Here is a 57,671-nt window from a genome sequence, read left to right as displayed (position 1 = left end):
AGGCTGTGGCCTATCTGCGCCAGCTTCACGCCATTGTCCGTTATCTGGATGTCTGCGACGGTAATATGGAAGAGGGCAGCTTCCGCTGTGATGCCAACGTATCCCTGCGCCCGAAGGGAGAAACAAAGCTTGGAACCCGCACGGAGCTGAAAAACCTGAACTCCTTCCGCTATATTGAAAAAGCCATTTCCTATGAAATCAAGCGACAGGAAAGCATCCTGCGCAGCGGGGGAACCATCACCCAGGAAACAAGACTCTGGGACAGTGTGAAAAATCAGAGCTTTGCCATGCGCAGCAAGGAAGAGGCCCATGATTACCGCTACTTCCCCGATCCTGACCTCGTACCCCTTGTACTGGATGAAAACTGGATTCAGGTAATTCAAAAAAACCTTCCTGAACTGCCGGAGGCCAGAAAACTCCGTTTCATAAACGAAATGGGCCTGAAACCCGATGATGCAGCCACCCTGACCGCTTCAAGGGAGCTTGCGGATTACTTTGAGTCCTGCCTGACAACAAGCAACAATGTACGACGCTGCACCAGCTGGGTGGCCGTTCATCTGCTGGGTCTTCTCAACGCAAAGGGTCTGTCCATTGACAGCACCCCCATATCGGCGGAAGCCCTGGGAGAACTGCTGCAGCTTCTGGAAAAGGGAGAGATCAACGACAAAATAGCCAAAGAAGTTTTGGAGGAAATGGCGGAAACCCAAAAGACGGCACAGGCTATCATCCATGAAAAAGGGCTTTCCCAGGTGTCCGACACATCGGAACTGGAAACCATGGTTCTCAGAGTGCTGGAGGAAAACCCTGCGGAGGTGGAAGCTTATAAGGGCGGCAAAACCAAGCTCATGGCCTTTTTCATGGGCAAGATCATGAAGGCCAGCCGGGGGCAGGCCAACCCGAAGATGGTAACGGAACTGCTTCAGCGCATGCTACAATAAAAAACAACCATAACAGACAGCTCGCAAATCTCAGCAACGCGCTTTACAAAACAAACAGCACATATCCTACAAAAGAGCGTAAACCTTCCGGGTTTCGCTCTTTTGGTTTGGGCTACAAGTTTTTTACGTCTGCGCTACCCGATGGTAAATAAGGCTTTGTCAAGGGTTGCGGGCAAGCAAAAGTACAGGACCCCTTTCTTCTGTACCATGCGGCGGCAACAGGCCGGTGGGCGACCTGCGGGTAAAACTGTGCATGATTCCTGACCCCGGCGTTTGGCAATACTTCACTGTGTGCCGCGGGCGCTCTGAGGTCACAAAGGGATAAAAAAAACAACCCGGAAGGGCTTTGCAGCACCTTCCGGGTTGATCTTACTTATAAGCCATGAACCTCTTTTTCCCGAATTACAGTATCAGGAATTAGAATTTCAGAGAAAGCTGAGTACCAACCAGCCAGGGATCATCTTTACCTGTGGCATCACCGGCAAAGAGATAGGCACCCACCACATCTACATTCAGGTTATCCATCAGCTTGTAGGAAGCTTTCAGGTTCAGTTCCGTTCCCAGCTCATCTTCGCCATTTATATCTTTTTCAGCCAGCTGCGCATACCAGATATCAGCGGTCACGGTCAGCTTTTCAATGGGAGACATGGAGGCACCCAGATTGAAGGCCATGATGTTACCAATTGCATCTTCAGGGGAACCATTGGAACCATAGTTATCAAAAGTTCCAAGACCCATAATTTCAGACCAGTAGTAGGACTGACCGGCAGGCACAAAGAACTGCTCATAGTCGCTGCCACTGTCGTTACCGGAGGCGTAGAACATTTCACCGTGAACATTAAAAGCACCCAGATCCACGTTACCACCAAGGGCAACAAGGTAGGCTTTAACATCTGTGCTTGTGGAACCTGCCAGAGGAGCATGGTCAATGCTGCCGAACTGATAAATACCGGTAAACCATGCGGAACCCATACCGAAATCCATGTCAGCATTCAAGCCGAGATAGAAAAGATTCACATCTTCCGGGGTAAATCCGAAGTTAACACCAAAACCATTTGACTGGCTGGCATCTTCAGAACGTACCCACATGAAAACAGGATTAAGGGACAGCTGGTCAGAAAGGGCAACGGTAGGATTCACAACCAGATAATCGACGTCATAATCATTATCGCCACTACCGGCACCACCGTAAGAGCCTTCTGTGTGCTTAATCCACATGACGGGAACATCAAAACCAGCGGCTTTATAGGTTACCACAGCACCGGAAAAATCATCATCAAAAAGGAAACCACGGGCAATCACACCACCCTGGATACCTACGGTGGCATTCCAGTCACCAAAGGTCATGTCTACATAGGAATTCTTGATGCGCCAGTCATTCTTGCCGTCAGCACTGATATCACCACCGTCATCGTCACCCCACACGGTGTTGAACTCAAATTTGTTGACAAACTTCAGGTTGTCAGAAAATTTGGCCGTGTAGAACAGACGGGTACGGGTATCCACATAGCTGGCATCATTCATGTTGTTAAAATCACCCGTTGCCACAGCACGGGTTCTCCAATAACCGCCAAACTCATGATCCATGGCTGCTGCCGGCAGGGCAAGACCAAGCATGGCCAAACCCGCAACGGCGGAAACAAACAACTTTTTCATGGGCATTCTCCTTGAAAAGTACGGTAAATGAACTTCCTCTTTTTGTTTTCCGCAAGGCCTGACCCTTCTCCTTGTCAGAAAAATACAGGTCTATGATTACCATCTGCGGAAAAGATAAGTCAACACAGTTTTTCAAAACAGCGTTTTTTTTATGCGACCCTTTGCATAAAAACCAAAAATCTCTTATAGAAATGGGGACATCGTTTCCGGACAGTGCTTGCAGACCATTCCCCGCCAACAAAGGAGTTATTCATCATGCGCCGCCCCGTCAACCTTTTCCTTTACCTCGCCTGCTTCCTTAGTATGGCATCTTCCTCTCTCCATGCAGCCGAAACCCTGCGCATTGCCCCCACAACCGTCCATGCTTCCGGAGATCTGCAGTTTCTCGGCCATGGCATCACCTCGCTGCTGGATGCCCAGATGGCCGCAGCGGGCAGGCTGGCCCGGAATCCCGACGAGGCAGATTTTGAAATCCGTACCCGCCTCACAGCCTTTGGCGGTACCATGGTGACCGATCTGGCCCTCATTCATCTTGCCACGGATAAGGTAGCCCTTTCCCGCAGAAACAGCACAACAGATGAGGGAGATGTACTACCGGAAATCACCACTTTCGGAGATGCGGTTCTGACTTTTTTCACGGAAAGACCCCCCGTACCGGCACAGGCCCTGCCCCTTCCCGCTGCCCGGCAGAAAGGCCAGTCCGGCCCCTCCTTTGAGGTCATCCACATGACAGCTCCCGAAAAAGGCTCTGTCCTTTCCATGGACAGCGGAGATCTTACGGGAGATGGTAAAAGGGAAATCGTTCTTGTGGATAGAAGGGATATCCGCGTCATGGACCCCGACCTTCAGACAACCCTTGCATCCCTTACGCTGCCCGCCCACGAAAATGCCCTGCGCATGGATGTCATGGATACCAGCGGAGATGGCCGTGCGGAAATCTGGCTCACGGCCATTAACCCCAACACCCAGAGAATGCGATCTCAGGTGCTGGTATATGAAAAAGGAAATTTGCGCTCCGTTGCCGGACCGGAAAATCGTTTTTTTGTCAAAAGCCGCAACAGACTGGGCGAAGCCGTTATGCTCACCCGCATGCGGGGCTTCCGGGACGAACTTTTTTCCGGTCCTGTGGCAGAAGCCCGGCTCGGCAACAACCGGATACTCCTCAGCGAAAGCAGCCATCCGGAAGTCCATCTTTTTGACGCTATTCCCCTGCGCATACGGGGCAACAGCCTGAACGACTATCTGTATATAGCGGATAACGGCACCCTATCCCTCCTCTCCGACAAAAAGGAATCCTTCTGGGAAAGTCGCCTTGCCTATGCCGGCCTTCCCGTTTCCATGGATTATGCGGAAAAAAGCGGACGGGAAGCTTCCAGCAGTCGCCACTATTTTACCGGTCGCACCCGGATTCTTGCCGATCCGGACGGTACGGAAAGCCTTTTGGTTCTGCGCAATGTGGAGGCAGCGGGTCGTCTTTTCCAGCGCCTTCGTATCTTTCGCACGGGAAGCCTCCACCTCCTTTCGTGGAACGGATATGAAATGGAAATAGCGGCTGAAACACCGGAGCTTGATGGCTATATTGCCGACTTTATTCTACTTCCTGCAAGCAAAGAAGAACCGGCTAAAGTCATACTGGCTGTTGTAAAAGGTGGTGGAGACCTCTCCCTTTCTCCGGAAACCCGCTTTGTGACCTGCGCTCTTTTCCGCTGAGTACACCCTTAAGGGGCCTTGGGGCCCCTTTCTTTTCCTTCCGGACCCTGTATTTTTTCTTGACTTCGCATCTTCTCTCCGCTACATGTGAAACACCGTTCGCTTTTCACAATCCTTATTCCAAGCGCCAACAGATGAACATTTGGTCAATTCGAGTTCTCTTGCCAGACCTGTGTATGCAAAAAAAATCTTTGCATACCATCTGATCCGGGAGATCCCGACAACAAACGGTCCACACACCAAGGGATTGTTCACGTTTCAACCACCAAGGAGGCATTCATGAAAAAGAAGTTGTTCTGTCTGGCAGCAGCCCTTACTTTCGGTGCAGGAGTGGCCCATGCCGGCTGCGTTGACACCTTCGGTATCGGGGCCAAGGCCGCCGCCATGGGCGGTGCGTACAGTGCCTATGCCGATGACCCCTTTGCCGTGTATTACAACCCCGCCGGACTGACTCAGATTGACCGGCCAACTCTGGCCGCAGGGGTGCACCTCATTGATCCTTCCATCAAGCTGAAAAATATTTATGTAGAAGGAGCGGCTGCCAATCATCCACTTGCAGGCTTCGATCTCCAGGCACCGAACACGCCCACCTTTGACAATCAGGCATCCGTTTCCGATGACGCCCCCCTGCTCATCGCTCCCCACCTGGGTTTTGCCATGCCCATAACAGATCGTATTGCCTTTGGCGTGGGCGTGTATGCACCCTTTGGCCTTGAAGTGGAATTTCCCAAAGACCCGGCCGTTAATCCACTGGCCCGCAGCTCCTACCACTCCTATTACAACCGCAAGGTCATCAATCCCACCGTAGCCTACAAGGTAAATGAGCGGCTTTCTCTGGGCTTCGGCGTTTCCGTTGGCATGTCCGAATCCGGTGCCGAAGTAATGAGATGGGTACCGAACCCTGCACTGGGACCCAACGGAGGGAGCTACCAGCACATAAAGGTGGAACTGAAAGACGATGTCAACTACTCCTTTAATCTGGGTGTTATGTACCGGCCTACGGATACGGTGACTCTGGGCCTGACCTACCGCAGCGAGACGGATGCGGATTTTGAAGGTGATGTATTTGAAAATGGCCGTAAAGTCGCCAAAACAACCCTGGACTACAACCATCCCCAGCAGGTACAGGCAGGGGTACGCTATACCCCCCATGACCGTGTTTCCCTCCAGATGGACATGGTATGGACGGAATGGTCCATCAACCAGCACCAGGTAGAGCCTCTGACACACATCGCTGCAGGCTCTCTGTTTGATACTTACGGTATAAATGAGATCAGCTCCCAGCGCCGATGGGAAAACACACGACAGCTCCGCTTCGGCGGTGAGTTCATCGTAAACGATCTTCTCACCCTGCGGGCCGGTTACTTCTATGATCCTTCCCCTATTCCGGACAGAACCCTGGACACCATGTGGCCCGACGCGGATAAAAAGACCTACTCCTTTGGTGCGGGATTCAACATTGGCCAGAACATGACCATCGACACCATACTGCAGTATACGGCCATAGAACAGACCCGACAGGTGGGCGGCGAATCCGTGAACCTCAATAAAGCCTTTGAGGTTGCGGGGCTGAACGACCCAAGGGTTCACGCCAGGGCAGACGGCCACCTTCTGGGTGCCGGCATAACCTTTACCTATCGTTTCTAAACACAAAGGGAAAAAATCATAAAACCCAACGGGGGAGAAGCAGCATGAGCTGCTTCTCCCCCAATTTTTATGGAAAAAAGCACCCATACAGCTGTCAAGGCCAATTGACATCCCCTTTCATCTGATATATCAATGAACCTAGCAATAAATTCTTATATTGGAATTTCTGGACATTTCACACCATACGTTTTTTTACCTCTCCATTTTACCGATGGATATCATTTTTTTATCGCCAGAGAGCGAGCTTTGAACAGGATTTTCCATGAATGATTTTCTTCAGAATTTACGGAACCAGACTGCGGCGAAAGAACGCCGCTTCAACAAACCACCCAAGGGTAATTACGATACCCCACCCGGCACCGGACATTCGGAAAGACGGAGCGGCCAGGATCGCCGAACCCCCCGAACGCCTCCCCATGCGGCTCCGGTCGTTCGGGAAGAAACCATGCAGACCCTGGTCGGCACCCTGGAAGCCTTTGTGGAGACCCAGAGGGACCGCCTTTTTATGGAAGACCGCAGAGCGGAAGCGGAGGAACGGAAGGCAGAGGCTCTGGAGCGCCTTGCGGACAGCCTCGAAAGGCTGATGGAGACCATTGCCACACCAGCCCCTGCACCGGCACCCGCACCAGCTGCAACCCTTTCGGAACGATCCGACCGTAAGGACGGACAGATTCCCGAACTCGGTACAAGCGAAGATGACGTACGGAAAACCAGCCGTAAATATATTCTGAAACTCATCGAAAAACTCCGAAAAGACAACATGACCTACGAGCAGATTGCAGCCTACCTCACGGACAACGATTTCCCCACCTTCTCCGGTCGGGGACGCTGGCATGCGCAGACCATTCACAGGCTTTGCCGCTGATTTCTCCTTCACCGGACCATAGGCTGCACAAGGCCTGCAAACCAAAAAGGCTTCCGGATGATCCTTTTTCTCATCCGGAAGCCTTTTTTCCACTCAAAGACGGATCAACCTGACAACCCTATCCGCCATCCGAAGAGAAGCTGCCTGACTTTGTAAGCCACTCTTCCCACTCCATGGGCAGGAGCTGTTTTTTTTTGGTGTTGCAGGCCTTGCAGGCAGGCACCACATTGCCCCGGGTGCTCCGGCCTCCCCGTGCAAGGGGTATAACATGATCCATGGTAAGATCGGCAGCGGGAGTCGGGAAACCGCAATAGTGACAGACACCCCTTGAGCACTGGCGCTTCCACCACTGGGACTGACGCAGCTCCCGGGCCTTCTGCCTTTCTTTTTTGACAAACACATCATCTTCAAACCAGTGATGATCCATAACGGTCCTTCCCTACAGGTACAGACAGACTACTTCAGGGGATAATCTGCCCGACAGACAATCTTTCCCAGCGCCCCTCTCAGAAGGCCAGCAACCCACAGCTTTCAGCAAACCCTTGCTCCAGCGTGGGATCAAGGCCGCTCCCGCATCCCTTTTGGCTTCACCCCGACACTCAGGCCAACAAACGGTTCCTTACTCCAGAAGCTTAGTCTCCGGGCCTGTGTGACAGGCAGGCCCCTCTCCCACCGAAGAGCGGGGCAAACAATGCCTCCATTTTCATGGGAATACCCTTAATACCCGAAACGTTCCATGGCCTTTGCGTCCCGTGTCCAGTTTTTCTGGACCCGCACAAATAGCTTTAAAAACACTTTTTTACCCATAAGAGCTTCGATATCCCTTCTGGCATCGGTGCCGATCTCTTTCAGACGGCTCCCCCCCTTACCAATCAGAATACCTTTCTGAGACTCCCTGTCCACATGGATGGCCGCATGGATCTCGGCTTTTTCACCTTCTCCCTCACCTTTAAAGGATTCAATGGTCACAGCTATGGAATAGGGAATTTCTTCACCCGTACGCCGCAAAACCTTTTCCCGTATCAGTTCGGAAACAATAAAGCCCACAGACTTGTCCGTCAGGCTGTCTTCGGGAAAAAGGGGCGGACCTTCGGGCAGATACTTTTCCAGAACCTCCACCAGAACCTCCACCTGCTCACCACTTACGGCGGAAATGGGAACGATCTCACGGAAAGGAAAACGGCCATGCCATAACTCCATCCATGTAAGAAGCTCCGGCCGCGCAATCAGATCGATCTTGTTCAGCGCGAGAATGACCGGCTTGGAGCAGCTTTGCAGATGTTCCAGTATCAGGCTGTTTTCCTCCTCAGCGCTGCGGCTCACATCCATCAGCCAGAGAACAAGGTCCGCATCGGTGGTTGCGGCCAGTGCAGCATCAACAATGCGGCGATTCAGTATTTTCGATGTTCGGTGAACACCCGGCGTATCCACAAAGGCCAACTGGGAAAAAGGACGATGCACTATACCCAGAATGCGGTTTCTTGTGGTTTGCGGTTTTTTGGAGGTTATGGCTATTTTCTCCCCGATGAGACGATTCATCAGAGTAGACTTTCCCGCGTTGGGCGCTCCGATAATGGCAACAAAACCCGAATAAAAAGAAGCGGCTGATGACATAAGATAATTTCCCTGGATTATAAGGCTTCTTCATGAATACCGGTCATGGAAGAAATCCACTGCCATACATCCTCCCGGCCCTGGCGGGTTTTGGATGAGAACAGTATGAAATCACCGGCACGGAGACCTGTCTGTTTTACCAGCGCCTGCACACGGGCCATACCGGCAGAGCGACTGAATTTATCCGTTTTCGTCAAGACGAGACGTACGGGCATACGCCGGGATACCAGCCACTCCAGTATCCTTTCCTCCTCCTCACGCACATCCCTGCGGATGTCCATCAGAAGAAAAAGGCCACAAAGATTAGGCCTGTCAACAATGTAGCCCTCAATCATGGGACCCCACTGCCGCTGTACATCTTTAGGAGCCTTTGCGTAGCCATAACCAGGCAGATCCACAAGACGCATGCATTCATTCACCAGAAAAAAATTCACAAGCTGAGTTTTACCGGGAGTCTGACTGGTTTTAACAAGGCTTTTTCGCTGAACAAGGCAGTTGATCATGGAAGACTTTCCCACATTGGAGCGCCCCACAAAAGCCACCTCCGGAAAATCCGGCGGTGGATACTGGGCAGCCTTAACGGCACTGGTGATAAACTCTGCGGAGCGGATATGCATAAAAAATTCCTTCTTCATCTCACGGTTCGTCTTCAAAAAAGCTCACCCCAAAAACACAAAAGCTACTTACCATACACCTTTTCGGGGTCAAAAACAGGCAATCCCAGCACTTCCGTTCCGCCATCGGCCTGGATACGGTGGTGAAAACAGGAAGCATAGCCCGTATGACAGGCCGCTCCACCCTTCTGAACCACCCGCAGCAGCAGGGTATCTCCATCGCAGTCGACCCGTATTTCCTTCACCTCCTGCTCATGGCCCGAAGATTCTCCCTTTACCCACAGACGATTTTTCGAGCGGCTGAAATAGGTAGCCTTTCCTGTTTCAAGGGTTTTCTGCAGGGCAGCCTCATTCATATAGGCCAGCATCAGAACCTCACCGGAGTGCACATCCTGTGCAATCACAGGAACCAGCCCTCCACACTTCCCAAAATCCACCTTCATAGTATACGCTCCTGCCCTTTCCCTATGCTATATAAAGATTCTTTTTGCGTACTTGTTCAGCACATTTTATCCTGAAATATTTTTTATTACTTTCAAAGCCTTAGTTTTAGCAAAAGACAATAGGGCTGTTTGTGAGTAACATTGCCATCGTTTCGGATTCCGGCACTCAAAATCCTTAAACATTTCTGCTCCCGCAAAGGGGCTTGGGCTTTTCAGCTTGAGTTCCGGATTGCGTCTCGAATAAATGGCCCGGTTGTCTATGCACCTGATGAAAGGTATTCGATTTGCCAAAGGGAAATTGTGCTGAACAGTTACCTTTTTGCTTATATTATCTACTCTGCCTGTCCCGGACCTGTCAAACGATCCCGCTCCTCCCCAAGCCCATCCTTGCCCCGGAAGACCGAATCTGCTACGAAAACCATCAGGTATGATTTTTTATCACTGGAAATCCGCATAGCCTTTTTCACCACTTTCACCAACCCGACATAAGAGAGCAGACTAATCCATGAGCTCCCATCACCGAAACCGCCGCACCAGCCCTCCCAGGGGCCGATTCATATCTATAATCAAATGGTTTTTCATAACCATTTTCGTCTGCTCTGCCGCAGCGGCAGGGCTGGCTGGTACCGCTTTCTTCTACTTTTCCAAAGATCTTCCTTCCGTTTCTGCCCTCAAGGCCTACCGTCCTCCTGCCATCTCAACGGTGTATGCGGAAGACGGCACCATTGTTGCCGAATTTTTCAGGGAACGACGTATTGTGATTTCCCTTTCGGATATGCCGGATCACCTGATCGAAGCCTTCCTTGCCGCTGAAGATTCCCGGTTTTTTCAGCACAGGGGCATTGATCCCCAGGGTATTCTGCGTGCATTCATCAAAAACATCCAGGCCAGCAACATCGTGCAGGGCGGCAGCACCATTACCCAGCAGGTAGCCAAGTCCTTTTTTCTGACTCCGGAACGCAGCTATGCCAGAAAAATGCGGGAAGCCATACTGGCCTACCGCATTGAACGCTACCTTGAAAAAGAAGAAATTCTCCATCTCTATCTGAATCAGATTTTTCTGGGCCACGGAGCCTATGGGGTTGAAGCCGCCGCCCAGAATTACTTCGGCGTTTCAGCCAGAGATCTTTCCCTTGCCCAGGCGGCCATACTGGCAGGCCTGCCCCAGGCCCCGAGCCGCTACTCCCCCTTCCGCCATCCGGAAAGGGCCAGGGAACGCCAGCTGTATGTACTGTCACGGATGGTAAGCGGCGGCATCCTATCCCAGGAAGAAGCAGAAACAGCCAGAGAAGAAAAACTCTCCATTTACCCCCGCCAGAACCTCTATATCGAAATGGCCCCTTATTATACAGAATATGTCCGCCAGTACGTGCTGCAGCGTTACGGAGAAAAAACCCTTTATGAAGAAGGCCTGCAGATTCATACGGCTTTGAATCTTTCCATCCAGAGAGAAGCAGAAAAAGCCATCCTCAAAGGTCTGGCCGACCTTGACAAACGGCAGGGATACCGAGGCCCCCTGAGCAATGTGGGTGTTGCCGGCATAGAGGCTGCTGTGGCTTCCATAGGAGAGGACTCCGGAGAAACACCTGTGAAAACCAACATGATCACCCGCGCCATTGTAGTTCATGTAGACAATCAGGGCCAGAAAACCCGGGTTCGTTTTGGAAAACATACCGGTGAGATACCCCTTTCAACCATGCGCTGGGCACGCAGACCGAATCCGGAGGTCGCCTACTACGATATCCGCATCCAGAGACCCGGAGATGCCCTGAAGGTGGGTGATGAAATCCTTGTCCGTCTGGTAGAAAAACAGGAAAACGGAATCTGGGATCTGCGCCTCGAACAGATACCCAAGGCCCAGGCGGCCCTGCTCTGCATGGAAGTCGGAACGGGAAAAGTCCGTGCCATGATGGGGGGAAGGGATTTCAGAGACAGCCAGTTCAACCGCGCCATCCAGTCCAGAAGACAGGCGGGCTCCTCCTTCAAGCCCTTTATTTATGCGGCTGCCCTGGATAAGGGATACACCCCTGCCTCCATTATTGTGGACAATGCCTTTGTCTTCCGTGATGAGACCAGAGACTTCACATGGAAACCCAAAAACTATCAGGATACCTTTTACGGTCCCACCATGCTCAGGGAGGCCCTCAACAAATCCAGAAACGTTATCACCATCAAAATTATGGAAGATATCGGTATGGATTATACTCTGGGTTATGTCCGCAAACTGGGCCTGACCTCACCCATCAACAGAGATCTTTCCATAGCACTTGGCTCTTCCGGCCACTCCCTTCTTGAGCTGGTCAATGCCTACGGGGTTTTTGCCAACCAGGGTAAGCTTGCCGATCCCGTATTCATCAACCGCATAGAAGACAGGGACGGGAATCTGCTGGAAAACAACCGACCCTTTCATGAAAAGGTTCTTTCCGAGGAAACGGCCTTTCTCATGACTAGCCTGCTGGAAACAGCCGTCAGCAACGGAACCGGATGGAGGGCCCGCACCCTCAGCCGCAAAGGCTGGCCCGTTGCCGCCAAAACAGGGTCCACAAATGAGCTGCAGGACGCCTGGTTTGTGGGTTATACCCCTCAGTTGATCACAGGAGTATGGGTTGGCTTTGATGATGAAGCCTCCCTTGGCGAAGGCGAAACCGGCTCCAGAGCGGCCGCTCCCATATGGGTGGATTTCATGGAGGCCGCCCATGAAAACCTGCCGCCCACATCTTTCCCACCGGCGCCTCCGGGTATCGTAACCGTAAAAATCGACACGGAAACGGGCCTTCTTCCCATTGCCGAATCCAAATCTTCAGCGTTTGAATTTTTCCAGAAAGGAAATGAACCCGTAGAGTTTACGCCGAGATCCGGCCAGATTGAAGACGAAAAGGACTTTTTCAAGCAGGGCCTGTAAGGTTTCCCCGATGTTCCACCTGCCAGAAACCAGGTGGAAGACCGGCATCTGTCCGAATACGAAGGGAGGCGGGAGCTACGGCTTTGCAGAATAGGGGAAAATTACTTTTTTTCATTCCCTGCATACGCCCCCGGATGGAGTCTGCTGCACGGATGCACACCTCTTCACCGGCAAAAAAAGGCCCCATGGAAGCAAGAACAACCAGAACGCGGTCGGCCAGCATGCGGCCGCGCACCCATTCCCCAAAAGCAGGATGGTGAGGACCTGCCACAATGCTGTTTTCCAGAAAGGTATCCGTCTGAAGACCGATACGCACCACCGGAACACCTCTTTTTTCCAGCAGATCCACATAGCGGGCCGAACGCAGCACCGCCTCTCCGAAGCTCATGGGCTTATAGGCTCCCCTGCGGTAAAGAAGGGCCAGCCCACTGCCGCCAAGGACAAGAGTGGGAGCCACACGGGCAAAATCGGGAGACAAAACACAAAGACTTTCGGCCGAGGCCATGTCGGAGCTTTCCGTAGCACCGGGAAGGCCCAGCATCATCTGGGCCCCCGTACGGATACCCGCATCCTTGAGAACCTGCACCGCTCTTGCCACCTCAGCCACACCGTGCCCCCGTGCCGAACGTCTCAGCACAGCCTCGTCCAGAGACTGAATTCCCAGCTCCACCGTAACAGGCCTGCCAGCCTTCTTGCAAATCCGGACAGAGTCTTCGGATACCGTATCCGGCCTTGTGGAAAAACGGACTCCCGCACCCGGTACTTCCGTCACCAGATCCATACATGCCCTCAGCCGGGATTCACCAAGACCCAGAAAATTACCACCGAAAAAAGCAAGCTCCAGAGGACGCTGCCGGTTCCTGGGAAAAGCAAGCCAACGGTCCCTTTCCCTGCGCAATGCATGCATATCCAGCAAAAAATCCTCCGCATGCAGGGCCTTCTGGTTGCAGAACAGACAGTGGCGGGGACAGGCCGCGTGGGGGAGAAAGAGGGGAATAATAAAAGGCTTACCAATGGAGATAACCAAGCAGACCACCTTTGTATAACCAAAAAGGACCGGGAAAGCCTGGAACAATACCGACTAAAGGGACATCATTTCCAGAATTTTACGAGCTGCATCCTGTTCCGCCAGCTTCTTACTTTTACCGGCCCCCCTGGCAGTAAGCCGGTGAGCTTCCACCTCCACATGAAAAATTTTATCGTGGTCCGGCCCTTCCTCGCCAACAATACGGTATACAGGTGTCACCTTGTGCCGCATCTGCACTTCTTCCTGAAGACGACTTTTGGCATCATGGATACCTTCTCTCATATCAAGACGGGCAAGGATGGGACCAAAGCAACGGGCAACAAAAGCAAAGGCCGCCTCAAAGCCACCATCCCTGTAAACCGCCGCCACAAGGGCCTCATAGGCATCGGCCAGAATGGAATCCTTGTTGCGGCCATTGGTCTGCACTTCTCCGCGTCCCAGACGAATATGGGCTCCCAGATCCAGCTGCCTTGCCACCTCTGCCAATTGCCGCTCATTCACAAGACTGGCGCGGATACGGGACAAGTCCCCTTCCCGGACATCCCTGAAATGATCCATGAGAAGATGACCGATGACAAGACTTAAGACCGCATCGCCAAGAAACTCGAGCCGCTCATTATTTTTGAGTACCAGAGCCTGCTCATTGACATAGGAAGAGTGGCAAAGCGCGTTGTCAAGTACCTCAGGATTATGAAAGGAATACTGTATGGCCTCTTGAAGGACCTTCATGGAAAGAAAAGTCATTGTGCACATCCATAGGGAAAAAACTACCCGAGGACTTCACCCGGAAACAGAAGTCCTCCCAAAAACGTCCGGTGCAAATCACCGGGGAACAGGATATGCTTAGCAGAGCCGGCACAACTGCCCGCACTGCTAAACCCATCCTCTCAGAAAGCGCCGGTACCATACCGTTTTGCAATGCTGCCTTCAAATAAAGGGATGAGACAGCTACCCGCCAGCAGCCTTTTTCATGGCAAGCCTCAGTTCTTCATAAACCTCATAGGGAACCAGAAGGTCACCGAACCCCCTGCCCAGAGCAATGCCATCCTTCAGACCGCCATGGTAATCCGATCCGCCTGTGCGGATCAGGCCCATCTCTGAAGCAAGAGCCTCAAGGGTGCTGACCAGCACTCTGTCATGCCGGGGATAATACACCTCAACCCCGGAAAGCCCTTCGGCACAAAGCCGTACCAGCAGGCTGCGCAGGGACTCCCTGTCCAGTCCACGGATCAGGCCGGGATGGGCCAGTACGGGAACCCCCCCCGCCGTCCGGATCACTCGGATAGCTTCTTTCCAGGGCACTCTGTATTTTTCCTCATAGGCAGGACGACCGCTGCCGAGATAACGCTCAAAGGCCGTATCCACATCCGGAACAAGTCCTTTATCCACAAGGACTCCCGCCATGTGCGGACGCCCCACCAGTCCACTGCCCGATTTTTCAGCCACCTCTTCCATGGTGATATCCAACCCCAGATTCTGTAATTTACGGATCATGAGGGGATTTCTCTTTTCTCTGGCCTCCTGCAGTCTTTCCAGAAGGGAGGTAAGCTGTCTGTCATGGGGATTCATACCATATCCTAGGATATGAAGGCTGTCCTGCCTGTCCATACCTTCGGGCACCGTGGCCGATATTTCAACCCCTGGTACAAAATGAATGGCGGAACAAAAACCGGCATCCAGAACTTCTAGGACGCCGGCCATGGTATCATGATCTGTTATGGAAAGAGCAGCCAGCCCAAGAGATACCGCTTCTTCCATAAGCTCCTGAGGTGTACGGCTGCCATCGGAAGCCGTACTATGGGTATGCAGATCCACAGCAGGATCCAGAGATTCAAATGCCAAGAGCTTTTTCCATCTTCTCGGACTTTGTTTTACATTCAATGCACTGTGCTGTTACAGGCCTTGCCTTGAGACGCTCAACAGCAATATCCTCACCGCAGGAATCACAGACTCCAAAGGTTCCATTATCAATGCGGTCCAGTGCCTGCTTGATTTTTTTGATCAGCTTGTGCTCCCGGTCACGTATACGCAGTTCAAAATTCCGGTTGGACTCATGGGACGCACGATCCGTGGGATCCGGAAAATTTTCCTTCGGCTCTGTCATGCCACTGACCGTACCATCGGCCTGATGGAGCAACTCATCCAGCTGTGTAACAAGATAGGTTCTGAAGTATTCAATCTGTTCTTTATCCATGAAAACCCTCCTCGCACATCCCATCGGGCGGAAAAAAACCGAACCTTCATCACAAAACGCAGATCACACACCAAGCAGACTACTATCAAAAATAGCCACCCATAAAAAAGTATGACTGCATACCACAGAGAGTTTTTCCATGTAAAGGGCTTTTCCTTCCAAGCCCCTGCTTTTCAAGAACAGTTTCTCATAATTCCTGTTTATGAATCCTTTTCAGGCAGCCCTATGCTGTCCGTCCATGCCCCCTCAGAAACATCGCTTCCATCCTGTTTTCTGCTTACAGACGCAGGCCTCCCCTTCCCGATGCAGAAAACAATCCACAGATGGAACCGAACGCCCCTCACTTTCCACCGGATCCAGACAAAACAGGAGACGTACCCAGCCAAGATAACGATCTCTGTTGCCATGCATACCACCACTTTTGAGGAGAGAAATGGGATCATGCAGGATCTTGGTCACCATGGATTCCACCATACGGTCCATGGCTTCGGAAGGAAGGCCCGCATCTCCCAGGGTCCGGCGCAGCTCATCCTCAAGAATGGTGCCAACCTTTTCACGCAGGGCTTTGATGGTGGGAACCAGTGCCAGCCCTTCCACCCACTCGGCAAAACGCAGCACCGCCTCCTCAATAATCCCCTCCGCACGGGAAGCTTCCTGCTGCCGTTCATGAAGGTTATCATCCACAACGCCCTGAAGATCGTCAATGTCATAGACATAGGCATTATCCAGAGAGTTGATGGCGGGGTCCACATCCCTTGGCACGGCAATATCGATAAAAAACAGAGAACGGTTCTGTCTTTTTCGCATCAGCGGCCGTATGTCCGCCTTTCGTATTACATAGTCCGATGCTCCTGTGGAGCTGATGACAATATCCACATCTCCCAGGGTGGCCTGTACATCGTCAAAGCGGATGGCTTTCCCACCGAACCGCTGCGCCAGGGCAAAACCCCTGTCAAAGGTGCGGTTGGCCACAATAACCTCACTGATCCTGTGCCGCAGGAGATGCTCCACAGCCAGTTCCGCCATTTCTCCGGCCCCCAGAAGCATGGCCTTGCGCCCTTCCAGGGAGCCAAAAATTTTTCTTGCCAGCTCTATGGCCGCATAGCTGATGGAAACGGCATGGTCTCCGATGCCCGTTTCCGTTCGGATACGCTTGGCCACCTGAAAGGCACGGTGCATCAGCCTGTTCAGGATGGGACCGGATGCCCCGGCTGCCGTGGAACGTTGATAAGCCTGTTTGACCTGCCCCAGGATCTGAGGCTCCCCCAGAACCATGGAATCCAGACTGGCGGAAACACGAAAAAGATGCCGCACAGCTTCCAGCCCCTCAAACAGATAAAAACAGGAGGCAAAGAACTCTGGGGCCACACCCTTACGCAATGCAAGCTCAGCCAATACCTCTTTACGGGCCTCATCCGTATCCGGAGTGACAAGGAGAAACTCCACCCGGTTACAGGTGGAAAGGATCAGTAGCTCAGAAATTGTACCGGCCATCTTCAGATTCAAAAGCACGGAAGCCACTTCATCGGCATTCAGTGACAGCTTTTCCCGCACCTCAAGAGCCGCTGTTTTGTGATTCATTCCAAAAAGAACAATACCCGGAAGTCTTGCCATGCCATCCCATCCCGATGCCCTGAAGGGGCATCCTTTGTCATACGCCGGACATCAGGCCCCTATACGGGTAAAGCCTTCATGGTGTCCCATCAAAAGAAAATTCACCCCCAGAAAGGTGAACAGAACCAGAAGAAAACCCACAATAGCCATCCGGGCCGCCTTTCTTCCCCGCCATTCTGAAGAAAGCCGCCCATGAAGCAGGGCCGCATAAACCAGCCATACCACAAGGGACCAGACTTCCTTTGGATCCCAGCTCCAGAACTGCCCCCATACCGTGCGGGCATACAGAATTCCCGTGGCCAGCCCAAGGGTCATGAAAGTAAAACCCACAAGAATACAGGCATGCCCCGTTGCGTCCAGCAGCTCCAGCGACGGCAGCCTGCGAAAGAAAATATCCTTTCTCTTTTCTTTGATCCGTCTTTCCAGAAGGAGATACAGCACGCCCACGGCAAAGGCCAGAGTAAAGGCAGCATTCCCCGCAAAACTGGCAGCCACATGCACCACTACCCAAAGGCTGGTATAGGCAGGCTCCGGAAGGGAAGAAGCCGATGGCGTCAGCCATGCGGCAAGACTTAATCCCGCCGTGACACTGGCCACAAAAATACCCAGAATTTTTACATGATAGCGATGCCTCAGGGCAATGAAAACGCCGGCAAAAATAAAAGCACTGAAGGAAAGATTACCCGAAAGGTCAAAGAGAGGCAGGTGGCCTTCCTTCACCCACCGGCTGCCCAGCCAGACAGCATGGACCAGAAACCCGGCACAAAGCAGAACAAAGCCCCCCCTCTGCCAGCCTTCTTTTCTCAACAGCAGGAAAACCAGATAGCCAAGGGTACTCAGGGCATAAAGAATCACAACAATACTCATGAATCCTCTTCCTTCCGATGTCTCTCCGAATTTTCCGGAGCATTCCGGACATCATTGTCCCTGATCACTGAAAAAACCAGTTCTTCCGCACCATCTCCCACAAAGGGGCTCAACAGACGCACCATGGCCTGCCTGTCTCTGTTTCTGATATGGGAGAGAAGAGGCCCTTCCACCAGAAAACGAAAAATATCCCTGTGCCTGTCCGGATTATGCTCCCTGGCCAGCAGGTACTGCCGCACCCTTCCCATGATCTCCAGAAAAGGCTGGTACCCTTCATCAAAGCAGGCCTCCAGGTCCATACGCAGCTTACGGGCCAGGGCCGGGCTGCGCCCACCCGTAGAAATGGCCAGGGTAAGATCACCGCGCTGCACCAGAGCAGGCAGAAAAAAATCAGAGCCTGAAGGATCATCGGCTATGTTACAGAAAATACCATGGCTGCGGGATTCCCGGGCCACCATGGCATTCGCTGCTGCGTTATGGGTGGCAGCAAAAACAAGGCGCATACCTTCCAGATCCCCTGCTTCAAAAAATCTGGAGCGAAGCTCCAGCAGTCCGTCCCTTGCCATACGGATCAGTTCAGAACAGGGTGCTGGCTCCACCACCACCACCCTGGCACCGGCAGACAGAAGCCCTCTGGCTTTTCGCAACCCGACACGCCCCCCTCCAACCACAAGACAGGGAATCCCTTCCATATGCATAAAAAGCGGATAGTTCACATCCCCTCACAGGTCCAAAGTCATCAAATCCGAGGCCACCCATACAGAACCATCAAAGAAACGTTTGGCTCCTGCCACCACATCCGTACCCTCACACTCTGGATACAGATGGGTCAGCACAAGTTTTGCCACCCCGGCCTCCTGCGCCAGTGCTCCGGCCAGAGCCGGAGTCAGGTGCCCATCCACCTTCATACTATCGGGCATAGCCGCCTCACAGACCAAAAGATCTGCACCAGAAGAAAAGGCAGCCAGTGGCGGACAGATATCCGTGTCACCCGAAACCACCAGCCTCCGCCCATGGTGGCCCACGCTGATGGCAAGGCTTTCGGGCCGGTGATTTACGGGTGTGCATCCCAGCTGCACCTCACCCACGGACCATAAGAATTGAGTTACCATGGGGATTTCTTTTACTTCAAGAAGCCCTCCCCCATCCACCCATTCTCCGTAAACCCGGCCAAGCCCCCTGCAAAACTCCCCAAGACCCTTCCCTCCGGCTAGTACAAGTTTTTTGCTGCGACCTCTGGCCCCCGCATATTTACCGGAAAAAAGGAGGGAAACCAGTTCCCCCGTATGATCCGGATGAAAATGGGTCAAAAAAAGAAGATCCACATCAGAAGGTTCCGTACCAGCGGCAAGAAGCCGGTGCATGGTGCCAAGGCCGCAGTCTACCAGAATCTTCAGGCCTGAAACCTCCACCAGAAGGGCACTGCAGGCACGGTCCAGCCGTGGCACACAGGTACCGGAACCCAGCAGGATTATCCGCATGGTTCCGCCTTCTCCGGCCTGCTTTTCTTCTGGGTACGGATTTCCACATGATCCCGGATCCAGGCAGCAAGCTTTCTGCTGTCTTTGACGTTTACCTGTTTTTCCAGTACAATAAGGGGAATTTCCGCCCGTGCAGCACCCTTGTGCCCCCCTGCGGATCCTATTTTTCCGAAACTGGCCGCTGCCACGATACCCGCCGACCGACGAATGCCGTCATTGCGGAAAATAATGATCAGTTTTTTGTCATAGACACCGGAAATAATGGTCCAGCTCACCACATCCACACGCATGAAAAAATCCGCCAGCTGTACGCAGACATCAGGGCTTATCACATCACCAAGGTGGGCATACAATCGGTTTCCCCTCATTACCCTGCACTTAAGGGCCTTTTCAAAAACATCCAGGGTTTCCAGAGGAATTTCCGCATTTTCTATCCTTCTTTCCAACTGGGGATTCATGTACCGGAAAAGATACTGGAAAGCCTTCACGTCCTCCATGATGGTCTTCCGCTGAAAATCGGCCGTATCCGTCTTGATACCATAATAAAGAGCTGTCGCCAGCCTGGATGACGGAACAATGCGGGCAGCCCGCAGGTATTCCGTCAGAATGGTAGCCGTAGCCCCGTATTTGGGACGGACATCACAGAAGCGACCCACAACACAGGATTCCGGATGATGATCAATCAGAACATCCGGCCGGAACAGGGCAAAACAATCATGGTGATCGGGCTGGGAATCCACAAGAACAATGCGGCTGTAGCGCCAGTTCGGCAGGTCCCGGAAGTGCACCATCCTGATACCCAGAAGCCGGATCATGGACTGATTGTCCGGACGCTGGATATCATTCACATGGGTAATGGTGACACCGGCCACCCGGCGCCAGAGCAAACGCTTTACGGCCATAGCACTGGCCATGGCATCAGGATCTGCATTGATAAGGATCAGAACCTGATCCTCTCCCGTAAAACAGGCATAGAAACGCCGTACTTTTTCGGCAGCAGAAAGGGTCATGCCTTTTTTCCTTTCACGGGTTGAGTATCCGTGTTTCACCAAAAAAACAGCCCCGGAAAGGGGCCATTTTTTTCACTTTTACCATTCAGGCATCAACAAGGCAACCAGCCTTTTAATGCGGAGGCTTATCCGGACCATGGACCTCTTCCCACCCCGTTACCATGGCTTTCAGATGGGCAAAGGGTGTATGGCCTGTGGTAATCATGTACACATGAATCACAAGAAACATCAGAAACAGAAAAGCTCCTGCCACATGCAGAAAGGCCAGAACCCCTAAATTCATGGAAAAGCCCAAAAGGTGCCAGTCATTGTAGGTCCAGTACAGAAGCCCTGTAACCACCTGTACAGGAACGATGGCAACGGCAACGCCAAGATAGGTGAGACGCTGCAGGGGATTATGCTTGGCTTCAGCCGTTTTGGCAACAGGGTGGGGTTCACCCCTGAAAATTCCCACAAGATAATACCGGCCCACAGCAAAAAGCTTGCGGGTGGTAGGAACATAGTGCCGCCACTCACCCGTGGTAGCTTCCCAGAAGAGAATGAAGGCAAACAGAATCAGCCATGTAATACCCAGACGGTTGTGCCAGATAACGGCCGTATGAAAATCCGGCCATGGCAAATCTCCGTGAACGGCAAAGCCTGTCCAGAGAAGTCCGCCGATGAGAAGGGCCTGGGCCCAGTGCCAGAAACGTTCAAAACGGGTATACAGATAAATGGATTTCACTTTTTCCCCCCCCATCCGCTGATACGTAGAAAAGCATGGAGCCCCACCCCCAGAATGGAAAAGGCCGTCAGCATCCACCCCGCCTTGGACAAAGGGCCTCCACTGTCACGGCCGGGAATGTACACACCGGAAATTCCTGCAAGACGGCTCCCTTCCCGTACATGACATTCGCCGCAGGAAAGGGCCTGATCTTTCGGCGCCACCATATGGGTGATGGGATACCGGAAGGTGGTTTCCACAAAACCAACCTCTCCGCTGAAAGGCAGATCCCTTGAAGCCATTCCCTTTTGAATGGATACAACCCAGTCAAAATCCGACCAGTAAGCCCCGCTGCCCTTAGGACCAAAGAGCTTTGGAAAAACCAGGGTGTTCAGCTCCGCATCATAGGGCTGAATTCCTCTGTGTACCTTGAAGGGATAGATTCGTGCATTGGGATCGGAAGGTTTTGTATCCACATAGTTCACCCCCACAACGGTATCGGGATCAATGATGTCCGTGACCAGAGTGTTACGTATCACTCCCTTGAACCAGCCGTATTCAGGAACCTCATTTTCCGCCCATTCAAACACGCCCTTCTGGCTGTCGTACACCGGCCGCCCCAGATCTCCGGCAACCTTATAAGGCCTGCCCTCTTTCAACTGTCCCGCTTCGGACCAGTCCCAGAGCATTTTAGTGGGTACGCCTCCTCTGGCATAGGCGGGAATGTGACAGGTCTGACAGGCCACCTTGTCCGTATGGTCATTGAGCTTGGCTGTTTCTGCATGGGGGCTGCTGCTATGACATGCCACACAGGTAATACGGGAGGTCAGATCATCTTCAATCAGGCTTTTATGTTCCTCCACGGCCGGAGTCTGATAACAGCGTCCGCTGATCCTGTGGGCAACGGTAGTATGGCAACGAATGCAGGCAAAGCCACCGCCGTCTTCGGACATATGCACATCCAGCTCTTTGGGAGGATAAAACAGAGAGGAATCCAGATCCCCATGCTTGACACCGTCACCACCCCCCCCATAGAAATGGCAGGTACCACAGTTTGCCCTTCCCGGCCTTGCCACACTCTGGGCAACGGCACTCCAGTCCGGCGGCTCAAACAATTCACCACTGGCAGGAAAACGGGTGGGTTGATCCACTGGATACCCCGCTGCCGTGGGATATTTTTTATAAGTACCCGTCTGTTCATGGCAGACCAGACAATCAATGTTTTCTTCCTTTGAAAAATCAAAGGAATCATCCCTCCATCCGTAACCCGCATGGCATGAGGTGCAACGCGCCTCATTCTCTGGAATACTGATACAGTAATTGTTTAACGATTTTCCCGCTTTTCCCAGCTTCCCATCGCCGGACTCAGGGCAGATCCATGTCCAGTGAATGGTTTTCATAAACTGACTTCCGGCCTCATTATGGCAGCTCAGGCAGGCCATGGTTACTTCCGGACCGGAGGCAAATTCCTTTTTCAACTGTTCAAACCGGCTGTGGTCTGCCGTACTTACCGTTGATGCCGCCGCCCACCCTCCAAAAATCATGGCGCCAAACACAGCAAAATACCATCCTGCCTGCTTTTTTTGCATACCTGCCTCCCCCCATATCCTTGAATGATTGACGAACATTTTCAATCAAGAGGCGCTGTATCCAGAATGGTTACAAAAAAAACAGCTCAGCTTTTTTTATTACCCTGCACCACTTCCTGAAGATCTCTCACAACGGCCTCCATAAAATTAGCCTGTGCGCTCATTTCCTCTGAAGCACTGGCTGACTCTTCCGAAATGGCTGCCGTGTTCTGCACCACAGATTCCATGGCTGCCACAGCCTTATTAATCTGGGAAATACCATCCGCCTGTTCCGATGCCGCACAGGCAATTTCGCCAAGAAGTTCGGCCACCGTACGGGCCTGACCACTTACCCGTATAAAAGCCTCTCCTGCAGCACCCGTCACCTCCCCCCCCCTTCTCACGCGTTTCTGAATTTCACCAATCAGATCTCCGGAATGCTGGGATGCTTTGGCAGCCTGCAGGGAAAGACGCCTCACCTCCCCCGCTACCACAGAGAAGCCAGCACCGGCCTGTCCTGCTCGTGCGGCTTCGACAGCAGCGTTCAAAGCCAGCAGATTGGTCTGAAAAGCAATGGCATCGATGGATCCGACAATCTCCGACGCTTCCTCACCCACACGCGCAATGGCATCCATGGCATCCTGCAGATCCTTCATGGCACGCTCGGAGTGGCCCACTTCCTTTCCAACGGATTGCATCAACGTGTCTGCCTTACGGGCATTTTCGGCCGTTCTTGCCACCTGGGAAGCCATTTCTTCCAATGAAGCGGCCGTCTGTTCAATGGATGCCGCCTGACTGGAAGCCCCCTCTGCCAGACTCTGGCTGGAATTGGCAACCTCTCCTGACCCCTCTGCCACCTGGGAAACACATCCCTGGAGGTCGCAAACAATCCGGGCAACGGGCCTGGAAACACCCTTGTAAACAAAAAGGGCAAAGCCTGAGACGGCAAGACCAATACCGGCCACACCAAACAGAACGGCGGCCATGAGATTGCGCCGGATCTCCCGGTCGGCCTCATCCAGAAACTGTATCACCTCAAAAGCTCCGTGCATGTCCCCGGCTTCCCATCCTTCCATGGGGCCACCCGTAATATCCCTGCCGTCACTTCGGCCCCAGTACACGGAAGAAAGGGCCGGATCGCCATGGCAATACAGACAGGTTTCCGAGAGCCGGACGGGAAGAAAGTACCGCACAGCATTCATATCCTCATCAACAACATAGTATTCCGAGAGATTTTCCCCGGCCATGCGACGAAGCGCATCCGCCTCCACAGTACTCCCGCTTCCGTAATCCGGCATATTTTTCGGATTTCTGGGTGAAAATTTGGGAACCCGGAACTCATACCCTCCGGCATCGGCCTTTTTCATGGCCGCTTCCCATGCCGTTACCACAGGCACAGCCCCCAGAATGGCGCTCATACCATCAGGTTTTTTGGCAAACGTATTCAGTATTTCAACAGAAAACATCCCCCTTTCCCATTTGTCATCCATTGACTCCCTCACAGATTCCGCCATAAGACAGATAGCTCTGGCCTTTTCCACAAAAGCATCAATGGTTTTCATGCGAAAATTCCAAGCATACACCGAAAAAAAAAGCGCGCAAAGAAGCCCCATGCTGACACCGCAAAGCAGGATGATCCGGGTCATCAAAGACATACGGGAAGAAGCCATGCCTACACCTCCTGAAGAAAAAAGACGGGCAGCGCGTCAGAATATCCCTTTCCCTAACCCGGAAACCAGGATACCGCTTTTCCATGTTGCGGGCTGAAGCCAGCCGCTGCAAAGGGGCTTTTTGCAGGCAACACGACGGATACAGACCCGGCCTGTAAAAAAACATCCAAAGGGAGAAAACGCGCCAGACGGACTCTAGCGAAACATACGGATGAGAGAGCATGAAGATGCAACGGATGATGATTGAACATCAGAATACACGAAACAGAACCATAAGGGCAAGCCGGATCCTTGCATCCTCACAAAAGAAAGCTTAGTTTATAGTATGTTTTTTAAACTCTTTTACCGTCAGGATATACCATGAGCATGAATCAGGAAAAAACCTGCAAATCCGAACCCAGCATTGCCATGATGTTCCGTGAAGAAATTCCGGAGATCACCGAAGCCATTATCCGCTCCTGTGAAGAACCAGGCAGCTTTACCCATATTAACCACGAACCCATTCCATCCCGCCAGGAGGTCGTTTTCATTGTTCACGCCCTTCAAAAACTGATTTTTCCGGGATATTTCAGCCGTGAAACACTGGACGCCACCAATCTTCGCTATAAGATTGGCCATAGTGTATCAAGGCTTTTTGACGCACTGGCCCAGCAGATTATTCACAGCCTCCGCCACGACTGCTTTCGCTATGATCAGAGCTGCATTCACTGCACGGAGCAGGGTTATGAAACAGCCAGAAAACTGTTCCGTGCCATACCGGAACTGCGCCGTATTCTCACTACGGATGTCCATGCCGCTTACGACGGCGACCCTGCGGCTTCCAGCCATGATGAAATCATCTTTTCCTATCCGGGAATTTTTGCCATCTACACCCACCGCATCGCCACGATCCTCTACAAGGAAGAGGTTCCATTCATTCCAAGAATCATGAGTGAATACGCCCACAGCGTTACAGGGATCGACATCCATCCCGGTGCCACCATTGGCGAGCGCTTTGCCATTGACCACGGAACGGGTGTTGTCATCGGAGAAACCACGCAGATTGGCAGAAACGTCCGAATCTATCAAGGCGTTACCCTGGGAGCCCTCTCCCTGCCTCCGGATGCGGGGAACCGGTTACGGGGCAAAAAAAGACATCCCACCATTGAAGACGATGTCATCATTTACTCCGGCACAACCATACTGGGTGGAAACACCGTCATAGGAGCCCGGAGTGTCATCGGCGGTAACGTCTGGCTTACGGAGTCCGTGCCGCCGGACACTCTGGTGGTGATCGAAGCTCCCCGGCTCACCTACAGGGCCTCCGACAGCCTCAAGGAAAAGAACTCCCATGTCTTTACATGAAATACGAAAAGAAATAAGGCTCCCCCTTTCTCCGGAAGAAGCCTTTGCATGGCACACCCATACAGACGCGCTTCTACGGCTCAGTCCTCCCTGGGGCAGACCTGAAAACATCCGGATGCAAGGTGACATACTATCCGGGGGCAGGGTGTCCATGCAGGTCCCTCTCGGCCCCCTGCGTCTTTCATGGACCGGTATTCACGCAGATGCCCGTCCGCCTTTTTTCTTCAGGGACATACAGATAAAAGGCCCTTTTTCCCTTTGGGAGCACTGCCATCACTTTCACAAAGACCCCGGAGGCTGTCGCATGGAGGATGTGCTGAAATATTCCCTCCCCGGAGGACGTGCGGGTGACATCCTTGCAGGAAGCCATGTTCGCGAAAAACTGGAAAGCATGTTTCTGTGGCGTCATCATGTACTGAGGGATGATCTCTGGCTGCCCCCTCACCGGCCCATGACCATTCTCATCAGCGGCAGTTCAGGCCTTGTGGCCGAAAGTCTGATCCCCGCACTGACCACCGCAGGCCACAGGGTCATCCCTCTGGTGCGGAGCAGAGGAATTCCGGGAACCCGCTTCTGGAACCCGGAAAAAGGAGAGCTGGAACCCAATCTTCTGGAAGGCATCCATGCGGTTGTCCATCTTGGCGGGGAACCCATCGGTGACCGGGCATGGACACAGACAAAAAAACAGCGCATCCTTCAGAGTCGCATCCAGGGAACACGTCTGCTCGCAGATGCCATACGAAAGGCTTCCAAACCACCGGAGGTTTTTCTGTCCGCTTCGGCCATCGGCTACTACGGGCACAGAAAGGATACCGTCCTGAGCGAAGCGGATGCCCAGGGAAAGGGATTTCTCGCCAGCGTGTGCCGCCTGTGGGAAGAAGAAGCCCTTGCCGTAGGCGACATTACCCGTGTGGCATGCCTGCGCATCGGCATTGGGCTCACGCCCAGAGGCGGAGCCCTGGCCCGCCTCCTTCCCCTTTTCTCCTCCGGCATGGGAGGTACCATTGGTCAGGGCCAGGCCTGGATGAGCTGGATTTCCATGGAGGATCTTGTTCGGGCCATCCGTTTTTGCATTCAGACGGAAACCATAAAAGGACCTGTCAACCTCACGGCACCGCAGCCCGTCAGGGCCGGGGCCTTTGCTCAACAACTGGGGCACACCCTGAACCGGCGGGCAAAACTGAAAGTGCCGCCGTTTTTTTTCCGGGCAGCACTGGGGGAAATGGGAAGGGAAATTCTGATGAGCAGTACTCACGTTCTTCCCTGCAAGCTGCAATCCGCAGGCTTCGCCTTCCGCTACCCCGACCTGCAGACTGCTCTGGCCCTCCTCCTTGGAAAACAGAACCGTTCCTAACCATCGTCTGAGCTTTTTTCGGAAAGGAAACTCCATGCCCCTTTTTTATAAACGCAGCTTTGCTGCACTCATGATGCTGGCCATGACCTTCGGTTTTTTTCATCTTTTTATTACAAAAAACAGCTTTCCCTTTGACTTTGAACGCCTTCATATTTTCCTCTTCAATCTCTGCGCCGGGGGCGGACTTATCCTTTTTCACACACGAAGGAATCTGCCCCGGCCCATGGGTATGAAGCTAGCTCTTTTTATGCTTCTGAGCCTTCTTTTCGCCTTTTCCGCCTTTCTGGAAAGTTATGTACCCGCCATGCTATGCGCCAGCACACTGGCCATTCTCGTGGAGTCTGAACGTATAGGCAGGTTTTCCTTTTTTCCCGTAGATTTTTTTAAAGCCCGGATTCCTGTGGATCAGAAATTTCACCAGGCATCCCTTCTGTGTCTTTCCATGGGCCTTGCCATTTCCGTCCTCGTAATGTTCAACGAGAGCTATGGCAACTGGATTTCCATGGAAAAACTGACCCTCAACACCTTTTTTCTGGGTTTTTCCTTTCCCGTTTCCCTCATCACCATGAGCGTTATGTTTCAGATTATCGGAGATAATCGAATACGCCTTACCAGGGTTTTAAAAAATATAGGCTTTTGGTCCGTCAATCTCGGGGTCATCATTTTTTTCATCTTCATCCTTTTTGAATGGCCCTCCCTCCAGCTGACCATATCCCTGATTCTCTTCGGTGCCGTTCTTCTCATTCTCATTCTGTTTCTTCAGGATCCCATGCAGGCCCAACAGAAAGCATTCCTCACCTCCGGCATGCTTTTTCTGGTATTCACCGGCATCAGCGGCATTGCCTACATCCTGCTTGAGATGAGCGCCCTCTACTCCTATGAGAGCGGAAAATTCCTTTTAAAAATGCACAGCTTTGCCTCCCTTTACGGCTGGAACCTCAGCGGCCTTGTGGTCATCATGCGCTATGAGGACTTTCCCATCCGCCTGCACTCCCGAAATCTCATAGCCACCCACTGGATTGTGGTGCTCATCCTTGCTCCTCTGGGGTACTTTTCACCTATTTTTGCCGTGATCGCCACCATCAGCTACATAGTTCTTCTGGAAATTCTTTTCTTCAGTGCCAGAAGTCTCCACGACAAAGTCCACCCCCATGTCTCCGGATCGACAACATGAGACATTTGTGTACTGAAAAACAAAAAAACAAAGACCTGTACCGGCCCAAACACCGGTAACAAGGGCATGCACAACATGGTATTCTTTTTGCTTAAGCCATTTAGAGAATTTCACTACGGTATGGGCAACCTGCATTCCTGACCATCAGCAGCAAAAGGAGACTGTCATGACAAACAAAGAACGCAAATCCTACAAAGTCACCATGGCCTGCCCCCAGTGCGGCTGCAGTGCCGTTTCCCATCTGTCAAAAGAAGCTATACAGAAACGTTTTGGCGATATTCCCAATGTGGAACTGGAGTGCCATGAATGCATGCTGAAATATGAGGCTGCCCGTGCAGATGCCTGCCCTGAGTGGGATAAGGAGTGCCAAATGATGCAGAAGGGAAAAACCGAATCCTGACGGACAGGGCGGCAACATAGATAAACAAACTTTTTTGTATTGACAAACACACGGGCAGTACGGCCATAGTTACGAGATCATTCTTGCCACATACCTACGCCAATATCAGGGCACGGAACATCCGAAACGAAATCACTTTCTCCCCTTGGAGAAACAACTTTCAGGAAAGGAAAAAAAATGGCTTACGATTTTAATGCGAATGAAGTTTTTGACATGGCCATCCAGATTGAACAGAATGGAACAAAATTTTACAAAAATGCCGCCGAAGGCGTTGCAAAGCCTGAAGAGAAGGAACTGCTGCTCAAACTTGCGGAAATGGAAGTGGATCATGAAAACACCTTCGCAGAAATGAAACGCAGCCTCAGCGAAGATGAAAAGGCAAAAACCGTTTTTGATCCGGAGAACGAAACGGTTCTGTACCTGAAGGCCCTGGCCGACACACGGGTTTTCTTCCAGAAAACCATCAATACTGGAGATATGAAAGAAATTCTGAAAGAAGCCATTGTGGCAGAAAAAGACTCCATCGTCTTCTATCTGGGAATGAAAGACCTGGTTCCCGAAGGCAAGGGCAAAAACCGTCTGGATGCCATTATCAAGGAAGAAATGGGCCATATCCGTCTACTGAGCAAAGAACTCATGGCCATCAAATAAGCATACTGCCTGCATGAGCGCATACCCATTTCGATGAGGTATGCGCTTTTTTTTATTCCATCCGCCCTTCTTCCGCCACCAGAGCCAGCCCCTCCGGGTCACAGATTTCAATCCTGTTCCCCGTAACCACAAGATAGCCTGCCGCTGTCATACGGCCCAGAATCCTTGAAAGGGTTTCCGGGCTTGTCCCCAGAAGACTTGCCAGCTGGGCTTTGGAAACGGGCAGCACCAGAGAACCTTCCCCGCCTCCGGACTCCTCCCTCAGGGTATGCAGATAGGCAGCAAGACGGGCGGGCACTTCCTTCAGAGTCAAATGCTCGATCTGGGTCGTAAACAACCGTAACCGCCGCGACAGAACCGCCAGCATGGACATGGCAAGCTTCGGGAACATTCCGATCTGAGCTGAAAAGACTTTACCCGGAAGGAAAAAAAGCAGGCAGGGCTCCAGCGTCTGGGCATTGGCCGGATAGGGAATACCCGCAAACACAGGCACCTCGCCAACCGGCTCACCCGCACCCAGAATATGGAGAATCTTTTCCTTGCCGTCGGGAGTGGATTTAAACACCCTCACTTTGCCTGACAGAACCACAAAAAAACCTTCCGCCCTTTCTCCTTCCTGAAAAAGGATTTCTCCTCTGGAGCATTCCCTTGTATATCCGTTATCCGCCAGTATACCCAGAACCAAACTGTCCAAACCGGCAAAAAGATCGGTCTGATACAAGGCTTTTTCAAGGTCTGCTTTCTTCATTTTCCTGTCCTTTGATTCATATCAATTTATTTTTTCGGTTCCTGTCCTATTCTTTATGTCAATGGAGTACCTGACGGAGCCTTCCTCTCCATGCCACAATAAAAAACAACTTCTGCCCAACAAAGGAGCAAAGGTATGAAAACTATACGCGATATGATCGAAATTGATGAAACAAAATGTGATGGCTGCGGACTTTGCATACCTTCCTGTGCAGAAGGAGCCCTTGCACTGGTCAACGGCAAGGCAAGGGTTCTCCGGGATCCCCTATGCGACGGCCTGGGAGCCTGCATCGGTGCCTGCCCGCAGGGAGCCCTGCGCATTGTGAAAAAAGAAACCGAACCTTTTGATGAAGAAGCCGTACATCAACATCTCCAAAAACGGGGCTGCCCTTCCGGTCAGATAATAAACCAGAAGCCCCTGACTTCTCCCGTTTCAGGCCTCACGGCTCACTCTTCCCTTGCCCAGTGGCCGGTACAGCTGCGCCTCATCCCCCCCACAGCGCCTTTTCTGGAGGGAGCTGATCTCCTGGTCCTTGCAGACTGCGCAGCAGTGGCAGATCCCAACCTTCACAAAGACCTGCTTCCCGGAAGAGTCCTTCTCATGACCTGCCCCAAGCTCGATCGGACCGAAGAAAGCGTGGAACGGCTCAGCGCCATCTTCCGTCACGCCGAGATACGGTCCGTCACCGCAGCCATCATGGAGGTTCCCTGCTGCAGCAGTCTCTCCCGCATCATCCGGGAAGCACTGATCCGGGCACAAAGCACCCTTGAGCTGCATGAAATCGTGATTCAGCGCAATGGCACAAGGGGACGCCCTCTGACCCCTCCTCAACCTCCCCGCCTCTGCTGAATCGCATGACAGATGCAGGCTTTGTCATGACAGACCTGACTGCCGGAGTGCCGGAATCAGAAGGGTGAAGCGATTACTCTGAAACGCAAGGACAAAGCATGATAAGTAAAGACAATCATTCTTCATGGAAGCAGGAAAAATCCCGGCTTTCCACTTCTGTACCAGCAGGCAGAGAACCGGGCCACAGCCTGTACAGCAACCATTCCGCCAAGCAAAGGCTCTGCAGAGCCTGATCCGGATCCGCATCCACAACCCGGCTTCCGGATAAAAGCAGGGTTTCCATGGTCCCCCTCTCCAGTGCAGCCGCCACCCGCCTTGCCGCCAGCACCGTTCTCTCCAGATTCCGCCGACGGCGCAGCAGCGGCTCCGGCCAAAGAACTTCTTCGGATACTTCAGCCATCACCTCTGTGACCAGATGAAAATAATCATTAAAATAAGCACTGCCTCCTTCGCCTGACACCAGACGATCCAGCACTCTGGCCCGTTCCCCCACCGTATCCACACCACATGTCCAGAGCCGGAGCCAGCAATTTTCGGCAACCCCTTTCGGCAAACGGCTTCCCAGCTGCTCCCACAGGTAAACGTCCACCTTTCTCTGCAGAAAAAGCCTGTCCACTAATCGCCGGATCTCTTTTGCCGTAAAAGGAAATCTGAACTCCCAGCCTTCTTCAGAACTCATAGTGAAAGAGAGTCCTGCCTGCAGAAGGCTTCCTGCCACATCATATATGGCAGATTCCGACCATGGCCTGCCCGCCCATACGGGAAGCAAGCGCCTTCGAAGATCCTCTCCCGGAAAAAAACAAAGATCCCGGAGCATGGCCGCATTCCCATCTTCGGGGTCCACCATGGCTTCCGCTACCTCCCGTTCGCCCTGAAAACCCAGTGACTGTGCAGCAAAATCCAAGAGGTCTTCCCCCGGGCTTTGCGGGGTCACAAAATAATTCCGCAACAGAAACAGGAGTCTTTCCTTTTTCTTAGTAACGGGTATGGGGCTGTGGGTGTAACCCGGAACCAGCATCAGGGCTCCTTTCCTTTAATAGTGTGTGACACATCAAAAAGCATGGACTTTAAAAATACAATTCTTTAAAAGGAGAACAAGATGAAAGAGCTTCTTTCCCTGGTAGCCATTTTCGGCATCTGGTACTTTCTTCAGGTATGGCTACTGCCTAAAATGGGTGTTTCCACCTGACTGAAAGAGGCTTGTCAGGTGACAAGAACAGGAGAAAACCATCAAAACGACCACCAGCAACATCCCCCGGAAACAGGATCCGGATCTGGACCTGATTCTGGCCATCAATGAAGGGCAGGCGCACCTGTTTGAAGAACTGGTGCGCCGCTATCAGGACCGCCTGTATAATTTCGGACTGAGAATATGCAAAGATTCCCAGGATGCCGAAGATCTTGTTCAGGAAACATTCATCAACATTTTTAAATATATGTCCAGCTTTCGAAGGGAAAGTCTTTTCCGAAACTGGGTTTATAAGATTGCCGTAAGTGTGTGCATCAAAATGCGGCGCCGGTCCAGATACGCCCCGGAACAAGAACTTTCCCTGGAAGATGTGCTGCCTAAAGATGCCGCACAGGCTCCGGAAGAACTACCCCAGTGGGCCAAAGAACCGGCAGAAAGACTGCTAAATGAAGAACTGGGGGCTAAAATCAAAGAAGCCATCAATGCCCTTCCCCCCACGTACAGACTGGTTGTGGTTCTCCGGGATATGGAAGACTTTTCTACCGAGGAAACCGCACAGATCCTTGATATTTCCCAGGCCAATGTCAAGGTCCGGCTGCACAGGGCACGTTTTTACATCAGGGAAGCCATGAAAGGATATTTTGCCCATGACCCTTCCTGAAACTCCGGATATCCCCGCACATTGCCTTGCCCTTTTTGACAGGCTTTCCGCCTATGTGGATGGAGAACTGCACGGCGAAGCCCGCAGGGAGCTGGAAGACCACCTACAGAACTGTCCCAAATGCCGGGTCTGTCTCACAACCCTGTCCCAGAGTATTCGGATATGCAAACGGGTGGGTACCCGGCCTGTACCCGAAGCCCTTTCCCGAAAACTGGAAGCCCTTGCCCGCAAAATGGAAATGGAGCAACCTCCCTTTTCCGCCAACTAGTGAAAGCAGATTGTCCATGATCAAAAAAACGCCTATGGGCACCACAGTGAAAGATCAGCTCAGGGCCAATGCCCTGGATAAGGCCCATATTTTTATCCTTGCCAACGGAAGTATCCGCGGCTCTCTCATCCACGCAACCCGGATGGTCCATGAAATGAAGGGAAACCACGGGCTTGGAGTTCTGGAAACCCTGGTGCTGGGCCACGCCTACATGGCAACCGCCCTCATGGCCATGCCCCTCAAAGGGGAAGACCGTATCCAGCTCAAAATCTCCTGCTCCGGCCCCATAGGCGGCCTCCGTACCGAAGCCAATGCCCTGGGAGAAGTACGGGGCTATCTGCACAAAAACCCCATTCCCGTGCAAGACACGGTGAAGAACACGGATCTCTCTCCTTTTTTCGGCGCAGGCATCCTCACCCTTACCCGCCATACCCAGACCGCACGCCAGCCCTTTACCGGGCAGGTAGCCCTGGCCTATGGCAATATAGCCAAGGATGTGGCCCATTACTATGCCACATCGGAACAGACCCCCACCGCCCTGTCCCTCAGCATATACGCTGACTCCGGAGGCACTGTAAAGGGTGCCGGAGGTCTTCTTCTTCAGGCCCTTCCCGGAGCCACGGAAACAGATATCCTCACCCTTGAAGAAAGGGTGCAGTCCATGCCGAGCATAGGCGAGGCTTTTTTCAGGCAAGAAAAGGCTGACGACCTGATCCTGGAAACCTTCGCCGCCCTCAACCCTGCCATCATCGACCGGAGACGGGTAGAATTCTTCTGTCGCTGCAGTGAAGAACAGATGGGTATGTACCTGAAAGCCCTGCCCGAAGAAGACAGAAAAGACCTTCTGGCCAACGGACCTTTCCCTCTGGAAATTACCTGCCACAACTGCAACTCCATCTATCATTTCTCCCGGCAAGCACTGAAAAAAACGTAGACATGAGGCACAGACAGGAAACAGAACAGGCACACGGCAGAATTCCCTGTTCTGCTGTGTGCCTGCTACCCCATCCCCCGCAACAGTTCAGCACCAGGGATTGTATTTTTTTTCATGTGCAACGGTAGTGGAAGGACCATGTCCCGGATATAAAACCGTATCACCCGGCAGGGTAAGGATTGACCGTCGGATGGAGTGAGCCAAAACACTGGAATCTCCCCCCCTGAAATCTGTTCGGCCTACACTTTCCTTAAAAATAAGATCTCCAGTAAATGCAACCTTTTCTTCCGGAAAATAGTATGTCAGACTTCCCGGCGTATGACCTGGCGTGGACAGCACGCAACATTTTCTACCTAATATTTCAAGATCGTTTGTTTCAATTACTGTAAAATCAAGATCTTCTCCAAGCAAAGGATAGCCCCACCGGGGTCCTTCTGCCATTTCATCATTCACCATGAACGCATCACCGGAGCCAGCCATTATTTCAGCCCCGGTAACGGCAGAGAGAGCTGCCGCTCCGTAAAAATGATCTATGTGCATATGCGTGATGAGCACGTGTGTGAGACGAAAACCTTCTCTGTGAATCAAACCCTGCAAAGCATGGCAAATATCACCCGGGTCTACAAAAACAGCCTTCGCTCCTTCCGACAGAAGGTACCCATTGGTCTGAAAAGGCCCCAGGGTAAACAAACGTATATCCATAAACTTTCTCCATAAGACCACGTCAGCCAGCCTGGCCTTTTTTATATTTTCAAAGAATACTCACTAAGCAAATACCGATGCTCTGGTTCCATATAGCAACCAAGAACCTGCCGATAGTACTTCATTGTCAGTATCAAAGCAGGCTCTTTTTCCATTACACCCGACCTGACATCCTGCAGGATACTTTTATAGAATCTGAGACTCACATCATTAAAATCCTCAGCATTCTGTCTGGTGATGAAGCCATCTTGAATGCAATCTTCCAGCATCATGAAACTCCGTGCATAAATGCTGTTATGTTTATATATTTTATTCAATGGTACCGGCCATTCCTCCACTATTTTTTCCGGAAAAAGCTCATAATACTGTTGGGTATACAGCTCAAGCTTCTGGTCGCTGTGGGTAAAAAACAGCAGCTCGTAAATCTCAGGCTCGGCATAGGAGTACTCCGTAAAACATTTTGATACGGCCATGTATCTTTCAACAGAATTACGACAGTGGGCTATATAGTGGGGCAGAGCAGCATTGTATTCCTCCAGATAATTCATGGTGGCAAGAAACACCAGGTGATGGAGATTATCGAAGTAATTATACATTGTAGCGCTGGCATAACCGGCAAGGTCCGAAGCCCTGCGAATGGTAACGGCACCCACTCCCTCTTTTTTTATTATCTCGGCGGCGGACCCAACAAAATATTTCATGATGCGGTACTGCTTGATTCTGGCCCTCTCTTCGGATGATGGCATGTTTTTCCTTTCGGTTGAACGGTTTCTTCATTGCGCCTGGCAATCTCTAAAATATCAATACTAACTCCTGAACTGCTGAAAAAAGAATAAAAACCAGCAGAAAAACACGGCTGAAAACCGCAGGAGTTATGCGCAATGCACTCCCATAGCACCGAAGACATCCTCAGGCAATCCAGAAACCCGCAAAACACCACCTCCTGAAAACCACACAAACACACACCATGCCATCCCTCTACTGCAGGAGGGACTATCCTGGCACAACCCAGCATAAAAAAAGAACACGGTTTTGCTTCTGGCTTTTTCATCAACCATAGCGGAACTCAACTCCAAAGGTTCCATTGGGGTACTCCCATCTTTTAACGATGGTTTTTCCACAAAGAATGCGACAGGTTCCGCACTCAAGACAACCGGCATAATCAAAACGAACAGCCCCCTTTTCATCCCGTCTGTAAAGCCCGGCTGGGCATGCCGCCTCCAGCTTTGCATATTCTTGCAAAGAAGGGTTCTCCGCAATCTCAATGTGAGGATTCCCTTCATCCACAAAGAACTTATTAACGCCGAGCTTCACATCCACATTCACCCTTGTATTCATATTGACCTTACTCCTTTCCAACCGTCTTTGATCAGATTCATGAATCCGGCTTTTTTCAAATGAGGTATCATTTTTTTTCGCAGAGGACGGGAAGGACCATTTACGGTAAAGAGATCTTTCATCATTCCCGTCGCCATGGCAGGATAATCATTATACATACGGCGGTTATCCAGAAAAGAAGGAAGCTTCCTGTAAAGTCTAAGATCTTTCATGATAAAACTGCCATCAAGCTCCCTTTCGTAAACGGACAAGGAAGAAGCACCGAAATCAGCTCTTTGCCAGGCGTTGATAGCAGCCACAGCAGCTGCTTTCCCGGAAGCCACAGCCAGATCCATACCACGAACCGTATATCCTGCATTAAGGCAAAACCCTGCCGCATCACCAACAATTAAAACACCCTCCCCCACAAGCTTAGGCGCCATCTCCATTCCCCCCTCAGGCACTACATGGGCGGAGTACTCAACAAGCTTTCCTCCTTCCACAAGGGGCCTTACCGTTGGATGATTCTTAAAATCCTCCAGCATCTGAGGCACACTCTTAGCGGAACGGCCCGTATTATGCAGTCCAAAAACCACCCCAAGGGAGATACTGTCTTCATTGGTGTAAATAAATCCCCCGCCCATATACCCTGCGGATGGCATACCGGCAAAAAGCCACGCAGCACCATCCTTGTCGCAGCACCCGAAGCGATCATTCACCTTCTGCCTGCCCAGCTCGATAACCTCTTTTACTCCTACTGCGCAATGATGAGGCGTAACCGTATGCACCATTCCCAGCTTTTCACCCAGAAGAGAGTTCACACCATCGGCAAGGATAACCATATCCGCCTCCATCTCTTCCCCCCCTGCTATGACGCCACAAACCTTACCATAGCGCACCAGAAGATCGTCAACCCGTACACCCGTAACAAAGACGGCCCCTGCAGACTCTGCTTTTTCAGCCAGCCATGGATCCAGTCTGGATCTCAGCACAGAATAGGATCTTTCAGCAGGACTTCCACTGGCAGTTGAGGCATAGTCCAGGGTTACGCTGCTGGTTTCATCCATAAAGGAAATCTTTTCATGGACAATACAACGCTCTACGGGTGCATCATCGGCAAATCCTGGAAATATGGCCTCAAGACTGTGGGCATACAGCCTTCCACCCGTCATGTTTTTTGCACCTGCGAAGTTACCCCTTTCAATTACAAGGGTTTCCATACCAGCCTGGGCCATCAGAAAAGCAGCCGTACACCCGGCAAGGCCTGCACCAACCACAATAACATCAAATTTATCATCAGACATAAGTCCCCCTTACAACGGTATTACACCGATTTCTATCGTTTATTCTGAACAGAATTCGATTTCCTCTTTGTCATCAGGTTTCCGGCATCCTTTAAGCAGCTCCGGAACTCAAAAAACCATGATAAGGAAAAACCCAATACGTCAGCAGAAAGAAGGTAATCAGGAAGCCACCCACAACCATCCCCCACCCATACATCCTGTCAATTCTGTAATCCTCATCCCGGGTCTCAGATTCTGGGATTTGATGCATTTTTTTCAGAAAACGGACTTCTTCACTACTCCTTTTCTGATTGCGTGAACCCAAAAATCCCAGCAGTATGCTTATGCCAAGGCCAATAAAAAACGGATTCACAACAGGACCAGAAGTCAGCCCCAAAAAATCACTGGCAATCTCCAGCACCAGATAACCTGTGAAACCTCCCAGCATGGAATAGTAGGCCCCACGCTCCGTCAGCCTACGGCTCCACACACTGGCAAACGCTACATACCCCCAGGACGCAGCAATAATGGTACTGGCAAACCAGGTGGTTACCCGAATATCAGAAACATTGAAACTGGCCAGGGCAAGGGTAATCAAGCCGACAAACAAAACCGTAAAACGGGTAAAAAGCAGCTGGGCTTCTCCCGATTTAAACTTCATATCAAAAACATCACTGGACAGACTGAAACTGACTACAGATAAAAATGTTGACGCCGAGGAAAGGCCCGCCGTCATGATACCCGTAAGCAGAACCACTCCCACCAGCTTTGGAACCAATTCAAAAGCAGCCCACAGAATGACGCCCTCAGGGGGATCCAGACCGGGATTCAGCAAAAGCACACTCACTGCCATCAGATAAAGGTACAACAGAAAGAAAGTGGTCAGGAGGGCTGCTATGACACCGGATCTGAAAACAACATGCTCATTTCTGGCCATCAGATTCCGACCGGCCTGCCAGGGACTGACCCCCACGGCAATCATCCAGACAAACCCCATGCTAATGGCATACGTCATCATATCCAGTTTTGATCCACCACCCGTATTTCCATGATAATCCAGCAACCCATCTGGTGTATCCGCACTGCTGGCAAGATTGACTACCAGACTGCCCACCCCTCCGGCAGCTTTCAATACAAAAAAACCGGCAAGAACAGTGGCCGCAAGAAAAAATATGCACATAAGAGTGTCAGTGATAACCACCCCTCTTGATCCCGAATAAAAAGTAAAGGCCGTAAAGCATATCCATGATATGGCAAGGCAGGAAAAGCGGCTGAACCCGGTAAGGGTTTCCATCAGCAGGCCCGTCCCCTGTATGACACTCAAGAGATAGGCGGTAAGAGAAATAACGGTTATCAAACCGGAGAAACGTCGGATGCGCTTACTGTTGAATCGCTGACCGAAATAAGAAGGCATGGTGTCTACCCTCGCTCTGCGGATATAACGCCCGAAGAAAAGGGGACCCAAAACATAACCGCAGGCACACAGGGCATTGATCAGAATCATCGTTGTTATATTGCCGGTATAACAGTAGGCCGTATCGCCCAGAAACCCGTTCGTACTCAGCATGGAGGCAAAAAGGGTACCAGCGATCAGAAGGGTGGGAGCATTTCGTCCGCAAACATAATAGTCCTCAACACTCCTGACCTTTCTTCCGGCATACATGCCAATCAGGAGATACAAGACAATGCTAAAAAGAACTCCAGCGGTGTATATTGACACAATATCACCTCCACTCAGGTTCTTTTTCTGCCGGGCCTGTTCCGGCTCTGCTCCCGGTGCAACCACCCGACCAAAACCAAACCAGCAGCAGCTAAACAGCCACCAATGAAAATAGAAAAAACGATCTCTCCCATAGCTCCTCCGCTCTGCAAGCACCGCCCCTTTCGGGACCAGTCTGCGCTCACGTTATGTCTATGGCTTTCTCCCAGTCAGCGCCCCCCTGCTTCAAAAAAGTACCTGCCCTCCAGATACCAGCCCAAGGTCCGAAAGCCGCCCGACCACCCCTGTCCAGAAACCATCGCAGCCGTTACAAAAGAAATGCAACGGCAGCCATCTCAAAAAAAGTGATCTTTCTTCTTATTCCGGAAAATAACAGCACGGACCTGCCAGCATAAAGGACCAGCCTTTCCGTGCTGCCATTCCAATGAGATTCTTGAAAAGGCTGGGCACTGTCTTCACATATAGCCATATCAAGAAATATCAGTCCTGATTACTTTTGAAAGCCTTAACAAGGGCAGGCACAACCTTATAGAGGTCACCAACGATTCCATAATCAGCATACTGAAAGATAGGGGCATTCTTATCCTTGTTCACAGCAACAATACTCTGGGAACCATTGGCTCCAACCATATGCTGAATCTGGCCGGAAATTCCCAGAGCCATATAAAGATCCGGTTTGGGCATGACGCCGGAAATACCGATATAACGTTCATGCTCCATCCACTTCTCACCCTCTGCAATCGGGCGGGAACATCCAAGCTCAGCATCAATGACGGAACAAAAATCCTCCACCATGGCAATATCTTCCTGCCTGGCAATCCCCCTGCCTATCCCTACCACACGCCTGGCCCGGGCAAGATCCACCCGGCTTCCTTCCCTCGGACGACGCTCCGTGCAACGAACGGATACGGCTGGTTCAATATAATCAAGCTTCACAGCCTCTCCCGTTCGGGATGTATCAGGCTCTGCGGGACTATACGTGCCACCGGCGATAACGGCTATGGAGACAGCTGACTGCACCCTTTCCGCGCCAATGGCCAGACCACCCAACACCATACGCTTGCCATGGACCTTACCATCTTCCGATGACAACTCCGACACATCGGTCATCACCCCGGCCCCAAGCCTGACACCCAAAAGAGAAGCCAGACCCTTGCAGCACCTTGTCCCGGGCATCATGATCAGAGACCTTCCACCCTCCCCGGCTATAACAGCAGCCATGGTATCCGCATAGCTTTCGATCAGTCTGGATTCTTCTTTTTCTATAAAATAAACCTTTTCTGCACCCAGGGCATATGCCAAAGTTACAGCCTCTTCAGATCCAACCACAAAAACGGATACCTTTTCTCCCAGCTGCAAGCCCCCGGCTATCACCTCCGGCAAACGAGAATCGGAATCACTGAACACCCATACATTCGACACCTTGCTCATATCCCCCCCGTATCAGTTCAGAACTTTACGCAAATGATTAATAAATTCAGAAATTTTTTCTTCGCTATCGCCTTCAACTATCAATTTTTTCCGCTCTTTCTGCCTGGGAGCTTTTACTTCCACCATGTCAACAAGAACGGAAGACGACAAGGGACCAAGATCTTCGGCGGCCATCACCGTAACGGGTTTTTTCGCCGCACTAAGAATGGCTTTCATACCAGGAATGGCCGGCACATTGATGTCCGTTGAAACGGAAATAACCGCAGGAAGGGGAATTTCAAGAACTTCCACCACACTTTCCAGAACTCTCTCTACCCTCAACGTTCCTGCTTCCATACCGAGAATCCTGCTGACTCCACTCACAGCCGCGACTCCAAGAAGCCCACCCGTCCGCATAGCGACCTGCTGGGCATACAGATCTCCCGAACCATCACCACAGATCAACAGGTCAAATCCCATACCACGGACTGATGCGGCCATAATTTCTGCTGTTTTATGGGGAAGAATTCCGCTGAAGTCATCATCCATTACCAGGATCAGATCATCAGCCCCTCTAGACAGAATATCTTTTCTTGCTTTGGTATTTTCCAACTCTCTGCCGCCGATACTCAGCGCAGTAACCGTTCCTTCTTTAGCATGATTTCTGAGCTGAACGGCCGCTTCCATGGCATTCAAATCAAAGGGACTTATCTTATAAGATGCCTTGCCCATTTCCAGAGAGCCGTCTGCCTCAATGCGAATATCCTGCTCCTCAGGAACCAGCTTACAAGCCACAACAATTTTCATATCCCATTTTCCTTCCTATATAAGATGATCAACCCTGGACTGTTTTTTCCGAAGTTTTTCTGGACATCGGCAGACAGGGTATGGCTATTTCCACTCTGCCAGGGCAAAATTCAGGTATATTTTGTCTGGATGGTCTGCATCAACAACCCTGAAGTGAATAGAGTTATCATCCCACTTCCACATCTGAGTTTTAATGGTAACACCGGGATATAGGGGCTTGGTAATACGGGTCTTAAAGCGTGTAAGCCGCTCCGGCTCACCAGGGATGAAGGTTTTAATAATGTGACGGCAAGCGAAGCCAGCTGTACTGACAGCGTGAAGGATGGGCATTTCATGTCCATTCTCCCGGGCATATTCCCAGTCTATGTGCTGAGGATGATAGTCCCCGGAAAGGCGATATATCAGTGCCTGATTACGAGGAACACATTCAACAACTTCATAGTCAGGACTCCTTTCAGGTATTTCCACCAGATCCTGAGGGGCTTTAGGGCCTCCAAAACCGCCATCGTACAGAGCGCAGTCCCAGCTTTCATTGGTAAACAGCTTTATTCCATTCTCATCAAACGTTTCTCCAATGTGCTGAGCCAGACAGCCACGTCCCTCTCCGCGATCGTACAGTCCCTTCAACAACACATGGGTACTCAGGGTCCCGGACAGGCTGGTAATCGGTTGATGAAACTGCAGATCAAAACCCCAGTGAAGGGATCCACCCCAATCAAAGCCGTAATCAATGGTTTTTGTAACCTCACTGTCCACGATTGGCATAGCTGCAAACATTGGAAGCACCTTGAGATCCTTTTCATAAACATACGCAAGGTCCGTTTTACCGTCTGCGCCGGCACCACATCCAAGGGCAAACAGAATCAGCTCCCGAAAATCATACTTGCGTACAAAGGGTCCATAGGTTTTTCCCTGCATATCCAGCTTCAGTGCCATGATTACCTCCTTATTTTCACGCTACCATTAAAAAATCAAAGACTATTTTATAACCATGATCATTTTTATTGCCCAAAAAATCTCCCTGCCCTCATAAAAAAATTACGGGCTTATGCGTCTTACGCCAGACCACACTCCACAGAACTACTTTTTCCTGACAACCCAAGGGTTTCTTCCCGGAGCAGATTCTTGCGAACCTTGCCCGTACAGGTTCTTGGAAAACTTTCTCGAATTTCTACAGAACCAGGAAGCTTGAACTTGGCAATATGCATGGAGCAGTATTCCAGAAGCTCCTTTTCACTCACCTGTTCCCCCTCCTTCGGAATCACAAACGCCTTGATACTTTCATCACAAATGGTGTCCGGAACGCCTATCACAGCCGCCTCCATCACCTTAGGATGATCCTGCAGAAAGCACTCTATCTCCGTACTGGAAATATTCTCCCCAGACCTTTTAATCACATTTATCTGACGATCCACAAAATAAAAGTACCCATCTCCATCCATATATCCCCTGTCACCCGTGCGCAGCCAACCCTCTGCATCCAGGGCCTTTGCCGTAGCATCGTGGTCCATATAGTACTCCTTAAAAAGAGTTCTGCCCGGAACACCTTTGATGCATATTTCACCGACACAACCAGGCGACACTTCCATACCGTCACAGCCAATAACCTTTACTTCATACCCAAAACCAGGCCTGCCCATGGAGGGCCACCGCCGCTCATCTCCCGGGCAGTCTCCAATGACACCGACAATGGATTCCGTCATGCCATAGGAAGTCAGAAACCTGACATGAAAACGCTCAACAAAAGCTTCTTTTTCCTGTTCCGTCAGAGTCAGATAAAAGAAAACCTCCCGCAGACAGTGATCTTTTTCCCATGATCTCTGAGGTTGCAGCATCAAGGTCCTCACCATAAGAGGGATACATTCCGTTATGGTTGCCCTGTGAATACACACCTGCTGCCAGAATTTTCGGGCACTGTAGCTTTCCAGCATGATAAATGTTGCACCCGATGCGAAGGTCGGCATAGCTGCCGTACACTGAAAATCAATATGCCATGCCGGCATCATGGTGAGGTATCTGTCTTCGGACCTCATGCAACATTGCCATGCTGTGTAACGACCGGCAAACAGGAGGTTATGGTGAGTAATGACAACGCCCTTGGGCTTTGATGTAGTGCCGGAAGTAAACAGAATTTCGGCAGGGGCATCAGGGGAAACTAAAAACTTCTCTGCCAGACCAGAGCTCTGATTTTTCAAAAGAGTATTAAAATTCAGGCAACCGGCATGTTCTGTGTCTCCATCCAGCCGGGCAATCAGCACGATTTCAACACTTCTTTCGTTATCACTGCATTTTCTCCCATGCAGATGCAGAAAAGACTCCTCCACCACGATAGCTTTTGGCCGGCACTTCTCCAGGATGTAGGCACACTCACTTTCCTGGTAATGAACGTTCAAAGGAACACTGACCGCTCCAAGAAAAGAAAGACCAAACCAGGCTATAAGAAATTCTGGACTGTTATGAAGCTGCAGCAGAACCCTGTCACCACTTTCAATGCCTAAGCCATGAAACAGATTGGCAGCCCTGCATATCTCCGCATTCAGATCGGCATAACTATACTCGCAGGTGCGGCCTGAACTGTCTTCAAATACCAGAGCTGTTCTGCTGCCATAAAGGAGGGCAAGCTTTTCCCAAAAACATCCCAGCGATTTTTCTCCTACTATATCCACAATTCCCCACCTCCCATACAGGGACCGGCATAAAAACAGTCGCCATTTTGCCTCAAGCGATGATCACTGCCGATTCATGAGATCCCTACCCCGGCATCGCTATGATGTTCTTATCAAGCAAAGCCGTTATCTCTTCTTCGGAATAACCAATCTCCCCTAAAATCAAGGCCGTATCCATACCTTTAGAAGGCAGGCCACGCCATATTCTGCATGGCGCATTCGTAAATCGGGGCATAACGTTCGGCCCTCTGACCTTGCTGCCATCCATAGCATCCCACTCCGTCAGGGACTGGCGCGCGATGTACTGAGGATTATATTCCAGCTCGGGAACAGTGAGAACCTTGGCGCCAGCCACTTTTATGCCCGCCAGTATTTCAAGAGCTTCGGCGGCCGTTTTCTCAAGAAAAAAAGCATCCAGCTTTTCTTCAAAGAGCCCGGCCACAGAATTCTCTCTGGCTATCAGCTGAGTTCCTTCAGGAAGAGATTCACTACCTAGGTGTTCGGAAAGACCCAGAATCTCAAAAATACTCTCCACCTGAGGTTCACCAACTATTTCTGTAACAATATATCCATCTTTACAGGTATAAAGTCCGCAGCCGGCCCATATTGGATCTTTACCCTTTGTCATACGCGGACAGAGCTCTCCACCATTAAAATAATCCATCATGTAGTACTGCCCAACCCTCAGCATGGCTTCATACATGGCCACATCGATACTTTCTCCAACCCCGGTTTTACGGGCATTCAGGAGAGCCGCCAGCGCAGAACTGACAACCGTAAATCCGGAAATATAGTCGGCTGTATAGGGAAATGAGGGCATGGGCTGATCCTTGTCACCGTTCTGAATAAGATAGCCACTGAAAGCCTGAGCTATGGTATTGTATGCTGCAAGATTGGTGTACTCTGGAACTCCATGCTGACCGAACCCGGAAAGATGTGCAATGACGAGAGCTTTGTTATGCTTCCACAACAACTCATCAGTGATCCCCCTGCGGGCAAAGGCCGGGCCCTTACTGGACTCAATAAAAATGTCCGTTGTCTCCATGAGCTTTAAAAAAATCTCTTTTCCCTCATCTGAAAAGATATTCAAAGACAGAGCATGAAGATTACGACGGGACAAGTGAGGGTAATTCTTCTGAACCCGGATAGTGTCACCATAGGCAACATTTTCTATCCAGATTACCTCCGCACCCCACTCTGCAAGCATCTGTGCAGCAAATGGACCGGCAATCTCAATGGCAGAAAAAACAACTCTCACCCCTTGAAGGGGACCAAATTCAGGTGTATTCAGTGCTTGCGTCATACCCATACCTCATATTTCTGTGGCTGCTCCGAAACCACACTCCTTTCAACATTCAAAAAAAACCAGGGAATGGCTCTGAGCAGCGAATGTTCACGGCACCACTTCCCTACCGATACGCTTTAAGAACGGAGCGGCCCAAGGTAAGAATCTGCATTTCATCCGATCCACCGGAAAGCCTGTCTATACGCAGATCACGCCAAAAACGGGATACGCGGTGCCCTCCGGCCACGCCAATGCCTCCCAGAACCTGCATGGCTGAATCCACAACTTCAAAAGACGCATTGGCACAGAAATACTTGCACATAGCTGCATCGCCAGAAGTGGCAGTTCCCTGATCAATTTTCCAGGCAGTCTCATACAGCATGTTCTTCATACTGTTTAACTTGATGGCCATAAGGGCAAACTTTTCCTGGATCAGCTGCGTTCTTCCGATGGCTTCCCCAAACTGAACCCTCTGGTTCGCATACTTTGCCGCATCTTCAAAAGCACAGTAAGCCACTCCGTAGTTTGTGCAGGCCACAAGAAAACGTTCCGCATCAAACTCTTCTTTTACACGGTTAAAACCATTGCCCTCTTTACCGAAGAGATCTGTCTCCTCAAGTTCCACGTTATCAAAAATAACTTCACAGCAACTGTCCATGCGTAACCCCAATTTTTCAAGGGGGTTCAGCTTGATACCGGGCTTACTCATATCCACGAACCACTCTGAAAAGACGGGTGCTTCTGCCAAACCATCCCTTGCCATCACAACAAGATAGGGAGCATACTGACTACTGGTGATAAAGCACTTGTGCCCGTTGAGATAAACCTTGCCATCTTTACGGGTATAAGTCGTTTTCAGGCTGCCCACATCGGAACCGGCACCGGGCTCGGTAATGGCTGAATTCCACATTTGCTTGCCGGTTCCCCGGAAGGCGAATATTTTATCAATCTGATCCTGTGTTCCTTCCCGCAGAATCGTATTGAAACCGGGAAGCTGATACAGCACATAGGTAGGCCCTCCCAATCTTCCCAGCTCTTCCCATATGGCGGTGAGGGTAACCATACTGGCATCCATACCACCATGCTCTTCTGGCAGCATCATGGTGTCCACGCCCAGATCAGCCAGCTCTTTCACCCATCTTTCAGGATACTGGTGTTTTTCATCACACTCGGCAAAATAGCCTTCCCAGGCATCCCTTTCCATAAGCTCCCGGACACCGGCCACAAACAATTCCTGCTCATCACTCAGCTTGAAATCCATAAGAAACCTCCTCGTTTTGAACGGATGATATCCAACTACCAGCCGCTGCGTTTTGCATCCTTAAAAAAAGCTATAATAATCATAATGTTAACAAAATACAGAGGACAACCGCCCGCAATAATGGCGGTCTGAATAGGACGCAGACCACCCAGAGCCAAAAGAGTTATGCCGATAATACCCACAAGCACAGACCAGCCAACACGAACCCATACAGGAGGCTCTTCATAACCGCTGGCTTCTTTGCATGTGGACATGGCAAGGGTATAAGAACAGGCATTGACAAGGGTCACTGTGGCTATGAAACAAAGAAGAAAAAAGCCCCAAACTGTGATGGTACTCAGGGGCAGGGCAGCCCATGTCTGGACAATTGCGTAGGGCACACCATTGGATTCGATCAAAGCAGGCAGATCCAGAATACCCTGATTCATGATATTCATTGTATTGCTTCCAAGGATGGTCCAGAGAATCCAGGTTGATGCGGTAAGCCCACCTACCATACCAAGGCAAAGCTCACGGACTGTTCTTCCTCTGGAAATGCGGGCAAGAAAAATACACATCTGGATTCCATAAACAATCCACCACGCCCAGTAAAAAACAGTCCAGTTTTGGGGAAAACTGCTCTCGCCAATGGCATCGGTATAAAACAGCATGCTCCCGAAACTACTCAGCAGTACTCCCACAGAGTCCGTAAAATAGTTCACGGTAAATGTTGTTGCCCCAATAATCAGAACCCATGCAAGTAGAATAATACTGAGATAGCTCCTAAGATCACTAGCAATCTTGATCCCTTTCTGAAGGCCGAATGCCACACAGACCGCATTGAATACTATCCAGCATGAAATGATCGCCGCATCCACTGCAAAGGTTCTTTGTATGCCGAAAAGATATTGAATACATTCCGTTACAAGGGGTGTTGCAAGCCCCAGACTGGTACCCATGGCGAGAATCAGGGCAACAATGTAGAGATTATCCACAGCTACTCCGAACAATCCCCTGCAATGCTTTTCTCCTACAACGGCTTCAAGGGTGCCACTGGGCCTTATGACATTAATCTTTTTAACAAACATGAAATAACCAAAGGCAACGGACAGGAGGCTGTAGGTTGCCCATGGCAAGGGTCCCCAGTGGAAAAGACTGTAAGCAAGGGAGTAGTTTTTGGCATCAACAGAAAAAGGCTCAAAACCGAAGGGAGGAGTTGCCACATAATAATATGCCTCTATGCAACCCCAGAAGATGACCGCAGCGGATGTGCAGGATGCAAACATCATAAAAATCCAGCTCAAAGTACTGAATTCTGGCTTCTCATCGCCCAGCTTTTTGCTCGCCAAAGGACCGAAAACCAACCAGACCCAGCCAATGAGCATGGCTACCATGTACCATTCGAAAGCCCATCCCCAGGAGTGGGTTACATAATGAAAAACGGCATTGATAACCCTGTTGGACGCATCAAGATCTCTCACCGTAAGGTAGCAGAGAAGAACAACAATGATCAGGGATGGGAAAAAAACCTTGGGATCAATTTGTATTTTTTTGCTTTCATTTGCATCCATGGGCAACTCCATCTTAATTTTTTAAATAAATATCACCACCCGCTCTCTCTCAGACCAGCAACAACCCCAAACACAATCCAATAAAAATCTATAGCCCCTAAATAACACGCAAACCACTTGCAACTTCAAACTCGCCAGCCAGACATGAACCTGGAACAAACTACAAAATCTCTTGTTACTTAGCCTGACATGACATGGCATAATCATGTTTGTTTTGCAATCACATTTTTTTAATGATCACGATCATTAAAAAGCATCTAGAAATAACATTTTGATTTAAAAAATAATCCAATCGATTCCCCCCGTCCATGAACCCCATATACACCATACCGCACAGCTTCTGGCTACCCACCAACACCAGGCAGCATTCCCAGACAAACGCATAAGGATTAAAAGCTGCCCCTGTCAAAGCCATCCACTGATGGGATGCATCGTATACCCCTGCTTGCAAAGCAAAAAAAAAGCCTTCCCTTTCGGGAAGACCTTTTTTGCCACTGTAGCTACCTGCACAAAAAAACAATCAGCAACAGCTCTTAAAAGCGAATTTCGTAACCCAGAAGCACATTATAATCATCCTTGGACCAGCTGTGACCCTTATCCTCAAACTTGGCGGAAAGCCTCCGAAAATCAAGACGGATGGTGGCATTGCTCAGCACATGGAACCCAAGTCCCGCCCTTGCCTCCCAATAATATTCACCCTCCTGCCATGTCAGAGGCTTGGGAGAAGCTGCAAGCTGGCCATCTACGCTGACTGGGATGGGCAATGGATTCAGCCCCGCATCCAGCTCATACCCCATACCGAAAAGAAAAGCGAGGCCGGTTGCCGAATTATCCAGATGCCCGCCGCTTTTTTCTGCATCCAGATAAAAACCTTTAAAACCAACAAGATACCGGATTCCCGGCATGAAGTTGTCATTCTTTACGGCAAAAATACCGGAAAGCATTGTAAAATCATCATCTTTATAAACCCCTTCCGCACCAAGGGCCATGGCACCGTATCCGGTTCCCGTATCCATATCCGCCATCAGAGAACCAGCAACACTGGACTGATTCACGTACAAAGAAGCACCAAAACCAGCATAGGCAGGTATGGCGGCAAGCAAAATCAACAGCGCACAACCCAATCCAAAACGTTTCATGATTCTCCCTTTTTCATCTGAAAAATGTAATGATCTTTTTACTCCGTTTTTCATGCCGCCCATAACCACGGGCGACATACAAACCAGAAACTACACCGGCGGCTCAAGCCTGACAACGAGAACAGGAACAGGGCAACGACGAATAACTCCGTTGGCCGTACTGCCGAGAAGCAGGTCCTCAAACTTGCTGTGCCCCCGGGTCCCCATAACCACAACATCATAGCCTCCTTCAACGGCCGTATCAATGATGGTTTTGACGGGATGACCAACCTTTACCATCACACTCTCGCATGAAGCCAGACAGTCACCCACTTCGCCCTTCAGCTCCAGGCAGGTTTCCCGGATGCGTTCCAGAACCGCATCCTTTGCACCAGCAAGACGCTCATTGGTCAGGGACCGCCACCTGTCAATACCAAAATAGAGATCCATATCAATACCGGTAGAAAGTGTCATTTCCTCGTAGATATCCGGTATGACATGGAGACTTGACATTTCTGCGCCGTATCGGCCCGTAAGACTCACAGCATAGCGCATGGCATCCCGGGCTGTTTCCGAAAGATCTGTGGCATAAAGAACTTTTTTAATGGAATGGTACATGGAAACCTCCTTGGTGAAGTCAGCAAAACCTTTCCGAACGTTTATTTTTTTTGCAGCAAAAATCTTACCATCAGGAACTCCGGACATGACGGGCTCTCGACAATTAAAACGCAAGCCTTTACGTCATTTTATTCATGCACTGAATCCGGGGACTTCCCTGCCGGATAGAGAAAAGAGAACCCAATACACTTTATCTACAGCATGGCTCCTTTCATGCTCGCGACCTCTCACACAGGGTACTGTCATTCAGCGCCCGTACAGACAGGGGTGCTTCCATGAAACATTTGGCCTCTAGTCCGCCTCTCACCTAGTGTATTGTAGAAAATACCAACATCAAAAATCAAGAAATAAGAAACAAAAACTATTTGAAAGACAAGCAGAGCCCCTAATGGACAGAACACAGAGAGCCATAACGTGAATGACATAGACGGGATAAAGGAAGGGAATAAAGGAAGGGAATAAAGGAAGGGAATAAAAAAAGACCTGCAGCTTGTAGCCTGCAAGTCTTTATTTTTTGTTGGCGGGAGCGACGGGACTCGAACCCGCGACCTCCGGCGTGACAGGCCGGCGTTCTAACCAACTGAACTACACCCCCTTGATGGTGGTGGGCGAAACAGGGATCGAACCTGTGACCTACGGCTTGTAAGGCCGTTGCTCTCCCAGCTGAGCTATTCGCCCCTTTGTGACAATCTTTCCATCACAAAAGCGAGATCTATCTACCAGCAAGACATTTCCCCGTCAAGCAAAAAAACATCTTTTTATATTTTCTTCCGCTTTTTTTTCTGCGGCTCCAGTGGCAGCAACGCCAGCTCCAGTACCTCATCCATATGGCTTACGGAAATCAACTGCACACTCCTCAAAACGGACGCCGGTATATCTTTGAGATCCTTACTGTTTTCCTTAGGAAACAGAATTTTTTCAATGCCTCCCCTGTGGGCCGCAAGAACTTTCTCCCGCAGACCACCGATAGGCAACGCCCTCCCTCTCAAAGTAATCTCTCCGGTCATGGCCACATTTCTGTCCACAGGCCTCCCCGTAAGGGAAGAAACCAGAGCCGTACAGATGGCGATACCTGCACTGGGACCATCTTTGGGTACCGCACCTTCAGGAAAATGAATATGCAAATCCTTTTCCTTATAAAAATCCGGATCAATCCCAAAGTCCTCACTTCGAAAGCGCACATAGCTCACGGCGGCCCTTGCGGATTCCTTCATGACATCCCCAAGCTTACCCGTAACCGTCACCTCGCCCTTACCCGGCATCAGCACGGTTTCTATGGTAAGCAGCTCACCACCGGTCTGTGTCCAGGCCAAGCCGGTAACCGTACCCACATAGTGCTCTTTTTCTACCCGGCCAAACCGGTACTGATCTGCTCCCAGATATTTCCGCACGGCCGCCACATCAATGGAAAAAGGCGGCTTTCCAGACCCCCGCACAAGATCCCGGGCTACCTTTCTGCAGACAGAAGCCAGCTCACGTTCCAGATTCCGCACGCCCGCCTCCCGGGTATGATGCCGGATAATATGATATACCGCATTACGGGTAAAATGAATCTGGGGCGCCTCCAGACCATGCCGGACAATCTGCTTGGGAATCAGGTGCTCTTTTGCTATGTGATATTTTTCAATTTCCGTATAACCGGAAATACGGATAATCTCCATACGGTCCTGCAGAGGAAGAGGAATATCATGGAGAGTGTTGGCTGTGGTGATAAACAGAATTTCCGAAAGGTCATAGTCCAGATCCAGATAGTGATCATTGAATGTGGCGTTCTGTTCCGGATCCAGCACCTCCAGAAGAGCTGCTGACGGATCGCCCCTGAAATCCATGCTCATCTTATCCACTTCATCCAGACAGAAAACCGGATTTCGGGTTCCAGCTTTTTTAAGACACTGGATAATTTTCCCAGGCATGGCTCCAATGTAAGTGCGGCGGTGCCCACGGATTTCCGCCTCGTCACGAACACCGCCAAGAGAAAGCCGTACGTATTCACGACCCGTTGCCCGGGCTACACTCCGCGCCAGAGATGTTTTTCCCACACCCGGAGGACCCACAAAGCAGAGAATAGGCCCCCTGATTTTCTGTACAAGGCTCTGTACAGCCAAATATTCCAGAATCCGTTCCTTAGGCTTTTCCAAACCATAATGATCGGCATTCAAAACACCTTCGGCCTCATCCAGATCCGAAGACAGCTCTGAAAGCTCATTCCACGGAAGGTCCAGAATCCAATCCACATAATTGCGCACCACAGTAGCCTCCGCAGACATCGGAGACATCATTTTAAGCTTACGAATCTCCGCCCTGACCTTGGCCTCCGCCTCTTCCGAAGGTTGCTTTTCCTCCAGGCGACCTTCAAGAACTTCTATTTCTTCCAGAGCATCTTCCGCATCTCCCATCTCTTTACGTATGGCCCGGATCTGCTCATTGAGATAGTAATGGCGCTGATTTTTTTCCATCTGCTTTTTTACCCGGGATCGAATCTTCTGATCCATGGTAAAGATTTCCGTTTCCGTCCGGATCAGATTCACCAGAAGTAACATCCGTTCCGACAGATTTTCGGTTTCAAGGAGCTGCTGTTTGTCACTGATCTTAAAACTGAACTGGGCAGCAACGGCATCACTGAGATGGGAAGGATCCAGAATTGCCTCAATGGCATCCAGCGTTTCCGAAGATGTTTTTTTGTTCACACTGGCATATTCCCGGTAACTTTCCATCACCGCACGGACCAGAGCCTGAGCCTCTGAAGGCTGAACGCCCGTATCCTCAAGGCTCTCTACCTCAACGCGAAAAAAACCTTCCTCCGTCTCCTCACAGGCCAGCATCCGAGCCCGGCAATCTCCTTCAACAAGGGCCTTCACCGTTCCATCAGGGAGCTTCAGGAGCTGCAGAACCCGCCCCACACAACCCACCGCTGCCAGATCCTTTTCTTCAGGATCATCCACGTTCGCTTCGGCCTGAGACGTAAGAAATACCCGCCGGTCATCATTCATGGCCGCAGAAAGGGCATGAATCGATTTTTTTCGGCCAACAAAAAGAGGGGCTACCATGTGGGGAAAAAGCACCATATCCCGCAGTGGAAGCAGGGGAAGCGTCAATACCGCCATATCTGTCATCCTCGGATTAAAAACACCCGGAAAAATGAAACATGCTCATATCCCGGGAAAAAGATTATGGACACACAGGGCACAAAAAAAGGCTTCAGACCGCAGCGGGAAAGACTGCGGCCCAAAACCCTTGCTCCTGTTTCTGCCCTATGCCTGCTGTTTGGACTGTGCATATAAAAGAATGGGCTCCTCCTTGTTCAGAACCACTTCTTCACTGATTACACATTCCTTCACATTTTCCAGGGATGGAATCTCGTACATGATGTCCAGCATGATATTTTCAAGAATGGCCCTGAGCCCCCTTGCTCCCGACTTTCTGCGGACAGCCTCTTTGGCAATGGCTACCAGGGCTCCATCCGTAAAACGCAGGCTCACGCCCTCAAAAGAGAACAGCTTCTGAAACTGCTTGACCAGTGCATTCTTGGGTTCCTGCAGAATCTTAACAAGAGCATCTTCCTTCAGCTCCTCAAGGATGGCAATCACGGGAAGTCGCCCCAGAAATTCCGGAATCAGGCCAAACTTCACCAGATCTTCCACTTCTGCCAAGTGCAGCAACTCAGAGGCAGACTTGTCTCCCGGTTTGGTAATCTTGGCTCCAAACCCCATGGATTTCTGACCTATACGCCGCTGAACAATCTTATCCAGCCCTGTGAACGTTCCCCCACAGATAAAAAGAATGTTGGAGGTATCCACCTTCACAAAATCCTGCTGCGGGTGCTTGCGGCCTCCCTTGGGAGGAACACTGGCTGTGGTTCCCTCAATAATCTTTAAAAGGGCCTGCTGCACACCTTCCCCGGACACATCACGGGTAATGGAAGGGTTGTCTCCACGGGATGCAATCTTGTCAATCTCATCAATATAAACAATGCCACGCTGAGCACGCTCCACGTCATACTCAGCATTCTGCAGCAAAGAGAGGATGATATTTTCCACATCCTCTCCAACATAACCCGCTTCCGTAAGGGTGGTAGCATCCGCTATGGTGAAGGGTACATCCAGAAAGCGGGCCAGTGTCTGTGCCAGAAGAGTCTTGCCGCTACCCGTGGGACCAATGAGAAGGATGTTACTTTTCTGAATTTCCACCTCATCATGGGCGCTCTGTCCGCTTGCGGATTCCAGCCTGCGGTAATGATTTCTTACCGCAACCGCCAGCGTTTTCTTGGCCGCATCCTGCTCGATCACATAATCATCCAGCCGATCCTTGACTTCCTTGGGCGTCAGCAGATGCTCAGGAGCTTCCGGAGATTTTTCCCCTTCTTCTTCTATGATCTCACTGCACAGCTGGATGCATTCGTCACAGATATAGACAGCAGGACCTGCGATGAGCTTCCGGACATCCTTCTGGCTTTTGCCGCAGAACGAGCAGTAAAGCTTGTCCCCGGTATCGCCGTTATCCGTCATTTAGCCCTCCGTTTTTTCGATAATAGCCGCAAGATCATCCCGGCTGGCCACCACATGGTCGACAATGCCGTAAGCTTTGGCTTCCTCACCACTCATAAAATGATCCCGGTCCGTATCCGCTTCAATGGACGCAAGATCCCTCTTGGTATGTCTGGCAAGAATATGATTCAGCGTATCTTTAATTCTTAAAATTTCACGAGCCTGAATCTGAATATCCGAAGCCTGTCCCTGGGCTCCACCCAGAGGCTGATGGATCATGATACGGGAATGGGGCAGGGCATACCGCTTACCATCAGCCCCCGCAGCCAGAAGAAGGGCCCCCATGCTGGCTGCCTGACCGATACACACCGTGACCACATCCGGCTTAATATACTGCATGGTGTCATAAATGGCCATGCCGGCCGTTACCACACCGCCGGGAGAGTTAATATAAAAATTGATTTCTTTTTCCGGATCTTCGGACTCAAGAAACAGCAACTGGGCCACAATGAGATTGGCAATCTCGTCATTTACTGCGGAACCGAGGAAAACAATACGATCCTTGAGAAGCCGCGAATAAATATCGTATGCTCTCTCGCCTCTGCTGCTTTGTTCCACAACCATGGGAATCAGCGGCACGACGACCTCCCTTTTCTCCCTGTTAGGCCCGATATCTGCATGATACACCGGAAGGGGCAGACCCCTTCCGCACGGGCAAAATCATCAGGCTTCAGCACCCTCATCATCCGCAGCCTCAACCGCTTCAGGGGCAACCTCTTCAATAACACTATTTTCTAAAATAAGCTGTATGGCCTTTTTTTCAAGCAGGGTATGCTGTAAAAATTCAAGTTTTTCCGGGTTGCTCTCATAAAAACCACGGATAAGATCCACAGGCTGGTTGAAATTTCTGGCCAGCTCCTCAAGTCCAGCCTCAACCTCATCTTTGTCCAGACTCAGTTTTTCCTGATGGATGATGGCCCCCAGAATCAGATGACGACGCACCTGCTTTTCCGCAAGCTCACGATATTCATCCGCCAGAGTTTCCCGCGTCTGACCCAGCTGCTCAAAGGTAACCCCATTGGCAGAAAAAGCCCTTTCCGCCTCTTCCAGAATTCCCTCCAGCTCATAGTTTACCATGACGTCCGGAACCTCAAAACTGGTTTTTCCTATAAGCTCTGAAAAAATCTGCTCATTCACTTCCTGCTCAATGCGTTTGTCATAGCCCTGCTGCAGATTTTCCCTGATTTTTTCCCGGATATCCTCCACGCTTTCAAAGGCACCAAAATTTTTGGCAAAATCAGCATCCAACTCCGGAAGAATTTCCTCATGAATGGATTTCAGAGTCACCGTAAAGGAGATGGTTTTACCTGCAAAGGCCTTGTTGATATACTGATCGTCATAGCTGACGTCAAAGGTACGCGTTTCACCGACAGCCATGCCCTCCAGATTTTCATCAAAGGCAGGAGAAAGGGTATTCCGGCCGAGAAGGTAGGCATGATTCTCCGTTACAGGGGTCCCGTCAAAGACGTCTCCACCCACAAGGCGGCCCTCATAGTCTATGAGGACAAAATCTCCTGCTCTCGCAGGTCTTTCCTCTGTAATAGGCACCTTTTTAGCAAGGTTTCTACGCAGCATTTCAATCTGACCATCCACCTCCTCTTCACTGAAGGCGTACAGGGTTTTACGGATGGCAATGCCCTTAAAATCCACTTCTCCAATTTCCGGCCGAACCTCCAGAGTAATGCCGACCTTCAGAGGTTCTTTTTCATTAAAGACGTCAAGATCTGGTGCATCGATATCCGGAGTACCAATAAAGTTCAGGTTATTATCACGCACAGCGCCCACAAATGCATCCTGAATCAGCTTTTGGGAAACATCGGCGTGAACATCTTTTTTATACATGCGCTCCAGTACGGAACGGGGTGTCTTGCCGGGACGGAAACCCTTAATCTTCACGGTTTTCTTCAGATCCTGATAGGCGGCGTCCACTGCCTTGGCCACCGTTTCACCTGGAATCTCAATGTGCAGGGTCTTTTTGACCGTGCTCAGATCTTCTACCGTAACTTGCATGATGATCCTTTCTTCGTAAAAACCCTAAGCGCCCATGGGGGCCTGCTGATAACGAATCCAAAATGGTTTTCTGCGCCGGAATCTGGGCGGGCATACAGGCCATTCCACCCCGAAACTGCCTTTACCATAAAAAAACAAAAAACGCCTAAAACATTTATTGTTTCAGACATTTTTAGACCCACGACATACTTTCATACCCACTGTTCCCTGTGCATGACAAAGTCCGGCTTGACGGAACCAACATGTTTACCCTACTATTTAACCTTTGGACAGTACCAGCCCCAACCCGCATAAGGGCAAGGCTGAGAGCAATCTTTTAAATTTAATCACGACATCCATATGTGTCAAGAAAAAAGCCACTTCCAGACGCACTGCAAAACCTCAAGGGCAAACACCCGAAACAAATATATTTTTTTTGTTTTGCTGTTTGTCTCGTGCTTCCTTTACCCTGCCGCCGGTACAGCAAAAAATTTTTCCACCACAACAGGTAAGCCGGTTGTGGTTCTTGATCCTGGCCACGGAGGCGGAGATGTCGGCGTGGAAGGCATGGCCGGTGCGATGGAAAAGACCATCACTCTCCGGCTGGCTCTCGCCATCCAGAAGGAACTGAAGGAACACTGCACCCTGATCATGACCAGAGAGAGGGATAACAACCCGAACATGGTCCAGCGCGCTGAAAGCGCCAATCGATCCGGCGCAGACCTTTTCATCAGCCTCCATACAGGGTCCGCATCCAGCCAGTCTCCGGGTTCCATCCGAATCTTCCACCTGCCTCCTGACCCGGCCGGTGCAGATGCAGCCGCCACCCCGCTATGGGACCATGGCGCCCTGCCCTACAACCGCCAGAGCGCTCTTCTGGCACAATCTCTGGCGGAAGCCCTGACCTCCAGAGAAATTCCAAGAAAAACAAGTGTCCAGCAGGCCGATATGTTCATGCTCAAACCCCTTACCATGCCCGCCATACTCATTGAAGCAGGCAACCTCACATCACCGCAGGACGCTTTGTGGCTAATGGATTCCGGCAACCAGCAAGCCCTGGCGAAGGCCATAGCCAGAGGGGTACGCAACCACATAGACAGCTTTATCCAGACTCCCTAGCCTTACAGAACCCCGGCAACCCTGATCTTTCATCAAAAAAAACAAAAAAACCCGTTGATCCTGTAAAAACAGGATGACAGATTGATTGCGACAAACAAAACCTATCACCAACGAGGTGCAATCAATATGACACAAGGCATACTGGGGTAAGTTGAAAATATCGGACACCAAAGTTATCATCCAACCA

General features: G+C 50.9%; 54 protein-coding genes and 2 tRNA genes (1 of these 56 running past the window's edge). 16 read left to right on the top strand and 40 right to left on the bottom strand.

The features are described from left to right. Window positions 1-938: the 3' portion of an Asp-tRNA(Asn)/Glu-tRNA(Gln) amidotransferase subunit GatB gene (gene gatB / locus OOT00_RS11525; RefSeq protein ID WP_265425527.1), read on the top strand. It extends 496 nt beyond the left edge of the window; the window shows 938 of its 1,434 coding nt (coding positions 497-1,434); its start codon lies beyond the left edge, outside the window; its stop codon occupies window positions 936-938. 417 nt (window positions 939-1,355) lie between these two features. On the opposite strand, the gene OOT00_RS11520 is transcribed toward gatB, so the two are convergent. After that, on the bottom strand, window positions 1,356-2,594 hold the full coding sequence (locus OOT00_RS11520; protein WP_265425526.1) for a hypothetical protein: 1,239 nt from the start codon (window positions 2,592-2,594) through the stop codon (window positions 1,356-1,358). Between the two features lie 255 nt (window positions 2,595-2,849). Between OOT00_RS11520 and OOT00_RS11515 the strand changes: the two genes are divergently transcribed. The 3 genes from OOT00_RS11515 to OOT00_RS11505 all read left to right on the top strand — a co-directional run bounded on the left by OOT00_RS11515 (window position 2,850) and on the right by OOT00_RS11505 (window position 6,816). Beyond that, window positions 2,850-4,304: a hypothetical protein gene (locus OOT00_RS11515; RefSeq protein WP_265425525.1), complete on the top strand. Its 1,455-nt coding sequence runs from the start codon at window positions 2,850-2,852 to the stop codon at window positions 4,302-4,304. Between the two features lie 279 nt (window positions 4,305-4,583). Then, window positions 4,584-5,951: an OmpP1/FadL family transporter gene (locus tag OOT00_RS11510; protein ID WP_265425524.1), complete on the top strand. Its 1,368-nt coding sequence runs from the start codon at window positions 4,584-4,586 to the stop codon at window positions 5,949-5,951. 262 nt (window positions 5,952-6,213) lie between these two features. Beyond that, the gene (locus OOT00_RS11505; protein ID WP_265425523.1) at window positions 6,214-6,816 is read left to right on the top strand and encodes a hypothetical protein; all 603 of its coding nucleotides are present in this window, start codon (window positions 6,214-6,216) and stop codon (window positions 6,814-6,816) included. A gap of 118 nt (window positions 6,817-6,934) precedes the next feature. Here the strand turns inward: OOT00_RS11505 and OOT00_RS11500 are convergent, their stop codons facing one another. The 4 genes from OOT00_RS11500 to hisI form a co-directional block, all read right to left on the bottom strand. Further along, window positions 6,935-7,243 (bottom strand): HNH endonuclease, encoded by a 309-nt coding sequence (locus tag OOT00_RS11500; protein ID WP_265425522.1) that lies wholly within the window; start codon window positions 7,241-7,243, stop codon window positions 6,935-6,937. Window positions 7,244-7,533: 290 nt separating this feature from the next. Then, window positions 7,534-8,430, bottom strand: coding sequence for a GTPase Era (gene era, locus OOT00_RS11495; RefSeq protein ID WP_265425521.1), 897 nt, complete (start codon window positions 8,428-8,430; stop codon window positions 7,534-7,536). A 17-nt stretch (window positions 8,431-8,447) separates the two neighbouring features. Next, on the bottom strand, window positions 8,448-9,047 hold the full coding sequence (gene yihA, locus OOT00_RS11490) for a ribosome biogenesis GTP-binding protein YihA/YsxC (RefSeq protein WP_265425520.1): 600 nt from the start codon (window positions 9,045-9,047) through the stop codon (window positions 8,448-8,450). 62 nt (window positions 9,048-9,109) lie between these two features. Continuing rightward, window positions 9,110-9,487: a phosphoribosyl-AMP cyclohydrolase gene (gene hisI / locus OOT00_RS11485; protein WP_265425519.1), complete on the bottom strand. Its 378-nt coding sequence runs from the start codon at window positions 9,485-9,487 to the stop codon at window positions 9,110-9,112. Between the two features lie 505 nt (window positions 9,488-9,992). Here hisI and OOT00_RS11480 point away from each other — a divergent pair. Beyond that, window positions 9,993-12,389 carry a penicillin-binding protein 1A gene (locus OOT00_RS11480; RefSeq protein WP_265425518.1) on the top strand — a complete coding sequence of 799 codons (2,397 nt, stop codon included), beginning with the start codon at window positions 9,993-9,995 and terminating at the stop codon, window positions 12,387-12,389. Here the strand turns inward: OOT00_RS11480 and OOT00_RS11475 are convergent. The 12 genes from OOT00_RS11475 to OOT00_RS11420 form a co-directional block, all read right to left on the bottom strand. Continuing rightward, window positions 12,373-13,416 carry a radical SAM protein gene (locus tag OOT00_RS11475; RefSeq protein ID WP_265425517.1) on the bottom strand — a complete coding sequence of 348 codons (1,044 nt, stop codon included), beginning with the start codon at window positions 13,414-13,416 and terminating at the stop codon, window positions 12,373-12,375. The two genes, OOT00_RS11480 and OOT00_RS11475, sit on opposite strands and share 17 nt — an antisense overlap. Window positions 13,417-13,470: 54 nt before the next feature. Further along, a complete protein-coding gene (gene rnc, locus OOT00_RS11470; RefSeq protein WP_265425516.1) occupies window positions 13,471-14,160 on the bottom strand; it encodes a ribonuclease III in 690 nt (229 codons plus the stop codon). A 204-nt stretch (window positions 14,161-14,364) separates the two neighbouring features. Further along, a complete protein-coding gene (locus tag OOT00_RS11465; protein ID WP_265425515.1) occupies window positions 14,365-15,258 on the bottom strand; it encodes a PHP domain-containing protein in 894 nt (297 codons plus the stop codon). Further along, window positions 15,248-15,610 carry an RNA polymerase-binding protein DksA gene (gene dksA / locus OOT00_RS11460; protein ID WP_265425514.1) on the bottom strand — a complete coding sequence of 121 codons (363 nt, stop codon included), beginning with the start codon at window positions 15,608-15,610 and terminating at the stop codon, window positions 15,248-15,250. Before dksA ends, OOT00_RS11465 begins: the two co-directional genes overlap by 11 nt. Before the next feature lie 246 nt (window positions 15,611-15,856). Then, complete coding sequence (gene hemA / locus OOT00_RS11455) at window positions 15,857-17,224, bottom strand: glutamyl-tRNA reductase (RefSeq protein ID WP_265425513.1); 1,368 nt, start codon at window positions 17,222-17,224, stop codon at window positions 15,857-15,859. A gap of 51 nt (window positions 17,225-17,275) precedes the next feature. Continuing rightward, entirely contained in the window at window positions 17,276-18,091 is an 816-nt protein-coding gene (gene ccsB / locus OOT00_RS11450; RefSeq protein ID WP_265425512.1) for a c-type cytochrome biogenesis protein CcsB, read from the bottom strand. Continuing rightward, window positions 18,088-18,807 carry a precorrin-2 dehydrogenase/sirohydrochlorin ferrochelatase family protein gene (locus tag OOT00_RS11445; RefSeq protein ID WP_265425511.1) on the bottom strand — a complete coding sequence of 240 codons (720 nt, stop codon included), beginning with the start codon at window positions 18,805-18,807 and terminating at the stop codon, window positions 18,088-18,090. Before OOT00_RS11445 ends, ccsB begins: the two co-directional genes overlap by 4 nt. 6 nt (window positions 18,808-18,813) lie before the next feature. Further along, window positions 18,814-19,572, bottom strand: coding sequence for an MBL fold metallo-hydrolase (locus tag OOT00_RS11440; RefSeq protein WP_265425510.1), 759 nt, complete (start codon window positions 19,570-19,572; stop codon window positions 18,814-18,816). Beyond that, on the bottom strand, window positions 19,563-20,582 hold the full coding sequence (locus OOT00_RS11435) for a DHH family phosphoesterase (protein WP_265425509.1): 1,020 nt from the start codon (window positions 20,580-20,582) through the stop codon (window positions 19,563-19,565). The genes OOT00_RS11440 and OOT00_RS11435 overlap by 10 nt, the downstream gene beginning before the upstream one ends. 112 nt (window positions 20,583-20,694) lie before the next feature. Then, entirely contained in the window at window positions 20,695-21,306 is a 612-nt protein-coding gene (locus OOT00_RS11430; protein WP_368407596.1) for a cytochrome b/b6 domain-containing protein, read from the bottom strand. Beyond that, window positions 21,303-22,874, bottom strand: a complete 1,572-nt coding sequence (locus OOT00_RS11425) for a tetrathionate reductase family octaheme c-type cytochrome (protein WP_265425507.1) — start codon at window positions 22,872-22,874, stop codon at window positions 21,303-21,305. The genes OOT00_RS11430 and OOT00_RS11425 overlap by 4 nt, the downstream gene beginning before the upstream one ends. Window positions 22,875-22,960: 86 nt before the next feature. Continuing rightward, window positions 22,961-24,415, bottom strand: a complete 1,455-nt coding sequence (locus OOT00_RS11420; protein WP_265425506.1) for a methyl-accepting chemotaxis protein — start codon at window positions 24,413-24,415, stop codon at window positions 22,961-22,963. A gap of 49 nt (window positions 24,416-24,464) precedes the next feature. On the opposite strand from OOT00_RS11420, the gene OOT00_RS11415 reads away from it, so the two are divergent. From OOT00_RS11415 to OOT00_RS11390, 6 genes are all read left to right on the top strand, one after another. Next, a complete protein-coding gene (locus OOT00_RS11415) occupies window positions 24,465-24,620 on the top strand; it encodes a hypothetical protein (protein WP_265425505.1) in 156 nt (51 codons plus the stop codon). Window positions 24,621-24,883: 263 nt separating this feature from the next. Beyond that, a complete protein-coding gene (gene epsC, locus OOT00_RS11410; protein ID WP_265425504.1) occupies window positions 24,884-25,867 on the top strand; it encodes a serine O-acetyltransferase EpsC in 984 nt (327 codons plus the stop codon). Beyond that, a complete protein-coding gene (locus OOT00_RS11405) occupies window positions 25,854-27,221 on the top strand; it encodes a TIGR01777 family oxidoreductase (protein WP_265425503.1) in 1,368 nt (455 codons plus the stop codon). Before epsC ends, OOT00_RS11405 begins: the two co-directional genes overlap by 14 nt. A gap of 34 nt (window positions 27,222-27,255) precedes the next feature. Continuing rightward, window positions 27,256-28,395 (top strand): hypothetical protein, encoded by a 1,140-nt coding sequence (locus OOT00_RS11400; protein ID WP_265425502.1) that lies wholly within the window; start codon window positions 27,256-27,258, stop codon window positions 28,393-28,395. 166 nt (window positions 28,396-28,561) lie between these two features. Next, window positions 28,562-28,795 (top strand): hypothetical protein, encoded by a 234-nt coding sequence (locus OOT00_RS11395; protein ID WP_265425501.1) that lies wholly within the window; start codon window positions 28,562-28,564, stop codon window positions 28,793-28,795. Window positions 28,796-28,972: 177 nt separating this feature from the next. After that, entirely contained in the window at window positions 28,973-29,446 is a 474-nt protein-coding gene (locus OOT00_RS11390; RefSeq protein ID WP_265425500.1) for a ferritin-like domain-containing protein, read from the top strand. A 52-nt stretch (window positions 29,447-29,498) separates the two neighbouring features. Here the strand turns inward: OOT00_RS11390 and OOT00_RS11385 are convergent, their stop codons facing one another. Continuing rightward, window positions 29,499-30,194 carry a Crp/Fnr family transcriptional regulator gene (locus OOT00_RS11385; protein WP_265425499.1) on the bottom strand — a complete coding sequence of 232 codons (696 nt, stop codon included), beginning with the start codon at window positions 30,192-30,194 and terminating at the stop codon, window positions 29,499-29,501. 135 nt (window positions 30,195-30,329) lie between these two features. Between OOT00_RS11385 and OOT00_RS11380 the strand changes: the two genes are divergently transcribed. Continuing rightward, entirely contained in the window at window positions 30,330-31,043 is a 714-nt protein-coding gene (locus OOT00_RS11380; RefSeq protein ID WP_265425498.1) for an ATP-binding protein, read from the top strand. Between the two features lie 115 nt (window positions 31,044-31,158). Here OOT00_RS11380 and OOT00_RS11375 read toward each other — a convergent pair whose 3' ends face one another. Then, a complete protein-coding gene (locus OOT00_RS11375) occupies window positions 31,159-32,061 on the bottom strand; it encodes a hypothetical protein (protein ID WP_265425497.1) in 903 nt (300 codons plus the stop codon). Between the two features lie 211 nt (window positions 32,062-32,272). Here OOT00_RS11375 and OOT00_RS11370 point away from each other — a divergent pair, with 211 nt between their 5' ends. The 3 genes from OOT00_RS11370 to OOT00_RS11360 are packed head-to-tail and all read left to right on the top strand — an operon-like array spanning window position 32,273 to window position 34,095. After that, a complete protein-coding gene (locus OOT00_RS11370) occupies window positions 32,273-32,893 on the top strand; it encodes an RNA polymerase sigma factor (protein ID WP_368407598.1) in 621 nt (206 codons plus the stop codon). Further along, window positions 32,880-33,161 (top strand): anti-sigma factor family protein, encoded by a 282-nt coding sequence (locus OOT00_RS11365; RefSeq protein WP_265425496.1) that lies wholly within the window; start codon window positions 32,880-32,882, stop codon window positions 33,159-33,161. Before OOT00_RS11370 ends, OOT00_RS11365 begins: the two co-directional genes overlap by 14 nt. Before the next feature lie 16 nt (window positions 33,162-33,177). Next, window positions 33,178-34,095: an Hsp33 family molecular chaperone HslO gene (locus OOT00_RS11360; protein ID WP_265425495.1), complete on the top strand. Its 918-nt coding sequence runs from the start codon at window positions 33,178-33,180 to the stop codon at window positions 34,093-34,095. 87 nt (window positions 34,096-34,182) lie between these two features. On the opposite strand, the gene OOT00_RS11355 is transcribed toward OOT00_RS11360, so the two are convergent. The 21 genes from OOT00_RS11355 to tig all read right to left on the bottom strand — a co-directional run bounded on the left by OOT00_RS11355 (window position 34,183) and on the right by tig (window position 56,386). After that, window positions 34,183-34,797, bottom strand: coding sequence for an MBL fold metallo-hydrolase (locus OOT00_RS11355; RefSeq protein WP_265425494.1), 615 nt, complete (start codon window positions 34,795-34,797; stop codon window positions 34,183-34,185). Between the two features lie 41 nt (window positions 34,798-34,838). Continuing rightward, the gene (locus OOT00_RS11350) at window positions 34,839-35,543 is read right to left on the bottom strand and encodes a TetR/AcrR family transcriptional regulator (protein ID WP_265425493.1); all 705 of its coding nucleotides are present in this window, start codon (window positions 35,541-35,543) and stop codon (window positions 34,839-34,841) included. Window positions 35,544-35,847: 304 nt separating this feature from the next. Then, window positions 35,848-36,135 carry a ferredoxin family protein gene (locus tag OOT00_RS11345; RefSeq protein ID WP_265425492.1) on the bottom strand — a complete coding sequence of 96 codons (288 nt, stop codon included), beginning with the start codon at window positions 36,133-36,135 and terminating at the stop codon, window positions 35,848-35,850. Beyond that, entirely contained in the window at window positions 36,132-37,418 is a 1,287-nt protein-coding gene (locus OOT00_RS11340; protein WP_265425491.1) for an FAD-dependent oxidoreductase, read from the bottom strand. Before OOT00_RS11340 ends, OOT00_RS11345 begins: the two co-directional genes overlap by 4 nt. Before the next feature lie 91 nt (window positions 37,419-37,509). Further along, window positions 37,510-39,117: a sodium:solute symporter family protein gene (locus tag OOT00_RS11335; RefSeq protein WP_265425490.1), complete on the bottom strand. Its 1,608-nt coding sequence runs from the start codon at window positions 39,115-39,117 to the stop codon at window positions 37,510-37,512. 480 nt (window positions 39,118-39,597) lie between these two features. Beyond that, window positions 39,598-40,548 carry an FAD-binding protein gene (locus OOT00_RS11330; protein ID WP_265425489.1) on the bottom strand — a complete coding sequence of 317 codons (951 nt, stop codon included), beginning with the start codon at window positions 40,546-40,548 and terminating at the stop codon, window positions 39,598-39,600. A 12-nt stretch (window positions 40,549-40,560) separates the two neighbouring features. Further along, a complete protein-coding gene (fixA, locus tag OOT00_RS11325; protein WP_265425488.1) occupies window positions 40,561-41,334 on the bottom strand; it encodes a putative electron transfer flavoprotein FixA in 774 nt (257 codons plus the stop codon). Window positions 41,335-41,418: 84 nt separating this feature from the next. Beyond that, on the bottom strand, window positions 41,419-42,270 hold the full coding sequence (locus OOT00_RS11320; protein ID WP_265425487.1) for a MaoC/PaaZ C-terminal domain-containing protein: 852 nt from the start codon (window positions 42,268-42,270) through the stop codon (window positions 41,419-41,421). Between the two features lie 119 nt (window positions 42,271-42,389). Beyond that, window positions 42,390-44,000, bottom strand: a complete 1,611-nt coding sequence (caiC, locus tag OOT00_RS11315; protein WP_265425486.1) for a crotonobetaine/carnitine-CoA ligase — start codon at window positions 43,998-44,000, stop codon at window positions 42,390-42,392. Between the two features lie 85 nt (window positions 44,001-44,085). Continuing rightward, complete coding sequence (gene caiB / locus OOT00_RS11310) at window positions 44,086-45,303, bottom strand: L-carnitine CoA-transferase (RefSeq protein WP_265425485.1); 1,218 nt, start codon at window positions 45,301-45,303, stop codon at window positions 44,086-44,088. A 106-nt stretch (window positions 45,304-45,409) separates the two neighbouring features. After that, on the bottom strand, window positions 45,410-46,546 hold the full coding sequence (gene caiA, locus OOT00_RS11305; protein ID WP_265425484.1) for a crotonobetainyl-CoA dehydrogenase: 1,137 nt from the start codon (window positions 46,544-46,546) through the stop codon (window positions 45,410-45,412). A gap of 35 nt (window positions 46,547-46,581) precedes the next feature. Next, window positions 46,582-48,096, bottom strand: coding sequence for an L-carnitine/gamma-butyrobetaine antiporter (gene caiT, locus OOT00_RS11300; protein ID WP_265425483.1), 1,515 nt, complete (start codon window positions 48,094-48,096; stop codon window positions 46,582-46,584). A gap of 220 nt (window positions 48,097-48,316) precedes the next feature. Next, window positions 48,317-48,616, bottom strand: a complete 300-nt coding sequence (locus OOT00_RS11295) for a hypothetical protein (RefSeq protein ID WP_265425482.1) — start codon at window positions 48,614-48,616, stop codon at window positions 48,317-48,319. A gap of 13 nt (window positions 48,617-48,629) precedes the next feature. Then, window positions 48,630-49,235 (bottom strand): hypothetical protein, encoded by a 606-nt coding sequence (locus tag OOT00_RS11290; protein WP_265425481.1) that lies wholly within the window; start codon window positions 49,233-49,235, stop codon window positions 48,630-48,632. A gap of 90 nt (window positions 49,236-49,325) precedes the next feature. Beyond that, entirely contained in the window at window positions 49,326-49,832 is a 507-nt protein-coding gene (locus tag OOT00_RS11285) for a universal stress protein (protein ID WP_265425480.1), read from the bottom strand. Between the two features lie 518 nt (window positions 49,833-50,350). Next, window positions 50,351-50,427 (bottom strand) — tRNA-Asp (locus OOT00_RS11280). A 7-nt stretch (window positions 50,428-50,434) separates the two neighbouring features. Next, window positions 50,435-50,510 (bottom strand) — tRNA-Val (locus tag OOT00_RS11275). An 80-nt stretch (window positions 50,511-50,590) separates the two neighbouring features. Then, complete coding sequence (gene lon / locus OOT00_RS11270) at window positions 50,591-52,936, bottom strand: endopeptidase La (RefSeq protein WP_265425479.1); 2,346 nt, start codon at window positions 52,934-52,936, stop codon at window positions 50,591-50,593. A gap of 147 nt (window positions 52,937-53,083) precedes the next feature. Next, window positions 53,084-54,337: an ATP-dependent Clp protease ATP-binding subunit ClpX gene (gene clpX / locus OOT00_RS11265; protein WP_265425478.1), complete on the bottom strand. Its 1,254-nt coding sequence runs from the start codon at window positions 54,335-54,337 to the stop codon at window positions 53,084-53,086. After that, window positions 54,338-54,955: an ATP-dependent Clp endopeptidase proteolytic subunit ClpP gene (gene clpP / locus OOT00_RS11260; protein ID WP_368407595.1), complete on the bottom strand. Its 618-nt coding sequence runs from the start codon at window positions 54,953-54,955 to the stop codon at window positions 54,338-54,340. A gap of 84 nt (window positions 54,956-55,039) precedes the next feature. Further along, window positions 55,040-56,386, bottom strand: a complete 1,347-nt coding sequence (gene tig / locus OOT00_RS11255) for a trigger factor (protein WP_265425477.1) — start codon at window positions 56,384-56,386, stop codon at window positions 55,040-55,042. Window positions 56,387-56,884: 498 nt separating this feature from the next. On the opposite strand from tig, the gene OOT00_RS11250 reads away from it, so the two are divergent. Then, a complete protein-coding gene (locus OOT00_RS11250) occupies window positions 56,885-57,484 on the top strand; it encodes an N-acetylmuramoyl-L-alanine amidase family protein (RefSeq protein ID WP_265425476.1) in 600 nt (199 codons plus the stop codon). Window positions 57,485-57,671: the final 187 nt, after the last annotated feature.

The sequence above is a fragment of the Desulfobotulus pelophilus genome (genome assembly GCF_026155325.1).
GTDB classification, from domain to species: domain Bacteria; phylum Desulfobacterota; class Desulfobacteria; order Desulfobacterales; family ASO4-4; genus Desulfobotulus; species Desulfobotulus pelophilus.
Note: the sequence above shows the minus strand (reverse complement) of the source record. Positions and strands in the feature narration are given on the sequence as shown.

Excerpts from the sequence above, each read along its gene's own strand:
- lon (WP_265425479.1), bottom strand. The coding sequence starts at position 52,936 with ATGGCGGTATTGACGCTTCCCCTGCTTCCACTGCGGGATATGGTGCTT.
- epsC (WP_265425504.1), top strand. The coding sequence starts at position 24,884 with ATGAGCATGAATCAGGAAAAAACCTGCAAATCCGAACCCAGCATTGCC.
- OOT00_RS11375 (WP_265425497.1), bottom strand. The coding sequence starts at position 32,061 with ATGCTGGTTCCGGGTTACACCCACAGCCCCATACCCGTTACTAAGAAA.
- clpX (WP_265425478.1), bottom strand. The coding sequence starts at position 54,337 with ATGACGGATAACGGCGATACCGGGGACAAGCTTTACTGCTCGTTCTGC.
- caiT (WP_265425483.1), bottom strand. The coding sequence starts at position 48,096 with ATGGATGCAAATGAAAGCAAAAAAATACAAATTGATCCCAAGGTTTTT.
- OOT00_RS11425 (WP_265425507.1), bottom strand. The coding sequence starts at position 22,874 with ATGCAAAAAAAGCAGGCAGGATGGTATTTTGCTGTGTTTGGCGCCATG.
- hemA (WP_265425513.1), bottom strand. The coding sequence starts at position 17,224 with ATGGCAAGACTTCCGGGTATTGTTCTTTTTGGAATGAATCACAAAACA.
- OOT00_RS11400 (WP_265425502.1), top strand. The coding sequence starts at position 27,256 with ATGCCCCTTTTTTATAAACGCAGCTTTGCTGCACTCATGATGCTGGCC.
- caiB (WP_265425485.1), bottom strand. The coding sequence starts at position 45,303 with ATGACGCAAGCACTGAATACACCTGAATTTGGTCCCCTTCAAGGGGTG.
- OOT00_RS11320 (WP_265425487.1), bottom strand. The coding sequence starts at position 42,270 with ATGGCACTGAAGCTGGATATGCAGGGAAAAACCTATGGACCCTTTGTA.
- caiA (WP_265425484.1), bottom strand. The coding sequence starts at position 46,546 with ATGGATTTCAAGCTGAGTGATGAGCAGGAATTGTTTGTGGCCGGTGTC.
- OOT00_RS11420 (WP_265425506.1), bottom strand. The coding sequence starts at position 24,415 with ATGAAAACCATTGATGCTTTTGTGGAAAAGGCCAGAGCTATCTGTCTT.
- tig (WP_265425477.1), bottom strand. The coding sequence starts at position 56,386 with ATGCAAGTTACGGTAGAAGATCTGAGCACGGTCAAAAAGACCCTGCAC.
- OOT00_RS11345 (WP_265425492.1), bottom strand. The coding sequence starts at position 36,135 with ATGAATACAAGGGTGAATGTGGATGTGAAGCTCGGCGTTAATAAGTTC.
- yihA (WP_265425520.1), bottom strand. The coding sequence starts at position 9,047 with ATGCATATCCGCTCCGCAGAGTTTATCACCAGTGCCGTTAAGGCTGCC.
- OOT00_RS11505 (WP_265425523.1), top strand. The coding sequence starts at position 6,214 with ATGAATGATTTTCTTCAGAATTTACGGAACCAGACTGCGGCGAAAGAA.
- fixA (WP_265425488.1), bottom strand. The coding sequence starts at position 41,334 with ATGAAAATTGTTGTGGCTTGTAAGCTGGTTCCTGAGGAGCAGGATATT.
- OOT00_RS11285 (WP_265425480.1), bottom strand. The coding sequence starts at position 49,832 with ATGTACCATTCCATTAAAAAAGTTCTTTATGCCACAGATCTTTCGGAA.
- OOT00_RS11515 (WP_265425525.1), top strand. The coding sequence starts at position 2,850 with ATGCGCCGCCCCGTCAACCTTTTCCTTTACCTCGCCTGCTTCCTTAGT.
- OOT00_RS11355 (WP_265425494.1), bottom strand. The coding sequence starts at position 34,797 with ATGGATATACGTTTGTTTACCCTGGGGCCTTTTCAGACCAATGGGTAC.
- dksA (WP_265425514.1), bottom strand. The coding sequence starts at position 15,610 with ATGGATAAAGAACAGATTGAATACTTCAGAACCTATCTTGTTACACAG.
- OOT00_RS11365 (WP_265425496.1), top strand. The coding sequence starts at position 32,880 with ATGACCCTTCCTGAAACTCCGGATATCCCCGCACATTGCCTTGCCCTT.
- OOT00_RS11340 (WP_265425491.1), bottom strand. The coding sequence starts at position 37,418 with ATGTCTGATGATAAATTTGATGTTATTGTGGTTGGTGCAGGCCTTGCC.
- OOT00_RS11440 (WP_265425510.1), bottom strand. The coding sequence starts at position 19,572 with ATGCGGATAATCCTGCTGGGTTCCGGTACCTGTGTGCCACGGCTGGAC.
- OOT00_RS11405 (WP_265425503.1), top strand. The coding sequence starts at position 25,854 with ATGTCTTTACATGAAATACGAAAAGAAATAAGGCTCCCCCTTTCTCCG.
- OOT00_RS11395 (WP_265425501.1), top strand. The coding sequence starts at position 28,562 with ATGACAAACAAAGAACGCAAATCCTACAAAGTCACCATGGCCTGCCCC.
- OOT00_RS11390 (WP_265425500.1), top strand. The coding sequence starts at position 28,973 with ATGGCTTACGATTTTAATGCGAATGAAGTTTTTGACATGGCCATCCAG.
- OOT00_RS11480 (WP_265425518.1), top strand. The coding sequence starts at position 9,993 with ATGAGCTCCCATCACCGAAACCGCCGCACCAGCCCTCCCAGGGGCCGA.
- OOT00_RS11415 (WP_265425505.1), top strand. The coding sequence starts at position 24,465 with ATGCTGACACCGCAAAGCAGGATGATCCGGGTCATCAAAGACATACGG.
- OOT00_RS11330 (WP_265425489.1), bottom strand. The coding sequence starts at position 40,548 with ATGAGCAAGGTGTCGAATGTATGGGTGTTCAGTGATTCCGATTCTCGT.
- OOT00_RS11350 (WP_265425493.1), bottom strand. The coding sequence starts at position 35,543 with ATGCCATCATCCGAAGAGAGGGCCAGAATCAAGCAGTACCGCATCATG.
- rnc (WP_265425516.1), bottom strand. The coding sequence starts at position 14,160 with ATGACTTTTCTTTCCATGAAGGTCCTTCAAGAGGCCATACAGTATTCC.
- OOT00_RS11360 (WP_265425495.1), top strand. The coding sequence starts at position 33,178 with ATGATCAAAAAAACGCCTATGGGCACCACAGTGAAAGATCAGCTCAGG.
- OOT00_RS11510 (WP_265425524.1), top strand. The coding sequence starts at position 4,584 with ATGAAAAAGAAGTTGTTCTGTCTGGCAGCAGCCCTTACTTTCGGTGCA.
- OOT00_RS11520 (WP_265425526.1), bottom strand. The coding sequence starts at position 2,594 with ATGAAAAAGTTGTTTGTTTCCGCCGTTGCGGGTTTGGCCATGCTTGGT.
- ccsB (WP_265425512.1), bottom strand. The coding sequence starts at position 18,091 with ATGAGTATTGTTGTGATTCTTTATGCCCTGAGTACCCTTGGCTATCTG.
- OOT00_RS11385 (WP_265425499.1), bottom strand. The coding sequence starts at position 30,194 with ATGAAGAAAGCAGACCTTGAAAAAGCCTTGTATCAGACCGATCTTTTT.
- OOT00_RS11290 (WP_265425481.1), bottom strand. The coding sequence starts at position 49,235 with ATGAAACGTTTTGGATTGGGTTGTGCGCTGTTGATTTTGCTTGCCGCC.
- era (WP_265425521.1), bottom strand. The coding sequence starts at position 8,430 with ATGTCATCAGCCGCTTCTTTTTATTCGGGTTTTGTTGCCATTATCGGA.
- OOT00_RS11500 (WP_265425522.1), bottom strand. The coding sequence starts at position 7,243 with ATGGATCATCACTGGTTTGAAGATGATGTGTTTGTCAAAAAAGAAAGG.
- OOT00_RS11435 (WP_265425509.1), bottom strand. The coding sequence starts at position 20,582 with ATGACCCTTTCTGCTGCCGAAAAAGTACGGCGTTTCTATGCCTGTTTT.
- OOT00_RS11380 (WP_265425498.1), top strand. The coding sequence starts at position 30,330 with ATGAAAACTATACGCGATATGATCGAAATTGATGAAACAAAATGTGAT.
- hisI (WP_265425519.1), bottom strand. The coding sequence starts at position 9,487 with ATGAAGGTGGATTTTGGGAAGTGTGGAGGGCTGGTTCCTGTGATTGCA.